The following is a 57,671-nucleotide window of genomic DNA, read 5'->3' as shown; positions in this document are numbered from 1 at the left end:
TATCGCCGTATTGGCTACAACGTATTAGAAGTTTCCAGCCAAACCCGTGAAGGGATGGAAGCCTTTGAACAGGCGCTAGCTGGGCGGATAAGTATCTTTGCCGGTCAGTCAGGGGTGGGTAAATCCAGCCTATTGAATGCCTTGTTGCCGCCAACAGATAATGAAATTTTGGTCAATACCGTGTCCGGCAACTCAGGGCTGGGCCAGCACACCACCACCGCCGCTCGTTTATATCACTTCCAGCATGGTGGTGATGTGATTGATTCACCGGGGGTACGTGAATTCGGTCTGTGGCATCTAGCTCCGGAACAAATTACGCAAGGTTTTGTCGAATTCCGTGATTATCTTGGTCATTGCAAGTTCCGCGATTGTAGCCACACCACCGATCCCGGCTGTGCGCTGCGCGAAGCGGTAGAGCAAGGTAAAATTGCCGAGGAGCGCTTTGATAATTATCATCGCATTCTGGAAAGTATGGAGCAGGCGAAGCCGCGCAAGACATCAGATAGTGATGAGAAATAGTGGCGAAAAATGATGTTTTAGTCGCAGCTTTCTATTCGATACAATTTATCACAAACAGCTTACCCAAGAGGTCTACGTGCTGGATAGTCTCAAAATCAGATTACAATATTTACTTCCTAAGCTTGGTCTGACCCGTTTGGCGGGCTGGGGCGCAGATAAACAAGGTGGCTGGTTGACGCAACTGGTTATCAAGGCGTTTGCTCGCTATTACAAAGTTGATATGAAAGAAGCACAAGCACCTGAATTCTCTGCTTATCGCACATTTAACGAATTCTTTGTGCGCCCGCTCCGTGCCGGTGCGCGCCCCGTTGTGGTTGAAGAAAATCTATTAGTTCAACCCGCTGATGGCGCTATCAGTCAGTTAGGCACCATTCATGATGGGCAAATCTTGCAGGCAAAAGGCCACGACTACAGTGTGGAAGCTTTGTTGGCAGGTAACTATATGCTGGCTGCTGAGTTCCAGAATGGGCAGTTCGTCACCACTTATCTGGCTCCGCGCGATTATCACCGCGTGCATATGCCATGTGATGGTGTGTTGCGTGAAATGATTTATGTTCCGGGTGATTTATTCTCGGTCAATCCATTGACCGCAGCGAATGTTCCTAACCTGTTCGCCCGTAACGAGCGCGTCATTTGTATCTTTGACACCGCCTTTGGCCCGATGGCACAAATTCTGGTGGGTGCCACTATCGTGGGCAGCATAGAAACCGTCTGGGCGGGCACTATTACCCCACCACGGGAAGGTGTGATTCGCCGCTGGACTTACCCACAGGCTGGGGCTGAAGGTGCTGTCACGCTGGAGAAAGGGCAAGAAATGGGCCGCTTTAAGTTGGGCTCGACGGTGATTAACTTGTTTGCTGAGGGCAAAGTACATTTAGCGCCACAGTTAAACAGCGGTTCGGTTACCCGCATGGGTGAAGTATTAGCCGAAGCTATCCCCGCGACCCCGCCGTGCTAGCTCTCGGCTGACAAGACATTGATGTTAAGGAACCCTTACGTGCGCCTAATAATTTCATGGTTTTCAGCCATTTTACTGTCATTAGTCATGTTGTTGTCCCTGCCGCTTCATGCGGCAACTCAGCCGAATGAAGATCAGCTCAGACAAGAGCTGAAACAGGCTGAAGCCAATAAAGGGATGGTAAATCAGGCAGAAATTGTTCAGGCGCTGCAAGGGGCTCTTAGTTGGTTAGCGGATGCCAAAGAATCTGATATCCGCGCCCAGCAGTATCAAAAAGCCATTGATGACTTTCCTAAGCTCACCCGTGAGTTACGCCAACAATTGGCGCAGGAAGGGGATAAACCCCTGCCAGTCCCTAATAATCTGTCCACGTCCGAACTGGAACAGCAAGTGCTGCAAGTCAGCAGCCAATTATTAGAGTTAAGCCGCCTGTCACAGCAGGAGCAAGATCGCGCACGGGAAATCAGTGAGTCACTGAATCAGCTGCCGCAACAGCAATCAGAAGCCCGGCGCATTCTGGCAGAAATCAGCACGCGACTTCAGGCGCAAAGTAGCCCCACCACCCCAGTAGCACAAGCGCAGTTGGCATTATTACAAGCTGAAGCCGTGGCCCGCAAAGCGAAAGCCAATGAGCTGGAGCTTTCCCAACTCTCCGCCAATAATCGCCAAGAGCTTTCCCGGCTACGGGCCGAGCTATACAAAAAGCGTCAGGAGCGGGTCGATGCTCAACTCCAGAGCTTGCGTAACAACCTGAATAGTCAGCGCCAACAAGCCGCAGAACAAGCGCTCGAGCGCACAGAATTACTGGCCGAACAAGGCGGTGATTTACCTGAATCTATTACCCAACAGTTGCAAATAAACCGCGATTTGTCTCAAGCGCTAAATCAGCAAGTGCAGCGCATTGACCTGATTTCCTCGCAGCAACGCCAGGCTGTCACACAAACTCAGCAGGTTCGTCAGGCACTTAGCACTATCCGTGAGCAAGCTCAATGGTTGGGGGTTTCAACCGCATTGGGTGAAGCATTGCGAGCACAAGTGGCGAGGTTGCCCGATGTGCCCAAAAATCAGCAATTGGATCGCGATATGGCCCAATTGCGAGTTCAACGTCTGCAATATGAAGACATGCTGGAGAAGTTACAGCAGCAAAATGTCAAATTAACACAAGACGATGGCACGCCACTGACCACTGAGCAACAGCGAATTCTCGATGCTCAGTGGCGCACGCAGCGCGAATTACTGAATTCTCTGTTATCCGGTTATGACACTCAGATTCTTGAGCTGACCAAGCTGAAAGTGGCCAACAGTCAGTTAGTGGATGCCTTAAGTGAAGTTCGCGAAGCGACCCACCGCTACCTGTTTTGGGTGGCGGATGTTAGCCCGATATCACTCTCTTATCCGCTTAACGTCGCCCATGACCTCACCCGCTTGCTGTCACTCGACACCCTTTCGCAGCTCAGCCAAGCCTTTGTCATGATGATGACTAGCCAAGAAACATTGCTGCCAATTATTGGCGCGCTACTGTTTGTCGGTTTCAGTATCAGTTCTCGCCGCCATTATCATGCTTTCCTGGAGCGCGCCAGCAGCCGTGTTGGCAAGGTTACACAAGACCATTTCTCCCTGACGTTGCGCACCGTATTCTGGTCCATTCTAATGGCGCTGCCGTTGCCTGTCTTATGGGCGGCGGTCGGATATGGTTTGCAAAATGCCTGGTCATATCCGATGGCTATCGCCATTGGTAATGCTGTCACCGCGACCGTGCCGGTGCTGTGGGTATTTATGATAAGCGCCTCATTTGCCCATCCACATGGCCTGTTTATTACCCACTTCCGCTGGTCACCAACCCAAGTGGGCCGGGCAATGCGCTTCTATCGCATGTCAGTGTGGTTGATTATCCCACTGATGATGGCGCTGATTACATTCGAGAATTATAACGACCGCGAATTCGCTGGCACACTGGGCCGGCTGTGCTTTATTTTGCTGTGTATTGCCTTAAGTTTGGTCACCAACAGCTTGAAGCGGGCGGGTATTCCACTCTATCTGGATAAAAAAGGTTCTGGCGATAATATTGTTAACACCGCGCTGTGGGGGCTTTTGCTGTCTGCACCATTGATGGCAGCATTGGCATCTGCTCTGGGTTATCTCACCACGTCACAAGCATTGTTAGCCCGTCTGGAAACCTCGGTCGCTATCTGGTTCTTCTTGTTGGTGGTTTATCATATTATCCGCCGCTGGATGCTGATTCAGCGCCGCCGCATTGCCTTTGATCGCGCCAAACAGCGCCGTGCTGATATTCTGGCGCAACGTGCCCGTGGCGAAGACGATACAATACCGCACAATAACAGCACGGAAGGTTCCATTGATGTTGAAGAACCGGTGATTGATCTGGATGTGATCAGCGCGCAGTCTCTGCGACTGGTGCGATCCATTCTGACCATGATCGCGTTAGTTTCTGTGATAGTGCTGTGGTCTGAGATTCATTCAGCTTTTGGTTTCCTGGAAAATATTCGCTTGTGGGACTCGTCATCGACGATAAACGGTATTGAGTCAGTACAGGCGATCACCATGGGATCACTGCTGATCGCTATTCTGGTGATGATCGTGACAACCCAACTGGTGCGTAATTTCCCAGCCCTGCTGGAGCTGGCACTGTTACAGCATTTGGATCTGACCCCCGGAACCGGCTATGCCATCTCCACGATTACCAAATATCTGTTGATCCTGATTGGGGGGTTGGTCGGTTTTTCTATGCTAGGGATCGAATGGGCGAAATTCCAATGGCTGGTTGCTGCTCTGGGTTTGGGGCTAGGCTTTGGTTTGCAGGAGATTTTCGCCAACTTCGTCTCCGGCTTGATCATCTTGTTTGAAAAACCGATCCGCATCGGCGATACCGTGACCATCCGTGATCTCACCGGTAGCGTCACCAAAATTAATACTCGCGCCACGACCATCTCAGATTGGGATCGTAAAGAAATTATCGTGCCGAATAAGGCCTTTATTACTGAGCAATTTATTAACTGGTCGCTGTCGGATTCCATTACCCGTGTGGTCTTGACGGTACCGGCCCCAGCAGAAACCAGTAGCGAAGAAGTGACGGAAGTATTACTGACCGCGGCGCGCCGCTGTACCTTGGTCTTGGATAACCCGCCACCCGAGGTCTATTTGGTCGATCTCCAGCAAGGGATCCAAATTTTCGAGCTGCGTATTTACGCCGCCGAAATGGGCCACCGTATGCCGCTGCGTCATGAGATTCATCAGTTGATTCTGGCCGGTTACCGCGAGCACGGTATTACTCTGCCATTCCCACCTTTCCAGGCCCGTCTGGAAACTTTGGGCCGTGGGCGCGTGGTTTCGTCGAATCGCAGCCGCACACCGGGCAGCTTGTAAGATCAGTGAGTAAGAAACAAAAATGCCCTGAACCTTCACAGGTCAGGGCATTTCTTTTAGCACCGCTGCGGCGCCAGGAACACTCGCATTCCTCAAAGTCATTGGTGTTGCAGCAAGGCAGCAAGTAAGCGCATCCCGATGAGCTTACTGTAGTAAGTGATTCGGGTGAGCGAGTGCAGCGAACACCGCTGCGGCGCCAAGAACACTCGCATTCCTCAAAGTCATTGGTGTTGCAGCAAGGCAGCAAGTAAGCGCATCCCGATGAGCTTACTGTAGTAAGTGATTCGGGTGAGCGAGTGCAGCGAACACCGCTGCGGCGCCAAGGACGAAGAGGAATTAAGCGATATTGACTGGGAAGGCAATAACATCACTCAATCTTTCTGCGCCCAACGCCAACATCACCAGACGATCGACTCCTAGCGCTACACCAGAACAATCCGGCAAGCCGTGCTTCAGGGCAGCAATCAAATTCATATCAATGGGATGCTGTGGCAAACCACGTTTTTCACGGCTGCGATTATCTTGCTCAAACCGTTTTAGTTGTTCATCACCGTCAGTCAGCTCATGGAAGCCATTCGCCAGTTCCATACCTTTAAAGTAAACCTCAAAACGTTCTGCTACACGATGATCTTCAGTGCTGATCACGGCGAGGGATGCTTGAGAGGCGGGAAAATGATAAACAAAAGCCGGTTTTTCGCGGCCAATATGAGGTTCAACCCCGACGGTGAATAACAATTGCAGCAGCGTGTCGCGATCTTCTTCGCTATCGGCAATATTGCTTAAATCCAGTTTTGCCGCCGCTTCGCGTAATTGCGCTTTGTCCGCCGACAAGGGATCAATATCCAAATGGCGCAAGAATGCTTGTTGATAAGACAAGGTTTCTGCACTGTTGCAATCCAAAATTTGCTGCAACAGGTCATCGACCTCATTCATTAAGCGGTACATATCATAATGCGGGCGATACCATTCCAGCATAGTGAATTCAGGATTGTGATGACGGCCAGCTTCTTCATTGCGAAAGCTGCGCCCCATTTGATAGATAGAACCGCTGCCCGCCGCTAGCAGGCGCTTCATGTGATATTCCGGGCTGGTCATCATGTACAGCGTCAAACCCTCGGCAGCGCCCGGGCCAACAAACCGGGTTTCGAATGGGACCAAATGAATGTCCGTCACTGTCGCTTGGCTCATGGTGGGCGTTTCAACTTCTAATACGCCGCGATCGGTAAAGAAACGCCGGATCTCTGCCATTATTGCTGCGCGCTTCAACAAATTGGCGATGGGTGCACTCGGCTGCCAGCTTGCCGTTTCGCTCATGGTGGTTAACTCCGAAATCAAACAGGGGATGCAGTCTACTCGCATCTACTCACTCAGACAAATCTGTCACTCACGACGCCGATTTCCGGCTCGGATTCAGCATTTCACTCTGCAAAAAAGACTTTTGCCCAGCATATCCTGTTTGGGATCACGTTTTTGTTAGTAATGCCCTTGAGGCGGTTCAAATAAAACAAAACAATCGATCACATCAAATTTCTACCACTTAGCATTGGGTATAATTATTCCCATGCAAAAAGTAAGAAATAGCTATTCTTAATAGCATCATGCTGGTTAACAGTTAATAAGTTAGCCAGGTAATAATATTAAAAACCATTAAGAGTAGTGATTCACTTTATATATTTTTCACTTGAACATTTGAACAATGGAGAAGCGCAGTGCAAACCTTTAACGCCGATCTTGCCATTATCGGGGCCGGGGGCGCTGGTTTACGTGCAGCAATAGCCGCAGCGGAAGCCAACCCTCAGCTGAAGATTGCTCTGATCTCGAAAGTATACCCAATGCGTAGCCACACTGTGGCTGCCGAAGGGGGATCAGCTGCTGTCACACAGGACCACGATACCTTTGACTATCATTTCCACGATACCGTTGCCGGTGGTGACTGGTTATGCGAACAGGATGTTGTGGATCACTTTGTCCATAGCTGCCCGGAAGAAATGGCACAGTTGGAAATTTGGGGCTGCCCATGGAGCCGTAAACCCGACGGCTCTGTTAACGTTCGCCGCTTTGGCGGGATGAAAATTGAACGTACGTGGTTTGCTGCGGATAAAACCGGCTTCCACATGCTGCATACCCTGTTCCAAACCTCATTAAAATATCCGCAAATTCAACGTTTTGATGAGCATTTCGTGCTAGATATTCTGGTCGATGATGGCCAAGCTCGCGGTGTTGTTGCCATGAATATGATGGAAGGCACGCGAGTGCAAATCCGTGCCAATGCTGTAATCATGGCTACCGGCGGCGCAGGTCGTGTTTATCGTTATAACACCAACGGCGGTATTGTTACCGGTGATGGTATGGGAATGGCATTCCACCACGGCGTTCCACTGCGTGACATGGAGTTTGTGCAATATCACCCAACCGGCCTACCGGGTTCTGGCATCTTGATGACGGAAGGTTGCCGTGGTGAAGGCGGTATTCTGGTCAATAAAGACGGCTACCGTTATTTGCAGGATTACGGCATGGGGCCAGAAACCCCGCTCGGCGAGCCAAAGAACAAATACATGGAATTAGGCCCGCGCGATAAAGTTTCGCAAGCTTTCTGGCATGAATGGCGTGCTGGCCGCACTATCGCGACTCCGCGTGGTGATGTTGTCTATCTGGACTTGCGCCACCTTGGCGAGAAAAAACTACTTGAGCGCTTGCCATTCATTTGTGAACTGGCAAAAGCTTATGTCGGTGTCGATCCGGTTAAAGAGCCAATCCCAGTGCGCCCAACCGCGCATTACACCATGGGCGGCATTGAAACCAACCAGCAGTGTGAAACCCGAATCAAAGGGCTGTTCGCCGTCGGTGAATGTTCTTCTGTTGGTCTGCACGGTGCAAACCGTCTGGGTTCTAACTCATTGGCAGAACTGGTGGTCTTTGGCCGTCTTGCTGGTGAACAAGCCGCTTTGCGCGCCATGGAAACCGGCCCGGCTAACGGCAGTGCGCTGGATGCCCAGGCCCGTGATGTGGAAACCCGCCTGAGCAACTTGATGAAGCAGGAAGGGACTGAAAACTGGTCTAAAATTCGCGATGAGATGGGTCTGTCAATGGAAGAAGGCTGCGGCATTTACCGCACACCGGAACTGATGCAGAAAACCGTGGATAAACTGGCAGAGCTGAAAGAGCGCTTCAAACGTGTGAAAATCACCGACAACTCCAGTGTTTTCAATACTGACCTGCTCTACACCATTGAGCTGGGTTATGGTTTGGATGTGGCCGAATGTATGGCTCACTCAGCACTGAACCGTAGAGAGTCCCGCGGCGCGCACCAGCGCTTGGATGAAGGTTGCACCGAGCGTGATGATGTTAATTTCCTCAAGCACACACTCGCTTTCCATAATCCAAACGGCGCACCACGCCTTGAACTCAGCGACGTAAAAATCACCAAACTGGCACCAGCAAAACGCGTTTATGGTGGTGAAGCCACCGCGCAAGATGCTAAAGACGCCAAAGATGCGAAAGATTTAAAGGATAAGGAGCAGGCGAATGACTGATATGAAACTCCTGAAAATGGAAGTCATGCGCTATAACCCAGAACGTGATAGCGAACCTCACTTCGAAACCTTTGAAGTGCCTTACGATGAGCAGACTTCTCTGCTGGATGCACTGGGTTATATCAAAGATAATTTGGCACCTGACCTGTCTTATCGCTGGTCTTGCCGGATGGCGATTTGCGGTTCGTGCGGCATGATGGTCAACAAAGTGCCAAAACTCGCCTGTAAGACTTTCCTGCGCGAATATACCGGCGGGATGAAAGTCGAGGCACTGGGTAACTTCCCTATCGAGCGCGATTTAGTGGTTGATATGACTCACTTTATTGAGAGTTTGGAAGCTATCAAACCTTATATTATTGGTAATGAGCGCAAACCAAAAGACGGCCCGAATAAGCAGACTCCGGCTCAGATGGCGAAATACCACCAGTTCTCTGGCTGCATTAACTGTGGCCTGTGCTATGCCGCTTGCCCACAGTTTGGTTTAAATCCTGAGTTTATTGGCCCAGCAGCCATCACTCTGGCCCATCGTTACAATCTGGATAACCGTGACCACGGTAAGAAAGAGCGTATGCCGCAGCTTAACGGCAAAAATGGTGTCTGGAGTTGTACTTTCGTCGGCTACTGTTCTGAAGTTTGTCCAAAACACGTAGACCCTGCCGCAGCTATCCAGCAAGGCAAGGTTGAGAGTGCGAAAGACTTCATGATCGCCATGCTGAAACCACAATAAGGGAGGGGAAACAGTAATGACTACTAAACGTAAAGCTTACGTCCGTACCATGGCCCCGAACTGGTGGCAACAGCTCGGTTTCTATCGTTTTTATATGTTGCGTGAAGGCACCTCCGTGCCCACAGTGTGGTTCAGTATCCTACTGATTTACGGAGTGTTCGCACTGAAAAGCGGCCCGGCTGGGTGGGAAGGTTTCGTCGGATTCTTGCAAAATCCGCTAGTGTTATTAATCAATATCATTACGTTATTGGCCGCCGTGTTACATACCAAAACCTGGTTTGAACTGGCACCGAAAGCCGCCAATATTATTATTAAAGACGAAAAAATGGGTCCAGAGCCAGTTATCAAGGCGCTGTGGGTTGTGACTATCGTGGCTACCGCGATTATTCTGGCCGTTGCCTTACTCTAACCCGGAGGAGAACAAGATGAATCAAGTCCCTAAGCGCTCCGATGAACCTATCTTCTGGGGTCTGTTCGGTGCGGGCGGCATGTGGAGTGCCATCATTGCACCGGCTGTTATTCTGTTGGTCGCTATTTTGCTGCCTCTGGGTGCTTTCCCCGGTGAAGCATTGAGCTATGAGCGGGTGCTGGCATTTTGTCAGAGCTTCATTGGCCGGGTATTCCTTCTGCTGATGATTATTCTGCCACTGTGGTGTGGTTTACACCGTATCCACCACGCCATGCATGATTTGAAAATCCACATCCCTGCTGGGAAATGGGTTTTCTATGGTCTGGCTGCCATTTTGACTGTGGTTGCTATCATCGGTGTTTTGACACTGTAATTGCCCAAGCTATTTCAGCGGCCCGTGCTTATGCCGGGCCGTTTTTTTGCTATACCGCCAACAGCCCATCCCGCCAATACCCATTTTGCCAATAACTCGGATTCATCCATTTGCCTCTTTCATAGATGATAGCTATTCTCAGTCACAGACTAATAATTGAAATACTAAGGAATACAGATGCGTCTGTGGTCAAAATTATCCGTAATAGCAGCAACATTACTTTCGGTCGCTTGTAGCGTAACGCCGCCAAAAGACGTGAAAGTCGTCGATAATTTCCAATTACCCCGCTATCTCGGCACTTGGTATGAAATTGCCCGGCTGGACCATTCCTTTGAACGCGGGTTAGACCGAGTCACGGCCAATTACTCACTCCGCGATGATGGTGGCGTAAAAGTCATTAATCGGGGTTATAACGAGAAGAAACAGCAATGGCAGGAAAGTGTCGGTAAAGCCTATTTCATTGGCTCGCCGCAGCAAGCTTCATTGAAAGTCTCTTTCTTTGGCCCATTCTATGGCGGCTATAACATCATTGATTTGGATGATGAATACCAACATGCTTTGATTGCTGGCCCTAGCCGCGAATATCTGTGGATTTTATCGCGCACACCGACGATTGATAACCAAACTCGCGATCGCCTGATTGCCATCGCGAAGAATTATGGTTTCCCGGTGGAACAATTGATCTGGGTGAAACAGGGGAAAGTTATCGCCGGGCAATGATATTGAACTCTATAATCGACTAAGGGGGGAAGCCCCCCTTGTCATTTATGACGCTAATTTCAACCCAATTATTCCCGCTAAAATCAGCCCCAAACTGAATACTCGCGCCAAACTGGCCGATTCGCCAAGCAGCATAATACCTAAAATGGCCGTCCCCACCGCACCAATACCAGTCCAAACCGCGTAAGCCGTGCCCGCCGGTAAGGTTTTCATAGCATAAGCCAATAAGAAAACACTGGCGGCCATCGCGATCAAAGTGATAATACTGGGTGTCAGCCGCGTAAAACCATGGGAGTATTTCAGGCCGATAGCCCAAATCACTTCCAATAAACCTGCAATAGCCAAAATAATCCAAGCCATGGTAAACCCCTTCACTCAGGCGGGGTCGTCCCCAGAAAAATAGATGCGTGCTAGGTCGTCCCAGACAGCAGATAGATAAGAATGATAGGTTAGCATGCTAAATAATAAGCAGCAATCTCTTACCCTGCCAAAGAAATCCGGCGGCAATGGCCGCCGATAACAATGCCTATATACCCTAAATAATTCGAATTGCAGGAAGGCGGCAAGTGAGAGAGTCCCGATGAGCTTACTGTATTGTAAGTGATTCGGGTGATTGAACGCAGCCAACGCACATGCAGCTTGAAGTATGACGGGTATAGCTATTTATTCAGCACTGCGTTCAATAGCACTACCCGCGCTTTGAACATCTTTACCGACACCTTTGGTGGTATTGCAGGCGCTCAATGAAGAGATAACTAATAATGAGAAAATAATAGCGATGCTTTTCTTCAACATGATAAAAATTCCTTATGGCGCGTGAGTATATTCACCCTATAAGGATAGTCAAAAAAACAATATTGCACTTTTTCTGACTTAAATAACTTTTATCAATGGGTCAAACCCAGATAGCAGAAAACCGCCGATTAAGCGGTTTTCTTTTGTTCTCAACGCAGTTTTATCACAGCTTAACGGCTGTAGCTTACTTAACGCGAGAAACGTATTCGCCAGAGCGGGTATCAACTTTGATGACTTCGCCAACCTGTACGAATAGTGGCACTTTGACCACTGCACCGGTGCTCAGAGTTGCAGGCTTACCACCGGTACCGGCAGTATCACCTTTCAGACCTGGGTCAGTGTCAACAATTTCGAGTTCAACAAAGTTTGGTGGGGTGACAGCGATAGGCTGGCCATTCCACAGAGTTACAATACATTCAGCTTGGTCAATCAACCACTTAGCATTTTCGCCAATGGCTTTAGCATCGGCTTGCAGCTGTTCGTAAGTCTCGTTATTCATGAAGTGCCAGAACTCACCGTCGTTGTACAGGTAAGTCAGGTTCAGGTCGTTAACGTCTGCGCCTTCCAGAGAATCTGTTGATTTGAAGGTCTTTTCAACGCGTCCGCCGGTCAGCAGGCGGCGCATTTTAACACGCGCGAAAGCCTGGCCTTTGCCGGGTTTTACGAACTCGCTGGACTCAACTGAATAAGGCTCGCCCTCGAACATGATTTTAAGACCGGGACGAAAATCGTTGCTATAATAACTGGCCATGATGGTCCTCAAGAAACTGGTAATAAGCCTAAAAAATGGCAAGTATTGTAACCCGAAACATGCCAATTAGAGAAGATTGGTTGCAACAACTCGCCGATGTAATTACTGATCCGGACGAATTGCTAAGAATTTTGCTGTTAAATGAACATCCTAGCCTACAACAAGGTACTGCTGCGCGCCGTTTATTTCCCTTAAGAGTGCCCCGCGCATTCGTTTCGCGCATGCAACCGGGGAACCCATCAGACCCATTATTGCTTCAAGTACTCACCGCACGGGAAGAATTTATTGCAGCTCCCGGTTTTACCAACGATCCGCTTGATGAACAGCGCAGTGTTGTTCCCGGCCTATTGCACAAGTATCGTAACCGCGCGCTATTGCTGGTCAAGGGCGGCTGCGCTGTCAATTGCCGCTATTGCTTCCGCCGTCATTTCCCTTATCAGGATAACCAAGGCAACAAGGCCAATTGGCGCCAGGCGCTGGATTATGTGCGCCAACACCCTGAACTGGATGAGATCATTTTTTCCGGCGGCGATCCGTTAATGGCAAAAGATAGCGAACTCAACTGGTTATTGGACGAGATCGAAAATATCTCTCACATCAAACGGCTGCGTATCCATACTCGCTTGCCGGTCGTCATCCCGGCGCGTATTACCACTGAGTTATGTCAGCGGCTGAGTGACTCGCGATTACAGGTGGTGATGGTGACACATATCAACCACGCCAATGAGATTGACGCATCTTTCCGTGACAGCATGGCGCTGCTGAAACAGGCCGGTGTGACCCTGCTAAATCAGAGCGTGTTGTTACGTGGGGTCAATAATGATTCAGAGGTGTTGGCAACATTAAGTAATGCATTGTTTGATGCCGGAATTCTACCTTATTACATCCATGTGCTGGATAAGGTACAAGGTGCAGCTCATTTTATGGTCGATGACGATGAAGCTCGGCAGTTAATGAAAGGATTACTGCGGCGCGTGTCTGGATATCTGGTGCCGCGCTTAACGCGAGAAGTTGGGGGGCAACCCAGCAAAACACCACTAGACCTCCGGTTAATGCAGGATGAATGATTTGGGTGACAAATCTGCCGGTTACAGCCAACACACCTGCAACTTGAAAGATGACGGCAAATATACCCTATAGATTTCGAGGTTCAGGAAGGCGGCAAGCGAAAGAACCCGATGAGCTTACTCAGGTAAGTGATTCGGTGATTGAGTACAGCCAACACACCTGCAACTTGAAAGATGACGGGTATAACAGGGGACGCCATTGCATCCCCTGTGCACCCTTAAAATATATCAAGGGCACTTGTAAACTTCGCCGACCATTTTGCTGTCTAGCGGTGCAAAGCTTGATAAGAAAGTTTCACTCGGGCTGGTTGCGCCATAGATAACATTACCGCCCATTGCCGCTGCTTTATTGCGTAGGTCATTTGCCGCACCGCGCATAGAGCTGCTTTCACCGCTTGAGATCCAATTGCTCTGAGTACCCGTCACCTGCCCAACCAACTGGCATTCACTACCCGGTTTGGTATCAGAGAACTTCACTTGCTCGCCCGCTGAACTCAATTGATTAGTGGAGCTACAGCCTGCCAGCAACAATGCCGCTGAAAGACCAAGTAACACTTTAATCCGCATTTTTTTCCCCATTCTAAGTTGAGAATCACGCTAAAGATTACCAGAAAGCACCGCTGCCGTTGGGGCATTCGCTGCCGAAATTATCCAAGTACCCGATGTCGAGACTGATGGCTAATGATTAACAGTTTACACATTAAATCTGTCCCGCAGATAAAAAAAGTCCTGCAATCATCACACCGAGCAAAATAAAACTGCTTTTGAGGCGCGAGTTTGCAAAATGTGAATCAGAAAAGGCTGAGTGTAAAACGTGGACGAGGCAAGGTTATGACAGGTATTGGCTGTATAGCCGTTTTTTTCCTATAAAAAAAGCGAGCAGGTTTCCCCACTCGCTTTAGGTTTATAGCTTAATCGAAGCTATAGGGTGGGGCATTACATCATGCCGCCCATGCCACCCATACCACCCATGCCGCCAGCGCCCATATCACCGCCTTTGTCATCACGTGGCAGGTCAGTGATCATGCACTCGGTGGTGATCATCAGGCCAGCAATAGAGGCTGCGTACTGCAGAGCAGAACGAGTCACTTTAGTTGGATCCAGGATACCCATCGCGATCATGTCGCCGTATTCTTCAGTGTAAGCGTTGTAACCGTAGCTACCTGAACCCGCTTTAACGTTGTTCGCGATAACTGAAGCTTCTTCACCGGCGTTAACTACGATCTGGCGCAGTGGAGATTCCATCGCACGCAGCGCAACTTTGATACCTACGTTCTGGTCTTCGTTGTCGCCTTTCAGGCCAGACTTAGTGATAGCAGATGCAGCACGAATCAGTGCAACACCACCACCCGCAACCACGCCTTCTTCTACCGCAGCACGAGTTGCGTGCAGAGCATCTTCAACGCGCGCTTTTTTCTCTTTCATTTCAACTTCAGTTGCAGCGCCAACTTTGATAACGGCAACGCCGCCAGCCAGTTTAGCCACGCGCTCTTGCAGTTTTTCTTTGTCGTAGTCAGAAGTTGCATCTTCAATTTGCTGACGGATCTGAGCAACACGGCCCTGAATCGCAGCTTCGTCGCCTACGCCATCGATGATGATGGTGGTGTCTTTGTTGATAACAACACGTTTCGCCTGACCCAGATCTTCCAGAGTGGTTTTTTCCAGTTCCAGACCGATTTCTTCAGAAATCACGGTACCAGAAGTCAGGGTAGCGATGTCTTGCAGCATGGCTTTACGGCGATCGCCGAAACCAGGTGCTTTAACCGCTGCAACTTTAACAATGCCGCGCATGGTGTTAACCACCAGAGTCGCCAAGGCTTCGCCTTCAACGTCTTCTGCAATGATCAGCAGTGGTTTACCGGCTTTCGCTACGGCTTCCAGAACTGGCAGCATTTCGCGGATGTTAGAGATTTTCTTGTCAGCCAACAGGATGAATGGGCTTTCAAGTTCAATAGAACCCGTTTCTGGTTTATTGATGAAGTAAGGAGACAGGTAGCCGCGGTCGAACTGCATACCTTCTACTACGTCCAGCTCGTCTTGCAGACCTGAACCTTCTTCAACAGTGATAACGCCTTCTTTACCGACTTTTTCCATCGCTTGTGCAATCAGCTCACCCACAGTTGAGTCTGAGTTTGCAGAGATGGTGCCTACCTGAGCAATCGCTTTAGAATCAGAGCACGGCACAGACAGTTTTTTCAGCTCTTCAACAGCTGCGATCACTGCTTTGTCGATACCACGTTTCAGATCCATTGGATTCATGCCGGCCGCAACTGCTTTCAGGCCTTCAGTGATAATGGATTGAGCCAATACAGTTGCAGTAGTGGTACCGTCGCCCGCTGCGTCATTCGCTTTAGAGGCAACTTCTTTAACCATCTGTGCACCCATGTTCTCAAACTTGTCTTCCAGTTCGATCTCGCGCGCAACCGAAACACCATCTTTGGTGATAGTTGGGGAGCCAAAAGACTTGTCCAGAACTACGTTACGGCCTTTCGGGCCCAGGGTCACTTTTACTGCATCAGCAAGAATGTTTACGCCGCGTAGCATTTTGATGCGTGCGTCGTTACCGAATTTTACGTCTTTAGCTGCCATTGGTATGATTTCCCTTAACTTGTTCAGTTCAGAAGATTAGAGAGCGTGCATTACGCTTCAACAATTGCCAGAATGTCGCTTTCGGACATGATCAACACTTCTTCATGGTCGATCTTCTCTGACTTCACGCCGTAACCATCGTTGAAAATAACGATGTCGCCAACTTTCACATCCAGTGGTTTGATCTCACCGTTATCCAGGATGCGGCCATTGCCGACAGCTAGAACTTCACCACGGGTAGATTTACCCGCTGCTGTGCCAGTCAGAACGATGCCGCCAGCAGATTTGGATTCAACTTCTTTGCGCTTGACGATAACGCGGTCATGCAATGGACGAATTTTCATTGATAGCTCTCCTATTGAGAAGGTCCGTATCAGGTTTAGGATGAGTACCGGCTTGCCTTCATAACCGATACCGTGGCTATCTTAATGGGGGCGACTTCACATCCCTTCAAGGGAGAGGACAAAAAAAAATTCAGTTTTTTCTTGTCCTGAGAGGGCTAATTTTAGCCATCTCTCCACCGACCAACCATAGAAAGCACTGTCATTTACTTTATGAATTTATGATTAATAAACAATAAATTAGAAAGTATCGCGAGTTACTTATCATCTTTAAAGCGGTTATCTGTCGATTTATCATCCTCTTCCGGATGATGCTCTACGATGAAGTGGTCATCGGCTTTGCGCTGAAACTCACCATCAAAGGTATTTCCGCCGCCCATAGGGCCAGAATTATTGTGATTAAAACCACCAGCACTAAAACCGCCACGATAAATATTCAAATGTGGCATCAACTTTAGTGTCAAGGATTTTTGAATTGGTGGTAATAACAGCAACAAGCCGATGAAATCGGTAAAGAAACCGGGGATCAATAATAAGAAACCGGCCAATACCAGTGAAACACTTTTCACCATTTCAGCCGCAGGGCTTTCACCCGCCGCCAGTTTTTGCTGCATCTGCATGAAAGTTTTTATCCCCTGATTACGCACCAGAGATATCCCCACACAGGAACTGAAGATCACCAGCAATAGGGTAACCATCACACCCAATACGGCTGCGACCTTGATAAATATCGATATTTCTATATATGCCAATAAAAATATCAGCGCTAACGGTAACCAACGCACCGCATTCTCCTTATTCCAATCATTCAGTACCTCTCATCAGGGTAAACCTGCCTGACAGATACCATGAAAACCTTGACCCGACTGGCGCTGACACTGTTTTTTTCCTTTTTTAGCGGATTTCAGCATCAGCAACCCCTTCAACGAGGGTCGACCTTAATAAAATGGTGATGGCTGAATCGCTTTTCAAGTTAGGGGAATACTTTTATTACTTATTAGTACAACTGTGAGAGAAATCACAGATATCAGATCATCTCAATTAATTCCGACCATATAGTGATCCTAGTTCAAGGCTTTTTATCATTAAGCAGCATATGATCCTGTCAGCAATAAGATGAATGGTTAATCTTTCCGTACTCAAGGTTCATTTCCGCATCATATTGCTCACGGCGGCATAATGTAGTTAACAAATACAAAACAAGACAGCAGATTAGAGAAGGTTCTCATGTCAAATAACATTCGTATTGAAGAAGACCTGTTAGGTACACGAGAAGTCCCCGCAGAGGCTTACTACGGTGTTCATACCCTGCGTGCGATTGAAAACTTCTATATCAGTAACAGCAAGATCAGTGATGTGCCAGAATTTGTACGCGGCATGGTCATGGTAAAAAAAGCAGCGGCGATGGCGAACAAAGAGTTGCATACCATCCCACGCAAAATTGCTGATGTCATTATTCAGGCATGTGACGAAGTTCTGGATAAAGGGAAGTGTATGGATCAGTTCCCGGTTGACGTGTTCCAAGGCGGCGCCGGTACCTCTTTAAACATGAATACCAACGAAGTTCTGGCCAATATCGGTCTGGAACTGATGGGTCACCAAAAGGGGGAATATCAATACCTCAACCCTAACGACCATCTGAACAAATGCCAGTCCACCAACGATGCCTACCCAACGGGCTTCCGCATCGCGGTTTATGCTTCCATCATGAAGCTTATTGATGCCATCAATCAGTTAAAAGAAGGCTTCGAAAGAAAATCCAAAGAATTCGAGAAAATTCTGAAAATGGGTCGCACCCAATTGCAGGATGCAGTACCCATGACGCTGGGGCAGGAATTCAAAGCTTTCTCGGTGTTATTAAAAGAAGAAACCAAAAATCTGCAACGTACCGCAGAATTGTTGCTGGAAGTTAACCTGGGTGCCACCGCCATCGGTACTGCGCTGAACACACCTGAAGGTTACTCACAGTTAGCGATACAAAAACTTTCTGAAATCAGTGGGTTGGCTTGTGTTCCAGCAGAAGACTTGATTGAAGCGACATCAGACTGTGGTGCTTACGTGATGGTGCACAGCGCCCTGAAACGTTTGGCTGTTAAGATGTCAAAAATCTGCAACGACTTACGTTTGCTTTCTTCTGGCCCACGCACGGGTCTGAATGAAATCAATCTGCCAGAATTGCAGGCCGGTTCTTCCATCATGCCCGCTAAAGTGAACCCGGTGATTCCTGAAGTTGTTAACCAGGTTTGTTTTAAGGTGATCGGTAACGACACTTGCATTACTATGGCGGCCGAAGCAGGTCAGCTCCAATTGAACGTCATGGAGCCGGTAATTGGCCAGGCGATGTTTGAGTCTATCCACATCCTGACAAATGCTTGTTATAACCTGTTGGAAAAATGCATTAATGGCATTACGGCCAACAAAGAAGTCTGCGAGCGTTACGTCTTTAACTCTATCGGTATCGTCACCTATCTGAACCCATTCATTGGTCACCATAACGGTGACATCGTGGGCAAAATTTGTGCAGAAACTGGTAAAAATGTGCGGGAAGTGGTTCTGGAACGCGGCCTATTAACTGAGGCCGAGTTGGACGATATTTTCTCTGTCGAGAACCTGATGCATCCGGCCTATAAGGCAAAACGTTATACCGATGAAAATGAACAATAAAATAATCATCCGGTAGCCCTATAAGGCACGCATGCTCCTCTGGACAGCGTGCCTTTTTACTTTCTAGCAAACACAACTTTTTAACTTTAATTTTTCATTTGGATCAAGGAGTAAACACTATGATAGCCGTAGAATTAGTCATCGTTCTGCTGGCCATTTTTTTAGGGGCCAGGTTAGGCGGTATCGGTATAGGTTTTGCAGGGGGTATTGGTGTTCTGGTATTGGCGATTATTGGTGTCAAACCCGGCAGCATTCCATTCGATGTTATTTCAATTATTATGGCTGTTATTGCCGCCATCTCTGCAATGCAGGTTGCGGGCGGTATGGATTATCTGGTGCAACAAACTGAAAAGTTACTGCGCAAGAACCCAAAACACATCACCATCCTTGCTCCGCTGGTCACGTATTTTCTGACCATCTTTGCCGGGACAGGTAATATTTCTCTGTCAGCCCTGCCGGTGATTGCAGAAGTGGCGAAAGAACAAGGCATCAAACCTTGCCGCCCACTGTCTACCGCGGTAGTCTCCGCGCAAATCGCCATTACCGCATCCCCAATTTCTGCGGCAGTAGTCTATATGTCTTCAGTTATGGAAGGTCATGGCGTCAGTTACTTACACTTATTGATGATAGTCATTCCATCCACCCTGTGCGCGGTGTTTGTGATGTCACTGATTGTTTCCTGGTGCTTTAACTCCAAACTGTCTGATGACCCAATCTATCTAAAACGTTTAGAAGAAGGTTTGGTCACTCTGCGTGGCGACACGGTCAAAGTGATTAAACCACGGGCTAAAACCTCCGTGCTGTTGTTCCTGGCCGGTGTGTTGTGTGTTGTGGCCTATGCCATCATCAACAGCCCAAGTGTCGGTTTGGTGGCTACACCGCTGATGAACACCACTAACGCCATCCTGATCATCATGTTGAGCGTAGCAACTATCACTACCTTAGTGTGTTCGGTTGATACTGATTCAATCCTGAATTCCAGCACATTTAAAGCAGGGATGAGTGCGTGTATTTGTATCCTTGGTGTAGCCTGGTTGGGCGATACCTTTGTACAGCACAACCTGGACTGGATTAAAGAAACTGCTGGTAGCTTGATTCAAGCTCACTCATGGTTGCTGGCCGTAATTTTCTTCTTCTGTTCAGCACTGCTTTACTCTCAAGCTGCAACTGCCAAGGCATTGATGCCAATGGCAATGGCACTGAATGTTTCACCACTGGCGGCCATTGCTTCTTTCGCAGCGGTTTCTGGTCTGTTCATTCTGCCAACCTACCCAACACTGGTTGCAGCAGTACAAATGGATGACACCGGCACAACGCGTATTGGTCGTTTCGTGTTCAACCATCCGTTCTTCATCCCAGGCACCATTGGGGTTGCACTGGCCGTTTGTTTCGGCTTCGTGATGGGCGGTCTGGTTCTGTAATCTATCAGCTGTAAATGGGGCGCGCGATGCGCCCCACTCTCATTTGCGAGCGTCATCGCATCTATTCCACTGCGATATAAATCATCTTCTGACCTACCCCTGCTTCAGGGTATAGTGCGTTTTATAAGCCGATGACTTCACACATTGCGCTATCTCGTAACTTCCCACGCCACCATAGAACAGCACTACCAATGAGGTTAAAATGTCTGATTGTGATGCAATTGTGGTATTGTGCACCGCACCTGATGAGGCCAGCGCGCAGGATTTAGCCGCGCAGGTTCTGGGTGAAAAACTGGCCGCCTGCGCCACACTGTTGCCGGGTGCGACCTCGATTTACTACTGGGAAGGTAAACTCCAGCAAGAGTATGAAGTCCAGCTTTTGTTCAAGAGCAATACTGACCATCAGCAAGCGCTTCTCAGTTATATCAAACAACATCACCCCTACCAAACACCGGAGTTACTGGTGCTGCCGGTACGGGACGGAGATAAAGATTACCTGTCATGGCTCAACGCTTCATTACTCTGATTCTACTGCTGTGCAGCATTTTACTCGCACCGCACAGCGCACAAGCGTCACTGCTTGGTGATAATGCCGCTTTTGGCCAAAAAAGCGCCCAGAGCCGATTTATTCCGGTCGATCAAGCGTTTGCCTTTGATTTTCGCCAACAGGGTGACCAGCTCACCTTAAGTTGGCAGGTTCATCCTGATTATTATCTGTATCGCCAGCAAATCAAAATTGTGCCGCAAGACGCCACGCTCGGGGTATTTACTCTGCCGGAGGGTATCGCGCATCACGATGAGTTCTATGGCGAAGTCGCTATTTTCAAACAACAGTTAACACTGACAATACCCATTACGCAGGCCGGTGAGCACGCCAGTGTCAGTGTGACTTATCAGGGCTGCGCCGAAGCGGGTTTCTGCTACCCGCCGGAAACACGGGTGGTTCCACTCTCCGCTATTACTGCCGGTTCATCCGCAGTCACTGCGCCGCCAATCACCGCCCCTGCAACTCCAGCGCCAGCTGAGTTGCCATTCTCCCCTTTGTGGGCGCTACTCATTGGTATTGGTATTGCTTTTACCCCTTGTGTCTTGCCGATGTACCCGCTGATTTCAGCTATTATTCTCGGGCGTGAAAAGCCCCATAGTCAGCGGCGGATATTGCTGTTGGCAGTGGTGTATGTGCAAGGGATGGCGCTGACTTACACCTTGCTCGGCTTAGTGGTGGCAGCGGCGGGTTTACAATTTCAAGCCGCGCTACAACACCCTTATGTGCTGATTGGGCTATCGGCGTTGTTCGTGTTGCTGGCGCTCTCCATGTTTGGCCTCTATTCGCTGCAACTGCCCTCGTCACTGCAAACCCGATTGGTACAGTGGAGTAGCAGCCAACGCGGCGGCTCACTGGCAGGCGTTTTTGCTATGGGCGCACTGGCGGGCCTGATTTGCTCACCCTGCACCACTGCCCCGCTGAGCGCCATCCTGCTCTATATCGCGCAAAGCGGTAATATGCTGGCCGGTGGTGGGACGCTATATTTATATGCTTTAGGAATGGGTATTCCACTGGTGATTGTGACGCTGTTCGGCAACAAGCTGCTGCCGCGCAGTGGCCCGTGGATGCAGTACGTCAAAGAAGCTTTCGGTTTCGTGATTCTGGCGCTGCCGGTGTTCTTGCTGGAAAGAGTGCTAGGCGATGTTTGGGGCTTACGTTTATGGAGCTTGCTGGCGATTGCCTTCTTCGGTTGGGCCTTTGTCTTGAGTCTGAAAGCCCACTCAGGATGGGCGCGAGCCTTCCAATTGCTGCTGCTGGCGGCCTTGCTGGTAGCCGCCCGTCCGCTACAGGATTGGGCTTTCGGTAATCACATACAACAGAGTGAAATTAAGCACTTAGGTTTTAAGTCAGTGGCCGATTTACCTCAGTTACAGGCGGCATTAGCCCAAGCAAAAGGTCAGCCGGTGATGCTGGACTTGTACGCCGACTGGTGTGTCGCCTGCAAAGAGTTTGAAAAATACACTTTCAGTGATGACAAAGTTCAGCGCCAGCTAGCCGATACTGTGCTGCTCCAGGCTGACGTGACAGCCAACAGCACCGAACAGGCCGCGATGTTGAAAAAACTAAATGTATTGGGCTTACCGACCATCCTGTTTTTCGATGCACAGGGGAACGAGATAACCGCCGCCAGAGTGACCGGTTTTATGGATGCCGCGCAGTTCTTGCAGCATCTACAAAACCAGCAGCGGTAGCCCGTTTAGCCCAGTAGTGACAGCTCTGCCGTTACTGGACCATCGCCGCATCGAGTAGCCGTTTTTTCAGCAGGTGATATTGCTGCTCGACATACTGCTCGGCCGCACTTTGATCGCCGATAGCCTCCACCTTGACCGCACAGTGTTTGAATTCCGGTGTTTTTGACACCGGATCAACATGATCCACCGTCAGCTCATTACAGGCACCAATCCACCACTGATAGGTCATGTACACCGCGCCGCGATTAGCCCTCTCCGTCACACTGGCGCGCGCAATCACCTTGCCGCGTCGGGAAGAAATCCAGATAAGTGATTGATCAATAACACCTAACTGACTGGCATCATCAGGGTGAATCTGAACATAACCCGGCTCATCAGCCAAAATTTTCAGGGTGGCGCAGTTACCGGTCATGGAGCGGCAGCTATAGTGCCCCACTTCGCGCACGGTACAGAGTGCCAGCGGATAATCGCGGTCAGTCTGCTCATGGGGCGGCTGCCATGGCGCACAGCTCAGCACACCTTTGCCATCCTCGGTCGCAAACTGGCTATCAGTATAGAGATAAGGCGTGCCGGGGTGATCCTCACTCGGACAGGGCCATTGTACATAGCCCAAACCGGCCATTTTTTCGTAGGTCGCGCCATAAAATGGCGGGCACAGGTTGCGCATCTCATCCCAGATTTGCTGGGTATTCTGGTAAGCCATCGGATAGCCCATCGCCGTGGAGATGAGACTGATTATCTCCCAATCCGGCTTCACATCCCCTTTCGGTTCAATGGCTTTGTTAAAGTGCTGGAAACCACGATCCGCGCTGGTATAGACCCCTTCATGCTCGCCCCACGATGTCGCGGGCAGTACCACATCTGCCAACTCGGCGGTTTTGGTCATAAAAATATCCTGCACCACCACCAGTTCTAATGCCGCAAAAGCGGCGCGCATGGCGGCCAAATCCGGCTCAGTCTGAATCGGATCTTCGCCAAAGACGTAATAGGCTTTCAGCTTGCCATCCGCCACTTTATGGGGGACATCGGTAATCGAGTAGCCCACATGGGCGGGCAACTCAGGCACCCCCCAAGCCGCCGCAAAACGCCCTCTGGCCGCATCGTCAGTGACTTTCTCATAACCGGGGAAGGTATTGGGCAAGACGCCCATATCACAGGCCCCCTGCACATTATTCTGGCCGCGCACCGGCCCGACACCCACATTGGGCCGCCCGAGATTGCCAGTTAATAGCGCCAGCGAAGATAGCCCTTTCACCACATCCACCGCCTGCCCCCATTGTGTCACCCCCATGCCCCATAAAATGGTGGCAGCCGGAGCGGCGGCATAGGTGCGCATCGCCAGACGAACCGCTGATGCAGGTAATCCGGTGATCTGCTCGACCGCCTCTGGGCGGTAATCCTCCACGCCCGCTTTCAGCTCCTCAAAGCCGCGAGTATGGGCGCGAACATAATTATCGTCGTAGAGTTTCTCTTCAATCAGCACATAAATGAAGGCATTTACCAAAGCCATATTCGCGCCATTGTTCAGCGGTAGCCATTGATCGGCAATGCGGGCGGTTTCAATGTGCCGTGGATCACAGACGATCAGTTTCGCCCCCTTGCTTTTGGCCTTTAAGATCCGCCGTGCGACGATCGGGTGAGAGTCGGCGGCGTTATAGCCAAAGACCAATACGCAGTCAGTATTTTCGATTTCGCCGATGGAGTTGCTCATCGCGCCATTACCCAGCGTTTGCTGCAATCCCGCCACCGAGGGGCCGTGACATAAGCGGGCGCAGCAGTCGATATTGTTGGTGCCGATGGCGGCGCGGGCAAACTTTTGCATCACATAATTGGCCTCATTCCCCGGCCCACGGGAGGAGCCAGTCATCATGATGGCGTCTGGCCCACTCTCTTTTTTGATGGTTTTCAGTTTAGCCGTGATGAAAGCAATGGCTTCTTGCCAGCTCACGCGCTGAAACGCCTCGCCCCGCTGACGGCGCAATAAAGGGGCTGTCAGCCGTGGGGTTAGCAGGCGGGTATCATTGAGAAAATCCCAGCCATAGTAGCCCTTCAAGCACAACTCGCCTTGATTAGTAACGCCATTGGCGGGCTGTGCGCCAACAATTTCGCCGCCTTCAACCAATAAATTCAATTTACATCCGGAGCCACAATAGGGGCAGACCGTGAGGATCTTGTCCATTCTCTTATCCTTACTTATGGCCACAGAAACTTATGACCACAGGAGCTTATGACCATAAAATTTAGCGGGTGATACCCGATGTCGCGCCACGAGCCGCTCGCCATTGCCGCTCCCGCTGTAGTGTTTCCAAGGCCATCGGCGTCACCAGTTTCAGTGCTTTGGTAGGGCAAACCTCAATACAGGCCGGGCCAGCCTCCCGCGTATGACACAAATCACACTTGTGCGCCCGCGCCCGCTCGGGGCTGTGATTATTCGCCTGCTCAATGATATTCATCGCCCCAAATGGGCAGACCAACATGCAGGTTTTGCAGCCGATACAGCGCGAAGCCAACACCTGCACCCCATGCTCGCCAGTAACAATCGCCCCATTTGGGCAAGAGTTCTCACAGGGGGCATCCTCGCATTGATGGCAGAGAATCGGGGTGCTGACCGCAAAACTTTTCATCACGCTCAGACGCGGGTGGAACTGTTCCGGCGTAAGGGTGCTGGCCCTATTATCCGCGCTGTGGGCCACCACACAGGCGATTTCACAGGTGCGGCAGCCAATGCACTGGGTCATATCGGCAATAACAAATCGGTTCATCTTCTCTCCTGGCCACCAGCTAAAAAACATTAATCACTTACAAAACATGAAGATAATAAGCAATGCTTTCGGCCGCTTTGCGCCCCTCGGCAATGGCAGTCACAATCAGGTCCGCACCGCGCACGATGTCCCCCCCGGCGAAGATTTTGGGATTACTGGTTTGATACGGATAGCCTGAGATGGTCGGCGCAACCACCCGCCCCTGTTTATCCAGCACCACATTGTGCTCGGCCAGCCACGACATGCGGTGTGGGCTGAAACCAAATGCCATGATCACCGCATCGGCAGGAATAATATGTTCGGAACCGGCGATAGCCTGCGCCTGCCTCCGCCCTTTGGCATCCGCCTGACCCATTTCGGTACGCACCATTTTGATACCCGTCACCTGCCCCTGTTCATCGACCTCAATCCGTTGCGGTTGGAGATTAAACATAAAATCAGCTCCCTCTTCGCGCGCATTTTTGACCTCGCGCTTGGAGCCTGGCATGTTCTTTTCATCGCGACGATAGGCGCAAATGACATTCGCGGCCCCATGACGCAATGAGGTGCGCACACAATCCATCGCCGTATCACCGCCACCTAACACCACCACCCGCTGGTTTTCCATGCTGACATAGGGGTGAGCGCTGCTGGCGGTATAGCCCATCAGATGTTGGGTATTACCAATCAGGAATGGCAGGGCATCGTAAACCCCTGAGGCATCTTCATTTTCCAGCCCGGAGCGCATCGAGCGGTAGGTGCCGACCCCCAGAAAGAGCGCGTCATAATCACTGAGCAAACTCTCCATCGTGATATCGCGACCAATCTCGGTATTCAGGCAAAACTCGACCCCCATCTCGCTGAAGATCTCACGCCGGCGGCTCATCACCCCTTTTTCTAATTTGAATGCGGGGATACCAAAGGTCAGTAAACCGCCGATTTCGGGATAGCGGTCAAACACCACGGGCGTGATGCCATTGCGCACCAAAATATCTGCACAACCTAGGCCCGCAGGCCCTGCGCCGATAATCGCCACCCGCTTGCCTGTCGGTTTGACCTGCGACATATCGGGCCGCCAGCCCGTGGCTAATGCGGTTTCCGTGATATGCCGCTCAATCTGACCAATGGTGACGGCACCGTCATGGTCATTGAGTGTGCAAGCCTGCTCACACAGGCGATCTTGTGGACATACGCGGCCACAGATCTCTGGCAAGCTGCTGGTTTGATGGGATAATTCTGCCGCTTCATGGATGCGTCCCTGATGGGCCAAAGCAATCCATTTTGGAATCGCGTTATGTAGCGGGCAAGTCCACTGGCAGATAGTTTTATCGCCACAATTCAAGCAGCGCTCCGCTTGCTCATTGATCTGACCGTCGGTGAACGGCAGATAGATTTCAGCAAAGCCGCTTTTCCGTTCCGCCAGTGGAATCTTTTTCGGCTCCCGCCTTGGGGTGCGTGGGCGCTGCAACAAATTGACGGGGGCAGCATCGCGGATATTTTTGCTTAGCGGGCTGAAAGAGTGCGTCACACCGGCAGAAGTGGCGCTGCTAAACAGGCGGCCATTGTGCTCATTCAGTGCCGTGCGCTGACGTTTTAGCCGCTGCTGGTTCAGCAGATAGTGCTGATCGACCAGTGTCAGCGCCTGAGTTGGGCAGGTTTTGATGCAGGCGGGGCCATCAGGCTGGTCAATACAAAGGTCGCATTTCTGTGCCTCAGTGCGCTGATAAGCATCGGCCAGACGATGGCTGGCGGGCTGGACGGTCTCAGTCACCACCGTCATCATGCCAAATGGGCAGGCAATCATGCAGGTTTTACAGCCGATACATTTTTCCTGAATAACCTGAATACTATTATTCATCTCAACAATGGCCCCATTGGGACAAGTGCTGGCACAGGGGGCGTCTTCGCAGTGATGGCAAAAAACTGCCGTCGCACTCAATGTGCCATTAACACTCCGCGGGTCATTAAAATCTTGCCGGCCCTTAAACACCTTAAGCCGGGGCGTGAAGTATTCCGGTTTATCAGGGAATTTGCCCTCATGATGTGCCACCACACAAGCAACTTCACAACTCCGACACCCAATACAGCTTTCGGCGTCAGCAACAATAAATGGATTCATCTTATTTTCCCAGAAGTCATACTATTGCCGGATAAATAGTTATTATTTGCAACAACGTTTCACAACTCTATCAATTCATTAACCTTACAAACATAGTGGCTATAATGCGATATTATTACAATTAATTTTTGATGCAAAAGAATTGGGCTAATGCTGATATTTTTGGTTAATTAAATTGGCAAACGCCCTAATGAAAAAGAATTAAATCCAGGAGGAAGAGATTCAAAATAGGCGATTACCCCGTTTATTCTTTTTTATAAAGGGGATTAATTGGTTCAGGATGAACTGACCCTTTAATTAATCTCGTAGTTTCACTGATTAAAGAGTGATCTAGATCACTTTAATTCCAGATATCAACCGGATTTTATTAAAATCAAGATGAATTGTGATGTTAAGCCCATTGTGCTGTACAGCCACACAACAATTAAATGATTTACCCACATTTTTTTGGGCCGATGCACAATGCGATTTATTGCCCATCTCCATATAATGTCCACAGCGCTAATGAAGACATTTTGATAATTAAATTTTGCACTTATATGACACCAAATAAAAAATAGGTTATTGCATCTGATTCATAACGAACATAAATGCGGCAACCTAAAAAATGATTTATAGAGGGTATAAAAATGAGTCTGGAAGCCGCTGTACCTGAAAAACGGACCCACGTCCGATATATAATATTATTGATTATCTTTATTGTGACGGCAATTAACTACGCTGACCGGGCAACATTATCTATTGCGGGCACCGAAGTAGCAAAAGAGTTGCAATTAGATGCCGTGGCAATGGGCTATATCTTCTCTGCATTCGGTTGGGCTTATCTGCTGATGCAAATACCAGGCGGCTGGTTGCTAGACCGCTACGGCTCCAAACGTGTCTATACCTACAGTTTATTCTTCTGGTCACTTTTCACCTTTACGCAAGGCTTTGTTGACATGTTCCCGATAGCTTATGCTGCTATCTCCATGTTTATCATGCGCTTTATGTTAGGTTTTTCTGAGGCACCCTCTTTCCCGGCTAACGCCAGAATTGTCGCGGCTTGGTTCCCGACGAAAGAGAGGGGCACCGCATCAGCCATATTTAACTCTGCACAATACTTCTCACTGGCTATATTCTCTCCACTGTTAGGGTATTTAACCTTTGCTTGGGGCTGGCAGCATGTATTTACCGTCATGGGCGGGTTGGGTTTTGTATTAACCATCGCTTGGGTTAAATTTATTCATAACCCAACGGATCACCCTGATATGTCTGCTTCAGAGCTTGAATACATCAAACAAGGCGGTGCCGTTGTTGATATGGATCACAAGAAACCTGATGGTCATAAAAGTGGTCCTAAATTAGATTACATGAAACAATTGTTATCCAGTCGAATGATGTTGGGCGTCTTCTTCGGGCAATACTTTATTAATACCATTACCTGGTTCTTCCTCACCTGGTTCCCTATTTATCTGGTGCAAGATAAAGGAATGTCTATTTTAAAAGTGGGTATGGTGGCCTCTATTCCCGCCTTATGTGGATTTGCCGGGGGTGTATTAGGCGGCGTATTCTCAGACTCACTCATTAAGCGCGGCCATTCACTGACCTTCGCCCGTAAACTCCCTATCGTGTTAGGGATGCTATTGGCATCCAGTATTATTCTGTGTAACTACGTCGACAGTGACGTTGTGGTCGTGGCATTGATGGCATTAGCCTTCTTTGGCAAAGGTTTCGGTGCCTTGGGTTGGCCGGTCATTGCCGATACCGCCCCTAAAGAGATTGTTGGCCTGTGCGGGGGAATGTTTAACGTCTTTGGTAATGTCGCTTCTATCGTCACCCCTTTGGTTATCGGCTACTTGGTGAGAGAGTTACACTCCTTTAATGCCGCATTAATCTTTGTGGGTTGTTCTGCCCTACTGGCGATGTTCTGCTACTTATTTATTGTCGGTGATATTAAGCGACTGGAATTAAAAACTTCCTAATGGCATAAAAATAGAATTTAAGACGAATAGTATTCAAGATAAATAATGGCTGTATTGAGAAGAATAACAGTTATATTATCGATATAAATATTATAAGGATAATATTATGAGCACTTGTAATCGTCCTGTAGATAACCCGCTTTATATTAAAGTACAGGACGCGGATAACGTTGCCATTGTGGTGAATAACAATGGGCTTTGTGCTGGCACCCGGTTTAAATGTGGCCTCGAACTGATTGAGCATGTCCCACAAGGCCATAAAGTCGCCTTGGTTGATATCCCTCAAGGCGGGCCGATTATCCGCTATGCCGAGGTGATTGGCTTGGCAGTCCGCGATATTGCCCGTGGTGGCTGGATAGATGAATCACTGGTCGAGTTACCTGCCGCCCCCGCGCTGGAAACTTTGCCCCTTGCCACCGCCGTCCCCGCCCCATTGCCGCCACTGGAGGGTTACACCTTTGAGGGCTACCGCAACGCGGACGGCAGTGTCGGCACCAAAAACCTGCTCGCCATTACCACCAGCGTCCATTGTGTGGCGGGCGTCGTCGATTATGTAGTCAATATCATTGAGCGCACGCTGCTGGCGAAATACCCAAATGTCGACGGCGTGGTCGCGCTCAATCACCTTTATGGCTGCGGGGTTGCCATCAATGCCCCCGCAGCGGTTGTGCCCATTCGCACCATTCACAACCTGGCACTCAATCCCAATTTTGGCGGGGAAGTCATGGTGGTGGGCCTCGGTTGTGAAAAGCTGCAACCTGAACGCCTACTGGAAGGGACGCCGGATGTGCAGGTTATCTCACTGGATGAGAGCAATATTGTGCGCCTACAGGATGAGAAACACGTGGGCTTCCGCTCAATGGTCGATGAGATCCTGCAAGTGGCTGAAAAGCACCTGCAACGCCTGAACCTGCGCCAGCGCGAGACCTGTCCGGCCGCTGATCTGGTGGTGGGCATGCAATGTGGTGGCAGTGATGCTTTCTCTGGTGTGACCGCTAATCCTGCGGTGGGCTACGCCTCTGACTTGCTGGTGCGCTGCGGGGCGACAGTCATGTTCTCGGAAGTGACCGAAGTCCGCGATGCCATCCATTTGTTAACACCGCGCGCCGTCAACGAAGAGGTAGGCAGACGGCTGCTCGAAGAGATGAAATGGTACGATGACTATCTCGAAACCGGTAAAACTGACCGCAGCGCTAACCCTTCTCCGGGGAATAAAAAGGGCGGGCTGGCAAATGTGGTTGAGAAAGCACTGGGTTCAATTGCCAAATCGGGCCGCAGCGCCATTGCGGAAGTGCTCTCTCCCGGTCAGCGCCCAACTCAGCGAGGGCTGATATTTGCCGCCACACCCGCCAGTGATTTTGTCTGCGGCACCCAACAATTGGCCTCTGGCATTACCGTGCAGGTATTTACCACCGGGCGCGGCACCCCCTATGGGCTAGCGGCAGTGCCGGTGATCAAAATGGCGACGCGCACTGATCTGGCTAACCGCTGGCATGATTTGATGGATATCGACGCCGGAACCATTGCCACTGGTGATGCAACCATTGAAGAGGTCGGCCAGCAATTATTTGAATTGATTCTGGATATTGCCAGTGACCGCAAGCGCACGTGGTCAGATCAGTGGGGGCTGCGCAATGCCTTGGCAGTGTTTAACCCCGCGCCTGTGACCTAAAACTTTCTGCACCGCGACTTTCTGCACTGCTCTTGGCCGGGTCACTGACTCGGCCTTGTTTGTTCACCCCACGACTTTTGCTCACCCCGCTACTCCTGTTCCCCCAACTGCAAGGCCACATACAGCAACAGACGGTCATCAAAGTTCGCCAAATCCAGCCCTGTCAGCTCCGAAATACGATTCAGCCGATATTCCAAGGTGTTACGGTGAATGAAAAGCGCTTTTGCCGTCGCCGTCGGCTGTACATTGTGGCGAAACCAACAGGCTAACGTCCGGCGCAGCAGGCCATTGCTGTCCATTGCCCGCAATTTGGCTAACGGCAACGCCAGCTCATTGGCTTGCCAGCCGCCGCGCAGACTGTCCAGCAGAACCGGCAGCACCAAATCCTGATAGTAATAGCTACGTTGCTCCGGCAACCGCTGTTTGCCCACCGCCATCGTGGTGCGGGCTGTTCGGTATGAGCGGGCAATGCTGCCGGGGCCAGTAAAAAAGTTCCCCAATGAGAGCCGCACCCGCAAGCGGCCTCGCTCCGTCATGCGGGAGAGTAACAACTCCATCCGCCGCCGATGGTCAATAGCATCCCAGCGGCCATGACTGTTCAGTGCCGGTTTCAGCACCACCATTTCAGTCAGGGAGACAATCGCGATCAGGTTGTTGCGCTCCGGCGTCGTCAGCAGGGTTTGCAGCTCCTGCAACTCCGACATGGCGCTGTCGACACTCAACTGGCCGCTGTCCACATCCACCACCGCCACCACGCGTGGCTCATTGATATCTACCCCAAGCCGCTGCGCCCATTCAATCAGCGCGGGTGATATCTCTTCAGTACGAATTAGGTTGAGTACCAGCTCTTCACGTAAACGGCTGTCTTGCGCCAGCAGATGCACTAGCCGCGCCTGCTCCATCATCATCTCTGCGGCCATGCAGACCAGTTCGCCATATTGGCGCAGTTGGCCCGGATTGCCAGTCAAACCAATCACCCCGACGATCTCCCCCTCAAGGCGCAACGGCAGGTTGATCCCCGGCCTCACGCCGTGCAACTGGCGAGCCACCGCGTCATCAATATCGACGATCCGGCCATGAGAGAGCGACAATAGCGCCCCTTCATGCAGCTCGCCGAGGCGCTCTTCATCGCCGCTGCCAATGATCCGCCCTTTGCCATCCATTACATTGATATTGGTATCAATGATCTTCATGGTACGGGTGACGATCTCTTGGGCTAGTCGGGGGTCAAGATTATATACACTCATGGAAGGGCCTCAATCTGGGCTGATGCACCAGCATATGAGGTCTGACGAGGGATTACATTGGACAAATGCCCAACTTACATCATGAAGAGAAAGAGTTGCGGTGAGGGTCACAAAAATGGCGAATACCAGCGGGGTGTTGTGGGAAATAGGGGCGGTCAGACAGGAGATCGGGGCCAATCCATCGTCAGCCCTGATCACCTGCAAATTAGGCTTTGCCCGCCGCCATACCTATCGCCAGTGTCGCGGCGATATTCCGTGCGGTTCGGAACACATTATCGGCGGCATTATCCAGCGCCTGCTCTAAAGTGCAAATACTGTAAATCACACTGAATACCGCATCCAGACCCTGCTCATACACCACATCCACATCGTCTGTCAGGCTACCGGCAATCCCAATCACCGGTTTGTTATAACGTTTAGCCACTCTGGCGACCCCAATAGGAACCTTGCCGTGAATGGTTTGGCTGTCGATGCGCCCTTCGCCAGTAATCACAAAAGTGGCGTCCCGCACCAGTGCGTCCAGACCGAGCGCATCCGTCACAATATTGATGCCAGGGCTTAAGGTCGCCCCACAAAATGCGAGCAGTGCCGCACCTAATCCCCCTGCCGCACCCGCCCCTTCAACCTGATCAACGTCAATATCCAGATAACGTTTTATCACGCCAGCATAGTGCAATAACCCCTCATCCAGTTGGGCGATCATGTCTGGTGTCGCGCCTTTTTGCGGCCCGAAAACTGCCGAGGCCCCTTCGCTGCCGGTTAGCGGGTTAGTGACATCACAGGCGACATCAATTTGGCACTGCTGAATACGGGGGTCGAGGGCGGTGATATCAATCACATCCAGATCAGCCAGTTTATCGCCCCCCAACCCCAGCGGCTGGCCCTGCTTATTCAGCAGCTTAACCCCCAGCGCCTGCGCCATACCTGCGCCACCATCATTGGTTGCGCTGCCACCGATACCGATAATGATATGTTTCACCCCCTGATTCAGCGCGTGCAAAATCAGTTCACCCGTGCCATAGGAGGTGGTTTTCAGTGGATTGCGCTGCGCGATGGGGACAAGCTCCAGCCCGCTGGCGGCGGCCATTTCAATAAATGCGCACTTTTCATCACCGGAGATACCGTAAAAAGCATCGACGTTATCCCCTAACGGGCCGGTCACATCGACCTTGATAATTCTGCCAGCAGTCGCCGCGACCATGGCTTCTACTGTGCCTTCGCCACCATCAGCAACCGGCAACTTGATATAGTGCGCGTCAGGAAACTGGGTGCGAAAACCCGCTTCAATCTGCACCGCAACCTCTAGCGCGGATAAACTTTCTTTATAAGAGTCCGGGGCGATGACTATTTTCATAAATGATTCAATCTCATGAGCTATCCGACATCACGCAGGCTCAGACTTTATCAATCAGCCGTTCAGGATATCGGGATGCTTATCAGTATAGCTTTGCTACTCAATGGTCGGCACCTGAGAGTGCCGACATCACTGATTAACGTGTCACTTCAACAACTAACGTGTCACTTCAACCTTGGCCAATTTCTCGTAATAACAGGCCAACGCGCTGTGGTCGGCATCACCCAACCCATCCGCTTTCAGTGCCTGCATCATCTCCATGACGGCCGCAGTCAGTGGCAATTGCGCCCCTACGCCGTGGGACGTGTCGAGAGCATTAGCCAAGTCTTTGATATGTAAATCAATGCGGAAGCCCGGTTTGAAGTTACGATCCATCACCATTGGCGCTTTAGCTTCCAGTACGGTACTGCCCGCCAGCCCACCACGAATGGCCTGAAACACCAGATCAGGATTCACGCCCGCTTTGGTCGCCAAGACCAGCGCTTCAGACATCGCTGCAATATTCAGCGCCACCACCACCTGATTAGCCAGCTTGGTCACATTACCAGCACCGATATCTCCGGTATGCACCACAGAGCCACCCATAGCTTTCATGATGTCGAAGCACTTATCGAACACCGCTTTATCGCCGCCGACCATTACGGACAAGGTGCCATCAATGGCTTTTGGCTCGCCACCACTGACCGGCGCATCTAACATGGCGACCTGTTTTACCCCCAGTGCTTCGCTGATTTCACGGCTGACCAAAGGGGCAATCGAACTCATATCAATCAGCACAGCCCCCGGTTTTGCCCCTTCAATCACGCCATTCTCACCTAACACCACCTCTTTCACATGGGGGGAGTTAGGCAACATGGTGATAATAATGTCACACTCTGCTGCTAGCGCTTTTGGGGTGGCCGCCGCAGTCGCACCGGCACTGAGCAGCTCATCCAGTGCCGCAGAATTCCGATCAAGGACCATTAATGAGTAGCCTGCTTTCAACAGATTTTTACTCATTGGCTTTCCCATAATCCCTAAACCAATAAAGCCGATTTTCATTTGTCACTCCTCAATTTAAGTCGCAAGGCCGTCAATACGGCAGCGCTGAATGCTTGATACAGACTCACTACTATTTCTTAAATTTGTCGCACAGCGCCTGAGTTGCACTGCGGAATACCCCCAAATCACTGCCGACCGCCACAAAAGTGGCGCCCCACTCCAGATAGCGGCGGGCATCAGCATCAACAGGGGCCAGAATACCGCTCGGCTTACCCTGCGCTTTGGCGCGGTCAAAAATATGACGAATCACTTTTTGTACTTCGGGATGGTTTGGCTGCCCCAAATAACCCAGCGCAGCGGAGAGATCCCCCGGCCCGACAAATATGCCATCCACCCCCTCGACTGCGGCGATAGCATCCAGATTGTCGACCCCTAGCTGACTTTCGATTTGCACCAGCACGGTAATGTTGTCATTGATGGTAGCGAAGTAGTCCGGCACAGTGCCGTAATGGTTGCCACGATGGGAGACGGAAACCCCGCGTATCCCTGCGGGCGGATAGCGGGTTGAAGCCACCGCACGTACCGCCTCCTCCTCACTCTCAACAAAAGGAATCAGGAAGTTGTAGAAACCGATATCCAATAAGCGCTTGATAATAATTGGCTCATTGCAAGGTGCGCGTACCACGGGGGCGCTGCCGCTACCTGTCAGAGCCATAAGCTGCGGAATAAATGTCGTGACATCATTCGGGGCGTGTTCACCGTCCAATACCAACCAATCAAACCCCGCCAGACCCAGAACTTCCGCTGAGATATGATTTGCCAGCGCACTCCAGCAGCCAATCAGGGTTTGCCCTTGCTGTAGGTTGCGGCGGAACTGATTAGGATAATTTGGGAGACTCATTTTCGATCCTTATGATAGAACGCCCGGCCTGAAACGAAGGCTCGATACAGGGCGTTATGCAATTCAGGTTGCCAGCGCACACAGCACGCATTTTGTGGCTTAATCTTGTGCCTGTTTCTGTACGATTCGGTATCGCTACAATTCACGGTAATCATTATAAAAACTACGTTCCAATAAACCATCGGGCAAAAGAACAAGAATAATAAGTTATTCGTGAATGCTTATAGGCAGATGCACAATACAATGCAGACTGCTTCACAGACTCTGGGCGCGGAAAATCACCTAATACTTAGGATGCTATCGATGAGCCACTAAAGAGTTCACCAGATCTCGCCACAGTAGTGATAAGGTACAGAGTCGGCAGGTGGAGAGTGTCAATCCGTTTTGAACTCTCTGCCGCTGGCACTATTTGCGCAATAGGCCAAGGTAAACCACACTTGCCAGAGACGAAGTTGGAGGAGAGCAACGTGCAACGTGAACAAGTATTAAGCAGTGCGCTCAATCTGTTAGAGCAACAAGGATTGGCAAATACGACTCTGGAGATGCTGGCAAAAGAGGTCTCGGTTGAAATCAGTGACCTAACCCGTTTTTGGCCCGACCGCGAGGCACTACTGTATGACTGCCTGCGCTACCACGGTCAGCAGATAGATACCTGGCGGCGTCAATTGCAGTTGGATGAGACATTATCGCCGAAACAAAAGCTACTGGCGCGCTATCAGGCGCTCAGTGAACAAGTACAAAATAAACGCTATCCCGGCTGCTTGTTTATTGCAGCCTGTAGCTTCTATCCCGATGATATCCACCCTATCCACCAATTGGCAGAGCAACAAAAAGAAGCCTCGCTGCACTATACTCTGGAATTACTGAGAGAGATGGAGGCTGATGATGCCGAGATGGTCGCCCAGCAAATGGAGTTGATTTTGGAAGGTTGTTTGAGCAAGTTGCTGGTAAAACGCCAACTGGCCGATGTTGACGTCGCTAAATGTCTGGCAGAAGATGTATTGGCCGTCGCCCAGTGCCGAAAAAATGGTGCATTAAGCTAAGCTGAGCCAGGGTAGGATTTCAGGCCAATTTGCGCAGAACTTTGCACTTTTGCCTGAAAAGAGAGCGATCAACACGCTTTTAGAGATTTTAAGCTATAAATTCGTTGACGATCAGCGCCCAATACGGTTTAATGCGCCCCGTTGCCCGGATAGCTCAGTCGGTAGAGCAGGGGATTGAAAATCCCCGTGTCCTTGGTTCGATTCCGAGTCCGGGCACCACCTTATTATCAATGGACGTCAACTGACGTCCATTTTTGCATTTAAAATCCTGCTGTTACTGCTATCATCCCACTACTCCATATCAACTGAATTCAACCTGATTCTACCTACATCAAGTTACACCTGTGGGCACAAATGCGGGTACAGTCGAGTTCGATAATTATTATACCCACAAAATCTATTCCGGAGGCCATCCATGGCACTCACCGATGTGAAAGTGCGGTCAGCAAAAACCGAAGATAAACCTTACAAACTGACTGACAGCGATGGCATGCATTTGCTGGTTCATCCCAATGGGTCAAAATATTGGCGGCTACGTTATCGCTATCTCGGTAAAGAAAATACCTTGGCATTGGGCGTCTACCCCGCCCTTTCACTTTCAGAAGCGCGGGCTAAACGCGACGCCGCACGCAAATTGATTGCCGAGGGCTCCGACCCCAGTGAGGTCAAGCGGGCAAAAAAGGCTTTACCCGATGCCACTCAAACATTCGAAGTTATTGCCCGGCGCTGGCATGCTGCTAATAAGCAATGGTCTGAGCAACACAGCGCAAAAGTGCTCAAAAACTTGGAAATGTATCTGTTTCCTGTGAACGGTACTCGCGATATCGCTTCACTCAGGACACCCGACCTGCTCATCCCTATTCGGGTAGCCGAAAATGCAGGTTTTCTTGAAGTGTCTGCCCGTCTACTGCAACGCACCACCGCCATCATGCGTTATGCCGTCCAGTGTGGGATCATCGATTACAACCCAGCTCAGGACATGGTTGGCGCTCTTACCACGGTTAAACGCGTTCACCGGCCTGCCCTCGAACTTAATCGCATCCCAGAGCTGCTGTCGCGTATTGAGGGTTATAAGGGCCAACCTCTGACTCGTCTGGCAGTGATGCTCAATCTGTTCGTTTTTATTCGTTCCAGTGAACTTCGTTATGCACGCTGGAGTGAAATCGATACAGAAAGAGCACTTTGGACCATCCCGGCAGAAAGAGAGCCTATCCCCGGTGTTAAATTCTCACACCGAGGTTCAAAGATGCGCACCACGCATCTGGTCCCACTCAGCCAGCAATCGTTAGCTATGCTGGAAGAGCTTCGCCTTTCTGGTGGTGAGAGTGGTCTGATATTTCCCGGTGATCATGATCCTCGTAAGCCCATCAGTGAAAACACCATCAACAAGGCATTACGTTTGATGGGGTATGAGACCAAGACGGAAGTGTGTGGCCATGGTTTCCGAGCGATGGCGTGCAGTGCATTGATTGAGTCGGGCTTATGGTCACGGGATGCGGTGGAGCGGCAAATGAGCCATCAGGAACGTAATAGTGTTCGGGCAGCGTACATTCACAAAGCCGAGTTTCTGGATGAGCGTAGACTGATGCTTCAATGGTGGGCTGATTTTTTGGATACTAATAGGGAGAAGGTAGTTAGTCCGTTTGATTTTGCAAAACAGTATGTTCCTAAGTAATAAAACTCCGGCTTGTGTATGCAGATAAAAACAGTATCCGGTGAACGGCTTTGTTGAATAAATCGGATTGAGGCAAAAGCTTTCGCGAATTGACGAGCTATCAGGCAATTCGCACACTTTCTGGCATCCCTGCACGCGTCATTTTGTTTAAGGCACGGATCCTCTCCGACCTGTGCATCATAGTCACGCAGCGTCAGGTGCCCGCCGAACAGTTGTTTTACACGATACATCTCCGTTTCCGCCACCGACCGCTGGTTGTAAGCTGTATTCCATTTCCACCAGGCGTTACTCCCCGTAAGCCGTTGCCGGGCAACCGCCTTATTTCTATCGGCATATTCAGCCGGCCAGTAACCCGCCCGGGTTCGCGGCGGGATAAGTGCTTTGATGTTCTTACGCCGCAGTTCGTCGTGGCACCGCCGGGTGTCATAAGCTCCGTCGGCTGAAGCGACCCTGATTTTCCGATGTGTCTGGCGGATAAGTCCCGGGAATGCCTCTGCATCAGTCACGTTGTTCAAGGACATGTCAGCCCAGATAACCTCATGCGTATCAGCGTCCACCGCCAGATGCAGTTTCCGCCAGATGCGGCGCTTTTCCTGACCGTATTTTTTCACCTTCCACTCCCCTTCACCGAAGACTTTTAATCCGGTGGAGTCGATAACCTGATGGGCAATTTCGCCGCGCGTGGGGGTTTTAAACGGAATGTTGACGGACCTGGCCCGTCTGCTGACACAGGAGCAATCCGGGCAACGTAGCGGAAGTTTCATCAGGGTAAAAATGGAATCAATAAATCCCTGCGCGGCACGCAGCGTGAGGCGAAAAACACGTTTGAGCATCAGTACGGTAGAAATAGCGAGTTCAGAATAATGTTGAGGACGGCCACGTGAAGATGTATTGGGCTTGTCATACCAGGCCTGAATAGCCGACTCATCAAGCCAGAAAATCAGTGAGCCCCGATTGACGAGGGCTTTGTTGTAGACGTTCCAGTTGGTGATTTTAAACTTTTGTTTTGCCACGAGATACCGCTACAGGATCGGGAATGTGGTGATCTGATCCTGATTACGGCTAAAAGTTCGATTTATTCAACAAAGCCCTACGGATACTGAGTTCCCCAATTCTAAAAGAGTTGCCAGTTGTATAAGTTTTCCTGAGTTTGAGCCTATTTCATCACATATTTCATCAATTATATTTTGCAAATTTGCGCTGCCAATTGAAGATGATATTTTTGTAATGAAAAAATAAATTAAGCTAACGATCCTCTCAATTGAGCGTTACAACCGGACGGTACGCTATGACTGGCTGGGGCAACACCTGTTTACATCACAGGATGAATTGTAGAACTATGCCACGCAGTGGCAATGGTTTTATAATCATGAACGACCCAATATGGCGCTGAATGGCTTTACGTCGATGCAACATATTCAATGCATGGCCTGATCCTACTTATCACCTCCGTTAAAAATGGGGGGATTACCGTGCAGAATATAAAATGGTGAAGGGGGCATACCGTAAGTGTGCTATGGCTCGCAAAAATATTATTTTTATCTCCAATTATACTTTTGCAGCTCATTCCATTTGTAAACCGTGATAATTTGATTTTAATCAAAAAATGGAGGTAGTTCTATGCCAACTCTAGCTATTAAACGTTGGGTCAAATGGGTTTTGCTGTCCTTGATAGTAATGTTAGTTACCATATTAGCGATAAGAATTTATGACACGCAACGTGGCCCGAAACTTGAGCTTTGGCACACGTTTGTCCCTCATGACATGCGGGCCGCTGAAATTGATAAAGCCAATTGGGCCGATTATATTAAAGCGGAAAACAAGGTTTTCGATGAAGTTCGAACGAATGTTACCGAGAAACTGGAACCAGGGACTCAGACTCCTTTAAACCGTTATTATTCAGGTAACGCAATTTATCCACCTCATTTTAAAAATGATTGGAATCGCTCTTATATTCTGCACCCTGATGGCAAACCCAAAGGTGCTGTTGTTTTGTTGCATGGTCTTACCGATACCCCCTATAGCCAGCGCCATATTGCTGAAAATTATCGTCAACATGGATATGTTGCTATTGTTATTCGTTTACCTGCTCATGGTACCGTCCCCGGTGCATTGACCGATGTTGAATGGCCGGACTGGTTAGCCGCTACACGGCTAGCTGTCCGTGAAGCTAAGGCGCTGAGCGGACCGGACTTGCCACTGCATATTGTTGGTTTCTCTAACGGCGGTGCATTGGCAATGAAATATACACTGGATTCTTTGGATGACTCTAAACTGGCAAAACCGCAACGGGTTATTTTGATATCTCCTATGATTGGTGTAACAAGTTTTGCGCGTTTTGCCGGAATAGCAGGTTGGCCCGCAATTTTCCCAGCGTTTGCTAAAGCGGCTTGGTTGGGGATAGTGCCCGAATTTAATCCGTTTAAATACAATTCATTCCCGGTTAATGCTGGTCGCCAGTCCTACTTACTGACGTCCGTACTACAACAGCAAATTGCGCGTGATACCCGAAACAATGAAATGGACAAGTTGCCTCCAATTTTGACCTTCCAGTCATTAATGGATTCAACGGTAAGTACCCGTGCTGTTGTGACAGCCTTATATAATCATTTACCGAAAAATGGTAGCGAAGTGGTATTGTTCGATTTGAATCATTCTGCTAATTTTGGGCCTTTATTGAGGACGTCTTCTTATACCGCTTTGGCTCGTTTATTGCCGCCACCACCACGTAACTATAGCGTCACTATTATTACTAACGCTTCACCACAAAGTGATGAAACGGTGGCGTTAACGACACTGGCAGACCAAACCAACGAGACGTCTACACCTACAGGATTGATTTATCCGCCGGACCTTTTCTCATTATCTCATGTGGCATTACCATTCCCAATGACTGATTCACTCTATGGTCGCTATCCTGAGTCTCCTGACCAATATGGTATCAGTCTGGGGACGATTACTGCTCGTGGTGAACGGTCCGTACTGGCTGTTGGACTGGATTCACTGATGCGTATCTCGTCGAATCCATTTTATTCATATATGCTGCAGCGTATTGACGACAAGATAGATAACTCAGCCAAATAAACTATAATTGTTGCAAACATTCGGCGAGGTAATGTATTCATTTCACGAGTTTTTGTAGCCATACAATATTTGTGGATGTAGCTAAGCTTTAGCTACATTATAAATCCTAACTATATAGTTGGTAACAGCGCATTATTTATAATACCAGGAGAATGTATGAGCGAGACAAAAAATTGTTGCAGAGAAGAAGGGCATTCTGAAAGTCGACGCAGTGTATTGAAATCAGCTCTGGGTATTACTGCTGCCAGTGTTATTGGCGGTGTAGGTTTAGGTTTACCCACAATATCTTATGCCGCATCTTTAAGTCAGGAAGAACGAGATAAGCTAACGCCAGATCAAATAGTTAATGGATTAAAAGAAGGCAATAAGCGATTTACCTCCGGTAAGATGCAACAGCATGATTATCTTGCACAAAAGCAATCTAGTGCAGATGGTCAATATCCAGCAGCGGTCATATTAAGTTGTATAGATTCCAGAGCTCCAGCAGAGATTATTTTTGATACAGGGATTGGTGAAGCATTCAACGCAAGAATAGCAGGTAATGTCTCTAACGATGATTTACTGGGTAGTTTGGAATTTGCCTGTGCTGCTGCGGGCGCTAAAGTGATTTTAGTTATGGGGCATACCGCCTGTGGTGCTGTCAGGGGGGCTATAGACGGTGTTGAAATGGGTAATCTAACAGGGCTCCTCGATAAAATTAAACCCGCTATTGAATTGACTCAATTTGATGGGGAAAAGAGTGGGAAAAACGAAAAATATGTCGATGCTGTAGCTATAAGTAATGTTAAAAACACAATGAATGAGATACGAAAAAATAGTCAAATAATCAAAAAGTTAGAGAAAGAAGGTAAGGTTAAAATAGTTGGAAGTATGTACCATTTAAATGGTGGTAAGGTTGAGTTTTTCGAATAATGTTAACTGCTTTTTGTACCCCCTTGATAAGTAAGCATTATCATGTCAATGCAGTAAGTTAGAAAATGGTAACTGCCTGAAAAATAGGCAGTTACCAGATAAAGCTCCCAACAAGGTGATAAATAGGGTTCTGTAGTATTCAGGTAACATATTATTTTTTATACTGTATCACCATGATTTTATTTAATTTCCTGTAATTAACCCTTCTCTGAGCCAGATATATACCAATAGAAAGCACATTCATCATAGTACATATAAACATCACGGTTTTTTTGAAGGCTAAATATGCTTCTCTGGTGAACCGAACTCTGCCAATCAGAGCTCCCAAGCTAAACATCGGCATTAAAATATTTTGATTCACAAACATGCAATAAAGGAACCTCTATCGTGGATTTGAAAACCTTATTTTTACATGCGGGAAGAACTCTGCTGTTTTCACTCATCACTCTGGTAGCAGTGCCGGTTATGGCCGAACAAGCACAATATAATATTGTGGCAAACGTGACAGAAAAAATTATTTTACCACCCAGAAATGGCCTGTCGGAAGCGGGTGGGCAATACCTGATACGCTACCGCTCCATCAGTGGAGTCGATGGTAAAACTCCGCGAGAAGACACCGCGGCAGTATTTCTGCCCAAAGGCGTAACGCCACAAGGTGGCTGGCCTGTTGTCATATGGGCACATGGTACTGTCGGTATAGCCACACATTGTGCACCGTCCCTCAACCCCAGAACTCCCCGCGATAGTCAATACCTGAATACTTGGCTATCTCTGGGTTTTGCTGTCGTCGCACCAGACTATGCCGGTCTTGGATCGGAAGGGCTGCACCATTATATGAACGCCAGAGCCGAAGCCTGGAGTGTATTGGACAGTGCTCGCGCTGCGCTGAGCGCTTTCCCACTACAAAATAGGCTGGTACTTGTGGGACAATCACAGGGAGCGCATGCGGCATTTGCCAGCGCAGGCTATCAGAAAACATATGCGCCAAAACTGAATATCCTGGCGACTGTTGTGACTGGGACACCTTATTTTAATGCGACAACGTCCGTCCAACAAGTATTTGGAACATCCAAGACCACCGGCCCAGACCCTAAAATTCCGTATGCGTTTTACATCTATCTGTCTGCCGAGGATACGAACCCCTACCTGAAGGCAGAAAATTATTTTCAGCCCATGGCCCTGCCTTTCCTTCAACAGGCACGAGAAATGTGTATTGCGCCTCTCACTGAACAAGTGAACAGATATTCGCTGAATGCGGCTAACACCCTCAAACCAGCCATTCAGACATTACTCGACACGCAAATTGAAACAATGTTATATCCGACGTTACATATTGAACACCCTGTGTTCATTGGCATCGGTGGAGACGATATTAATGTTCCTACGGCAATGCAGCAACGTTTTGCAGCTGCAGCCAAAGCAGCAGGAACAGCCACAGTGGTACGCGAATATCCGGGACTTGACCACAGTGGCACGGTAAATCCGTCGTTGCGAGATTCTGTACCCTTTGTACTAGAACAGATCCATGATAGATAATGAAAACCTTATTACTGGTAGCTAAACGGCCCCGGCGTCATCGCTGTCCACGCGGCGGAAAAACCGCTGTCGTGGCCGCTAATCTGTTGAACCGGCAGTTTAATCCAGAAACGGTAATGACTCCAATTAGTTGAGTTTGATGTACAATGCGAGCTTTTGAGGTTTGCTCATAGCTTGTGTTAACGTTCATTGTCCCCGTGGTGATCCTGCTTTGGTTTATCGCCATGGCCAGAACCCTAAAGGCCAAAGCCGTTTCTGCTGTCGTGAGTGCCGCTCTGTATTCCAACTGAGCTACACTTATCAGGCCAGAAAACCCGGAGTTAAAGGGCAAATCGTTGATATGGCCTTTAACGGCACGGGTGTTCGGGATACGGCAAGAACGCTAAAAATCGGTATTAACACCGTTATCCGCACTTTAAAAAACGCTCGCCGAAGCGAATAACGTCCTCGCCAGTCGCTCATGCAGATGAGCGCGACGTCTCACTGAGCGTTTATGTCGGCGAAACGCCTTATCCAGCAAGGGCACCAGGCGGATAACACCAACGGTGTAACGTGGAATGGTCAACGGCAATACCGTGCTCTGCCATCATCTCCTCGAGATTGCGTAAACTCAGTGAATAAGCCAAATACCAACGTACACACTGAGCAATAATATCGAGGGGATAATGCAGACGGCGGAAGACTTTTCGGATTAGAGACATGGGCCGGTAACATCATAAAAAAAACAGCATGTTACCGGACTGCGCCTTAATGCGATACAACCCTAATGACTGCCCACAGTTTATCATGATTTCCTTCACTAGAAATTGTATTTAGCCCCTAACATCACAGCAGTATCACTGTAGCCTTTGTTGCCAATTTGTTGGCCTACATTACCCCACAGATTCACTTGCTTATTAATCTGGCTTTCCACACCCACTTTCAGTTCACCAATATTGGCAGCGCCGTCTTGCTTCACTGAGATACCGTTCATATTAGCCTCAAATTTCTTGGTATTGTGGATTCAATTTGCCTCAACAAATGGCTGGAACACTCGGTCCTGACCTTTATCCTGATTGCTATAACCATTCATAAAGGCTTTCACGCCCAGTCGGGTTTGAATATTACCATCGCCTTCACCAGACACATTCGTCCCGTTGGCTTCTTTATGGCTATCAGCTTTGACGCCCATCCAAGTGACTTGCGCTTTGGGTTGGATAAAATAAGTCGCGTTTTTAGCCGTATTCTCACCGATTTTGAAGGTATAGCCACTCTCTATTGAGGCGGTCACCCCGTTGGAGTTGTAAGCTTCAGCCGTCAAGTTTTGACCGTCAACGGTGTTGTTGAAGCAGCTACATTGTGCCCAACTGTCTACATGCCAACCTGACTTATCAGCTTCGTTTGCGTACCAAGTACCATAGATAGCAGCGCTATAGCCATCGACAGAGGCACGAGCACGATAACCAGAGTAGCGAGATTCAGTGCGACTTTTACTGTTTGCATAACCGCCCATGATGCCTAGATGCAACCGGTTTTGGTCATCATTACTCCATTGAGCAATATCGCCCCCCAACTGCAACTGTAGTGGCACACTGAATTTGGCCACCTGAACAGAGGTGATATGCTCACCTCAGAACAACACAGGTGCCTCAATGAAAAAAAGAAATTTTAGTTCAGAGTTTAAACGCGAATCAGCTCAACTCGTTGTTGATCAAAACTACACCGTTGCTGACGCGGCCAGCGCTATGGATGTGGGTCTTTCCACAATGACGCGATGGGTAAAACAGCTGCGTGATGAACGCCGGGGAAAACGCCAAAAGCTTCTCCTATTACTCCAGAACAAATTGAAATACGTGAGCTAAAGAAGAAACTACAACGTATTGAAATGGAAAATTAAATATTAAAAAAGGCTACCGCGCTCTTGATGTCAGACTCCCTGAACAGTTCTCGTTAATCGGGAAACTCAGGGCGCGTTATCCTGTGGCCACACTCTGCCACGCGTTCGGGGTTCATCGCAGCAGCTACAAATACTGGAAAAACCGTCCTGAAAGACCGGATGGCAGGCGGACCGTATTACGAAGCCAGGTTCTGGAACTGCACAGCATCAGCCATGGCTCTGCTGGCGCAAGAAGTATCGCCACAATGGCAACGCTGAGAGGCTTCCGGATGGGGCGATGGCTCGCTGGCAGGCTCATGAAAGAACTGGGTCTGGTCAGCTGCCAGCAACCTGTTCATCGATATAAACGTGGAGGTCATGAACATGTCGCTATCCCGAATCATCTTGAGCGACAGTTCGCAGTCACAGAGCCAAATCAGGTGTGGTGCGGCGACGTGACATATATCTGGACAGGCAAACGCTGGGCATACCTCGCAGTTGTTCTCGACCTGTTCGCGAGGAAACCGGTAGGCTGGGCAATGTCGTTCTCACCGGACAGTAGACTCACCATAAAAGCGCTGGAAATGGCGTGGGAAACTCGCGGCAAACCAGCCGGAGTGATGTTCCACAGTGATCAGGGCAGCCACTATACAAGCAGGCAGTTCCGACAGTCACTGTGGCGGTACCGGATCAGGCCGAGTATGAGCCGACGTGGAAACTGCTGGGATAACAGCCCGATGGAGCGCTTCTTCAGAAGCCTGAAGAACGAGTGGATACCGGTGACAGGTTACTTAAGCTTCAGCGACGCAGCTCATGCAATAACAGACTATATCGTTGGGTATTACAGTACGCTCAGGCCGCACGAATATAACGGTGGGTTACCGCCAAACGAATCGGAAAGTCGATACTGGAAAAACTCTAAAGCGGTGGCCAGTTTTAGTTGACCATATATGGACGCCCCGGGTGTTACAAGTACTGGTTCGATACGGTTTGCGACCATATATCCGGCGTCAATAGTGGGTTAATTTACCCGCGCCATGATGTTATCCGAGCCCTGTTTCCTTATCACTACACCGGTATATGATTACCCAGGTCAACTTCAGGCTGTTACAGGGACGGTAGCCGTTTTCTTATCAGTGCCTGCAAACTCAGTTAAAATGCTTTCTGTAAATTGCTGTTTTTAGTTAATTCATCGAAACGGCCTTCTGCATATTAAAATCAACACCATCGGTCAAAATACGCCAGATAATTCTCGTCAGTTTATTCGCCAGCGCAACAGTGGTTTTCAGGAACCCTCGACGGCCCTCAAGCCTTTGCAGCCAAAGGCCCAGACTGTCATCGCGCTTTTTGACACAGCGCATTACAGACCGCGCACCATGAATGATTAATGTTCTGAGACTACGATTGCCATTTTTTGTCACGGAGGATAATCGTTGCTTGCCTCCCGAACTGTGCTGTCGGGGAACTAGGCCGCACCAGGCGGATAATTCTCTGCCGCTGGAAAATTGTCCTGCATCCACTTCACTGATAAATGCCGCCGCGATGAGCGGGCCAACTCCCGGGATCGTTAATAAATGGCGATATGTTGTCTGTTGTGAAGACAATGCAGCAATTTCTTTGTCCAGACCGGTGACGCGTTCATTTAGTGCCTGCATATCTTCCCGTAATGAATAAAGTAAACGGCGGAGAGTGAAAGTTAACTCATTCGACGCATCTTCAATAAGTTCAGGCAGATGCTGCTGGAGACACTGGATCCCAACAGGGATAATGAGGCCATATTCAGCGAGTAGAGAACGAAGCTGGTTAGCCAGCGCCGTTCTCTGCTCAACCATCAGTTGGCGTGTATTTCGAAGCGCCTTGATATCCTGTTGTTCCGTGGTTTTAACCGAAACAAAGTGAATACCAGGGCGGAATGCAGTTTCACAAATTGCCAGCGCATCATTGGCATCATTCTTCTGGCTGCGGACAAAAGCTTTCACGTATTGTGCCGGGATAAGTCTGACGGAATAACCCATAGCGGCGAAGGTTCGCCCCCAGAAATGAGAAGTAGCGCAGGCCTCCATCGCAATAAGTGTACCGGGTTCGAACTGTCGGATGGTATCCAGCAATTTGGAACGTGGGATTTTTTTATTCCATGCGACGGATCCATCAACATTCCAGACGCATACCTGAAATACAGATTTGGCGATATCGACACCAACAACTCTGATCGTGTTCATGTGATGTTACTCCCGGATTAATGCAGTCAGTAAAAGTATGGCACTGACTACCTTAGGAAGGGGCGTCCATCACATCACTACAACGGCTATTCTTTCCGGGCCAAATATGATTTCGCCAAAGCGCTGGTTGTCAGTCATCTGGGGTGGAGAAGAATATGCCCCCGAGTGGAAATCCAAGTATGAATTTACGCGCTTTATGAACCTCACCTTTCAGCACATGAATGACATTGCCGAGCGGCTTTGTTACAGCCCCGAGCAGTTTGCGCCGCTTTTAGAATTTCGCACTATAGAGAATAAAGAATATATCATCGCGGAAGAGTGGTGTTTCGGCTATATGAGAGGAGTCGCGCTGGATGACTGGTCGGCGTTGCCTGAAGCACATACCGCTGAGTTAGAAGCCATTGCCCTCCACGGCAAAGAAGAAAATTTTCCACTCCTTGAAAAAATGTCATTAGACGACATTCAACACCGCATCGAGAAGATACCACTAGCAGCACTCAGCCTACACGCACACTGGCTGCGCCAGAGACAACCAGTAACAAAGACGCCGTTGCCATCATCTGTTCCTTATGCCGCCCCGCCGAAAACGGGACGTAATGATCCCTGCTCCTGTGGCAGTGGTAAAAAATTCAAACAGTGCTGTTTACACTGATCGCGGTCAGCCCTGCACTGAATGCCAGAGCAGCCTTTGCCAAGTCTTCACCTCGGTAATTTGAATTGTGTAATCCCCTGTTTTGATATCGTTATACCCGAACTAAAACAGATTAACTTATGGCTGGAATAGTTGTTGCATCTGAACAAAAGCATGGCCGTTGATATACTCGCCAGAGATCTACATAAGACGTAATCCAATCCACCGAAACCGCAGAGAAATAGCCAAAGGGAACAGGCCTCAATGTATCACTAAGCTCAAATCCATCATGATTTTATATTTTTATTAAATTACAGTTAAATTATTGAGGAGATCCTGTTCAAATTAAGAAACCTAATAACGGTGGGAAATATGTCCTAAAAAAGTAGTCGGAATTGGGCTTTCCCGGTAAGCGACTAGGGTGTGTCCCGTAACTATTTTTTGTACAATATAGTTATGTTTAACCGACAGGAAGGGTAATCCCCCCATTTTTAACGGAGGTAATAAGTAGAATCAGGACATTCGCTGAATATGTTGCATCGGCGTGAAGCCATTTAGTGCCATATTCGGACGTTCGTGATTATAAAACCATTGCCACCGAGTGGCATAGCCCTGCAATTCCTCCAACGAGGAAAACAGGTGCTGCCCCAGCCAGCCATAACGCACTGTTCGGTTATATCGCTCAATATAAGCGTTCTGCTGAGGTTTACCCGGCTGAATAAAACGCAGGGTTATATTCTGCTGAGCCGCCCATAACATCAGTATCTTGCCGGTATATTCTGGCCCATTATCGCATCGTATTACTTCCGGCTTACCCTTCCATTCAATGAGTTGCTCGAGAGTTCTCACCACACGGTTTGCGGGCAGAGAAAAATCCACCTCGATGGCCAGGGCCTCACGATTAAAGTCATCGATAATATTCAGTAAACGGACGGAACGGCCATCCGATAGCTGATCATGCATGAAGTCCATCGACCAGCATTCGTTACTGTTTTCAGGCACCGCCAGCGGTTCAGGTTGATTCCGTTTCAGTCGTTTTTTCGGCTTTATTCGCATGTTCAGCGACAACTCGCAGTAAATCCGGTACACCCTTTTGTGGTTGAACCTGAAGCCCTTTACGTTGCGAAGGTATAAAAAGCACAGACCAAATCCCCAGTTGCGCTGACTGTCAGTGATGCGGAGCAGCCAGTCGGCAATAACGGCATTTTCTTCATTCAACTCAGGCTGATAGCGATAACAACTTTCGCTGACAACAAACAACTGACAGGCAAAACGTATGCTGACGTTTCGGCTTCTGACCGCATCCTGTGCCATCCGCTTTCGATGCGATGGCTTCACCACTTTTTTGCCATGGCCTCCTGAATAATCTCGGCTTTGAGCCGTTCTTCGGCATACATCTTTTTGAGGCGGCGGTTTTCGTCTTCCAGCTCTTTGAGACGGGCCATCATGGAGGCATCCATCCCGCCAAACCATGAGCGCCACTTATAGAAACTGGCATTGCTCATGCCATGCTCGCGGCACAATTCAGCCACCGGCGTTCCGGCCTCGACTTGCTTCAGGATGGTCATGATTTGACTGTCGGTAAAACGTGATTTTTTCATAGAGATCTCCCCGGTTCAGATTACGAGAAAATTCCACTTATAAACACACCGATTTTTCGGGGGGATTACCTTCCCGCTTACACCCCCTACATTAATGTATTCTTTGTAGGATAATTCTTACTTTAAATGGGTATTCAATCCTATATAACTATCCTACTATCTTGTTGTATATTAGTTACATAAATATATCTAGTATCACTGCTTTTTGTAACGATAGATGTGTTAAATTAAAAATAAGTAACTGGTGTTGCATTTCTAATTTCTTGTTACTAATCTTAAATAAAAAATACCGCTAAGATTATCAACGAAAGCACATTTTTTATTTTAATCAGATTCTTTTGATAAATATATCTAATATTAATTTCATACTTTGGCTTGCCGCATTCGGGAAAATCGAGTTGGCAATATTTCCAAAATAACTAATATATAATGAATTTTTGCTCTTTGCTTTTTAATTCAGAGCGAAATTCGCTATTGATGAGCGAAAATATATGATTAAGTATTTTATTTTTTTAAAGAAGCTACAGCCTACTGTTTCTACTTCATCAAAAAGATCCGTTGCTTATCTCCCGCGTCCCCATATCAGACGAGTTGCATGGGGCACGTTACTATTACAATTATTTATCCCGCTGAGTGCCTCTTTTTCTCCGGCTATTGCAGCGATGAAAGCTTCAAAGGCTGCAACAACATTATCTTATTCATCCTCTGAACCCTATGTGCTGGGTTTGGGAGAGACTGTCGATACAGTGGCGAAGAAATACGGTATTAGCGTTGATGAACTCAAAAAAATAAATATCTACCGTACTTTTTCTCGCCCCTTTACAACTTTGACTACTGGCGACGAGATTGATGTCCCCCGTAAAGCCTCTCCCTTCTCGATAGATAACAATAAAGGCAATATACTTTCAGTCGAAAACCAATTAGCCGGTCATGCGGTGGCGGGCGCCACAGCCTTATCCAACGGTGATCCAGCTAAATCCGGTGAGCGGGTGCTTCGTTCAGCCGCCAGCAATGAATTCAATAGCTCAGCACAGCAGTGGTTGAGCCAGTTTGGCACTGCACGCGTACAGTTAAATGTTAATGATGATTTCCATCTGGATGGCAGCGCGGCCGATGTTTTGATGCCATTGTATGACAATGAAAAGTCAATTCTCTTTACCCAACTCGGTGCTCGCAATAAAGACAGCCGTAATACAGTCAATATAGGCGCCGGAGTGCGTACATTCCAAGGAAGCTGGATGTATGGTGCCAATACCTTCTTTGATAACGACCTGACTGGTAAAAATCGGCGTATCGGCGTGGGGGCAGAAGCTTGGACTGATTACCTAAAATTATCCGCCAACAACTATTTTGGTATCACGGACTGGCATCAGTCTCGGGACTTTACCGATTATAACGAACGCCCTGCTAACGGTTATGACCTGCGTGCTGAAGCCTATCTACCGTCGTATCCCCAATTGGGCGGTAAGGTAATGTATGAAAAATATGTTGGTGATGAAGTTGCTCTGTTTGGTAAAGATAACCGCCAGAAAAACCCTCATGCTATTACTGCTGGGATAAATTATACCCCAATTCCATTAGTCACTATTGGCGCTGAACATCGCGCAGGTAAAAGTGGGCAAAACGATAGCAGCATTAATGTCCAGTTGAACTATCGCTTAGGTGAAACGTGGCAATCCCATATTGCCCCCTCAGCCGTTGCAACAAGCCGTACTCTGGCTGGGAGTCGGTATGATTTGGTTGAACGTAATAATAATATTGTATTGGACTACCAGAAACAGAATCTGGTGCGCTTGTCATTGCCAGAAAGTTTGGTAGGCGATCCTCTCTCGCTGCACTCCATCACTGCGCAAGTGACAGCGACGCACGGTCTTAAACGCATTGATTGGCAAAGCGCAGAACTGATCGCAGCGGGTGGCGTGTTAAAACAAACCAGCAAAGATGGTTTGGAGATAACGCTACCGGGATATCAGGTTAACCGAGCCAGTGGTAACAGCTACATTCTGAATGCTATCGCCTATGACAATCAAGGCAACGCTTCCCCTCAGGCAAGCATGCTCATTACGGTGAATGCACCAACGATAAACTATGCCAATTCGACTCTGGTAGCAGCCCCGGTCAATATTGAAGCCAATGGCAGCGACACCTCGCTGGTGACGCTGACGCTGCGTGACAACAACAATAACCCGGTCACCGGGCAGGCGGTGGCCTTGGCCACCACGCTGGGTACCCTGGGTACAGTGACCGAGCAGGCCAGCGGGGTGTATACCGCGACCCTGACCGCCGGTACGCTAGCCGGTACGGCCAGCCTGACGGCCAGTGTTGGTGGTACTGCACTGGGCGTGGCCCCGGCCACGGTGACGCTGAACGGCAACAGCAGTGATCTGAGCACCACCAACTCAACGTTAGTGGCGACCCCGGTCAATATTGAAGCCAATGGCAGCGACACCTCGCTGGTGACGCTGACGCTGCGTGACAACAACAATAACCCGGTCACCGGGCAGGCGGTGGCCTTGGCCACCACGCTGGGTACCCTGGGTACAGTGACCGAGCAGGCCAGCGGGGTGTATACCGCGACCCTGACCGCCGGTACGCTAGCCGGTACGGCCAGCCTGACGGCCAGTGTTGGTGGTACTGCACTGGGCGTGGCCCCGGCCACGGTGACGCTGAACGGCAACAGCAGTGATCTGAGCACCACCAACTCAACGTTAGTGGCGACCCCGGTCAATATTGAAGCCAATGGCAGCGACACCTCGCTGGTGACGCTGACGCTGCGTGACAACAACAATAACCCGGTCACCGGGCAGGCGGTGGCCTTGGCCACCACGCTGGGTACCCTGGGTACAGTGACCGAGCAGGCCAGCGGGGTGTATACCGCGACCCTGACCGCCGGTACGCTAGCCGGTACGGCCAGCCTGACGGCCAGTGTTGGTGGTACTGCACTGGGCGTGGCCCCGGCCACGGTGACGCTGAACGGCAACAGCAGTGATCTGAGCACCACCAACTCAACGTTAGTGGCGACCCCGGTCAATATTGAAGCCAATGGCAGCGACACCTCGCTGGTGACGCTGACGCTGCGTGACAACAACAATAACCCGGTCACCGGGCAGGCGGTGGCCTTGGCCACCACGCTGGGTACCCTGGGTACAGTGACCGAGCAGGCCAGCGGGGTGTATACCGCGACCCTGACCGCCGGTACGCTAGCCGGTACGGCCAGCCTGACGGCCAGTGTTGGTGGTACTGCACTGGGCGTGGCCCCGGCCACGGTGACGCTGAACGGCAACAGCAGTGATCTGAGCACCACCAACTCAACGTTAGTGGCGACCCCGGTCAATATTGAAGCCAATGGCAGCGACACCTCGCTGGTGACGCTGACGCTGCGTGACAACAACAATAACCCGGTCACCGGGCAGGCGGTGGCCTTGGCCACCACGCTGGGTACCCTGGGTACAGTGACCGAGCAGGCCAGCGGGGTGTATACCGCGACCCTGACCGCCGGTACGCTAGCCGGTACGGCCAGCCTGACGGCCAGTGTTGGTGGTACTGCACTGGGCGTGGCCCCGGCCACGGTGACGCTGAACGGCAACAGCAGTGATCTGAGCACCACCAACTCAACGTTAGTGGCGACCCCGGTCAATATTGAAGCCAATGGCAGCGACACCTCGCTGGTGACGCTGACGCTGCGTGACAACAACAATAACCCGGTCACCGGGCAGGCGGTGGCCTTGGCCACCACGCTGGGTACCCTGGGTACAGTGACCGAGCAGGCCAGCGGGGTGTATACCGCGACCCTGACCGCCGGTACGCTAGCCGGTACGGCCAGCCTGACGGCCAGTGTTGGTGGTACTGCACTGGGCGTGGCCCCGGCCACGGTGACGCTGAACGGCAACAGCAGTGATCTGAGCACCACCAACTCAACGTTAGTGGCGACCCCGGTCAATATTGAAGCCAATGGCAGCGACACCTCGCTGGTGACGCTGACGCTGCGTGACAACAACAATAACCCGGTCACCGGGCAGGCGGTGGCCTTGGCCACCACGCTGGGTACCCTGGGTACAGTGACCGAGCAGGCCAGCGGGGTGTATACCGCGACCCTGACCGCCGGTACGCTAGCCGGTACGGCCAGCCTGACGGCCAGTGTTGGTGGTACTGCACTGGGCGTGGCCCCGGCCACGGTGACGCTGAACGGCAACAGCAGTGATCTGAGCACCACCAACTCAACGTTAGTGGCGACCCCGGTCAATATTGAAGCCAATGGCAGCGACACCTCGCTGGTGACGCTGACGCTGCGTGACAACAACAATAACCCGGTCACCGGGCAGGCGGTGGCCTTGGCCACCACGCTGGGTACCCTGGGTACAGTGACCGAGCAGGCCAGCGGGGTGTATACCGCGACCCTGACCGCCGGTACGCTAGCCGGTACGGCCAGCCTGACGGCCAGTGTTGGTGGTACTGCACTGGGCGTGGCCCCGGCCACGGTGACGCTGAACGGCAACAGCAGTGATCTGAGCACCACCAACTCAACGTTAGTGGCGACCCCGGTCAATATTGAAGCCAATGGCAGCGACACCTCGCTGGTGACGCTGACGCTGCGTGACAACAACAATAACCCGGTCACCGGGCAGGCGGTGGCCTTGGCCACCACGCTGGGTACCCTGGGTACAGTGACCGAGCAGGCCAGCGGGGTGTATACCGCGACCCTGACCGCCGGTACGCTAGCCGGTACGGCCAGCCTGACGGCCAGTGTTGGTGGTACTGCACTGGGCGTGGCCCCGGCCACGGTGACGCTGAACGGCAACAGCAGTGATCTGAGCACCACCAACTCAACGTTAGTGGCGGCCCCGGTCAATATTGAAGCCAATGGCAGCGACACCTCGCTGGTGACGCTGACGCTGCGGGACAACAACGATAACCCGGTCACCGGGCAGGCGGTGGCCTTGGCCACCACGCTGGGTACCCTGGGTACAGTGACCGAGCAGGCCAGCGGGGTCTATACCGCGACCCTGACCGCCGGTACGCTAGCCGGTACGGCCAGCCTGACGGCCAGTGTTGGTGGTACTGCACTGGGCGTGGCCCCGGCCACGGTGACGCTGAACGGCAACAGCAGTGATCTGAGCACCACCAACTCAACGTTAGTGGCGGCCCCGGTCAATATTGAAGCCAATGGCAGCGACACCTCGCTGGTGACGCTGACGCTGCGGGACAACAACGATAACCCGGTCACCGGGCAGGCGGTGGCCTTGGCCACCACGCTGGGTACCCTGGGTACAGTGACCGAGCAGGCCAGCGGGGTGTATACCGCGACCCTGACCGCCGGTACGCTAGCCGGTACGGCCAGCCTGACGGCCAGTGTTGGTGGTACTGCACTGGGCGTGGCCCCGGCCACGGTGACGCTGAACGGCAACAGCAGTGATCTGAGCACCACCAACTCAACGTTAGTGGCGGCCCCGGTCAATATTGAAGCCAATGGCAGCGACACCTCGCTGGTGACGCTGACGCTGCGGGACAACAACGATAACCCGGTCACCGGGCAGGCGGTGGCCTTGGCCACCACGCTGGGTACCCTGGGTACAGTGACCGAGCAGGCCAGCGGGGTGTATACCGCGACCCTGACCGCCGGTACGCTAGCCGGTACGGCCAGCCTGACGGCCAGTGTTGGTGGTACTGCACTGGGCGTGGCCCCGGCCACGGTGACGCTGAACGGCAACAGCAGTGATCTGAGCACCACCAACTCAACGTTAGTGGCGGCCCCGGTCAATATTGAAGCCAATGGCAGCGACACCTCGCTGGTGACGCTGACGCTGCGGGACAACAACGATAACCCGGTCACCGGGCAGGCGGTGGCCTTGGCCACCACGCTGGGTACCCTGGGTACAGTGACCGAGCAGGCCAGCGGGGTCTATACCGCGACCCTGACCGCCGGTACGCTAGCCGGTACGGCCAGCCTGACGGCCAGTGTTGGTGGTACTGCACTGGGCGTGGCCCCGGCCACGGTGACGCTGAACGGCAACAGCAGTGATCTGAGCACCACCAACTCAACGTTAGTGGCGACCCCGGTCAATATTGAAGCCAATGGCAGCGACACCTCGCTGGTGACGCTGACGCTGCGTGACAACAACAATAACCCGGTCACCGGGCAGGCGGTGGCCTTGGCCACCACGCTGGGTACCCTGGGTACAGTGACCGAGCAGGCCAGCGGGGTGTATACCGCGACCCTGACCGCCGGTACGCTAGCCGGTACGGCCAGCCTGACGGCCAGTGTTGGTGGTACTGCACTGGGCGTGGCCCCGGCCACGGTGACGCTGAACGGCAACAGCAGTGATCTGAGCACCACCAACTCAACGTTAGTGGCGACCCCGGTCAATATTGAAGCCAATGGCAGCGACACCTCGCTGGTGACGCTGACGCTGCGTGACAACAACAATAACCCGGTCACCGGGCAGGCGGTGGCCTTGGCCACCACGCTGGGTACCCTGGGTACAGTGACCGAGCAGGCCAGCGGGGTGTATACCGCGACCCTGACCGCCGGTACGCTAGCCGGTACGGCCAGCCTGACGGCCAGTGTTGGTGGTACTGCACTGGGCGTGGCCCCGGCCACGGTGACGCTGAACGGCAACAGCAGTGATCTGAGCACCACCAACTCAACGTTAGTGGCGACCCCGGTCAATATTGAAGCCAATGGCAGCGACACCTCGCTGGTGACGCTGACGCTGCGTGACAACAACAATAACCCGGTCACCGGGCAGGCGGTGGCCTTGGCCACCACGCTGGGTACCCTGGGTACAGTGACCGAGCAGGCCAGCGGGGTGTATACCGCGACCCTGACCGCCGGTACGCTAGCCGGTACGGCCAGCCTGACGGCCAGTGTTGGTGGTACTGCACTGGGCGTGGCCCCGGCCACGGTGACGCTGAACGGCAACAGCAGTGATCTGAGCACCACCAACTCAACGTTAGTGGCGACCCCGGTCAATATTGAAGCCAATGGCAGCGACACCTCGCTGGTGACGCTGACGCTGCGTGACAACAACAATAACCCGGTCACCGGGCAGGCGGTGGCCTTGGCCACCACGCTGGGTACCCTGGGTACAGTGACCGAGCAGGCCAGCGGGGTGTATACCGCGACCCTGACCGCCGGTACGCTAGCCGGTACGGCCAGCCTGACGGCCAGTGTTGGTGGTACTGCACTGGGCGTGGCCCCGGCCACGGTGACGCTGAACGGCAACAGCAGTGATCTGAGCACCACCAACTCAACGTTAGTGGCGACCCCGGTCAATATTGAAGCCAATGGCAGCGACACCTCGCTGGTGACGCTGACGCTGCGTGACAACAACAATAACCCGGTCACCGGGCAGGCGGTGGCCTTGGCCACCACGCTGGGTACCCTGGGTACAGTGACCGAGCAGGCCAGCGGGGTGTATACCGCGACCCTGACCGCCGGTACGCTAGCCGGTACGGCCAGCCTGACGGCCAGTGTTGGTGGTACTGCACTGGGCGTGGCCCCGGCCACGGTGACGCTGAACGGCAACAGCAGTGATCTGAGCACCACCAACTCAACGTTAGTGGCGACCCCGGTCAATATTGAAGCCAATGGCAGCGACACCTCGCTGGTGACGCTGACGCTGCGTGACAACAACAATAACCCGGTCACCG

39 protein-coding genes, 1 tRNA gene and 6 pseudogenes (2 of these 46 only partly in view) are annotated in these 57,671 nt (G+C 50.6%); 26 read left to right on the top strand and 20 right to left on the bottom strand.

The genetic code is table 11. The annotated features are described in order from the left end of the window. The 3 genes from rsgA to mscM form a co-directional block, all read left to right on the top strand. Window positions 1–519 carry the end of a small ribosomal subunit biogenesis GTPase RsgA gene (gene rsgA, locus OP863_RS02055; protein ID WP_038636955.1) on the top strand. It extends 534 nt beyond the left edge of the window, so 519 of the gene's 1,053 nt are visible here — the last part of the coding sequence; the start codon falls outside the window, past its left edge; the stop codon is at window positions 517–519. Window positions 520–595: 76 nt separating this feature from the next. Next, window positions 596–1,477, top strand: a complete 882-nt coding sequence (asd, locus tag OP863_RS02050; protein WP_038636959.1) for an archaetidylserine decarboxylase — start codon at window positions 596–598, stop codon at window positions 1,475–1,477. 39 nt (window positions 1,478–1,516) lie between these two features. Next, entirely contained in the window at window positions 1,517–4,861 is a 3,345-nt protein-coding gene (mscM, locus tag OP863_RS02045; protein ID WP_038636962.1) for a miniconductance mechanosensitive channel MscM, read from the top strand. Window positions 4,862–5,197: 336 nt separating this feature from the next. Here the strand turns inward: mscM and epmA are convergent, their stop codons facing one another. Beyond that, window positions 5,198–6,175: an elongation factor P--(R)-beta-lysine ligase gene (epmA, locus tag OP863_RS02040; protein WP_038636964.1), complete on the bottom strand. Its 978-nt coding sequence runs from the start codon at window positions 6,173–6,175 to the stop codon at window positions 5,198–5,200. A gap of 395 nt (window positions 6,176–6,570) precedes the next feature. Between epmA and frdA the strand changes: the two genes are divergently transcribed. From frdA to blc, 5 genes are all read left to right on the top strand, one after another. Continuing rightward, complete coding sequence (gene frdA, locus OP863_RS02035) at window positions 6,571–8,394, top strand: fumarate reductase (quinol) flavoprotein subunit (RefSeq protein ID WP_038636966.1); 1,824 nt, start codon at window positions 6,571–6,573, stop codon at window positions 8,392–8,394. Further along, complete coding sequence (locus OP863_RS02030; protein WP_005156463.1) at window positions 8,387–9,121, top strand: succinate dehydrogenase/fumarate reductase iron-sulfur subunit; 735 nt, start codon at window positions 8,387–8,389, stop codon at window positions 9,119–9,121. Before frdA ends, OP863_RS02030 begins: the two co-directional genes overlap by 8 nt. Window positions 9,122–9,137: 16 nt before the next feature. Further along, a complete protein-coding gene (gene frdC, locus OP863_RS02025; protein ID WP_032820814.1) occupies window positions 9,138–9,530 on the top strand; it encodes a fumarate reductase subunit FrdC in 393 nt (130 codons plus the stop codon). Window positions 9,531–9,546: 16 nt separating this feature from the next. After that, window positions 9,547–9,903, top strand: coding sequence for a fumarate reductase subunit FrdD (gene frdD, locus OP863_RS02020; protein WP_004392449.1), 357 nt, complete (start codon window positions 9,547–9,549; stop codon window positions 9,901–9,903). 177 nt (window positions 9,904–10,080) lie between these two features. Continuing rightward, the gene (gene blc / locus OP863_RS02015; RefSeq protein ID WP_145588140.1) at window positions 10,081–10,623 is read left to right on the top strand and encodes an outer membrane lipoprotein Blc; all 543 of its coding nucleotides are present in this window, start codon (window positions 10,081–10,083) and stop codon (window positions 10,621–10,623) included. A gap of 45 nt (window positions 10,624–10,668) precedes the next feature. Here the strand turns inward: blc and sugE are convergent, their stop codons facing one another. The 3 genes from sugE to efp all read right to left on the bottom strand — a co-directional run bounded on the left by sugE (window position 10,669) and on the right by efp (window position 12,169). Further along, a complete protein-coding gene (sugE, locus tag OP863_RS02010; protein ID WP_265525836.1) occupies window positions 10,669–10,983 on the bottom strand; it encodes a quaternary ammonium compound efflux SMR transporter SugE in 315 nt (104 codons plus the stop codon). Between the two features lie 303 nt (window positions 10,984–11,286). Then, complete coding sequence (locus OP863_RS02005) at window positions 11,287–11,418, bottom strand: entericidin A/B family lipoprotein (protein WP_004392446.1); 132 nt, start codon at window positions 11,416–11,418, stop codon at window positions 11,287–11,289. Between the two features lie 184 nt (window positions 11,419–11,602). Further along, window positions 11,603–12,169: an elongation factor P gene (gene efp, locus OP863_RS02000; protein WP_145588138.1), complete on the bottom strand. Its 567-nt coding sequence runs from the start codon at window positions 12,167–12,169 to the stop codon at window positions 11,603–11,605. Between the two features lie 35 nt (window positions 12,170–12,204). Between efp and epmB the strand changes: the two genes are divergently transcribed. Then, entirely contained in the window at window positions 12,205–13,236 is a 1,032-nt protein-coding gene (epmB, locus tag OP863_RS01995; RefSeq protein ID WP_038636976.1) for an EF-P beta-lysylation protein EpmB, read from the top strand. Between the two features lie 228 nt (window positions 13,237–13,464). Here epmB and OP863_RS01990 read toward each other — a convergent pair whose 3' ends face one another. The 4 genes from OP863_RS01990 to OP863_RS01975 all read right to left on the bottom strand — a co-directional run bounded on the left by OP863_RS01990 (window position 13,465) and on the right by OP863_RS01975 (window position 16,951). Beyond that, the gene (locus OP863_RS01990; protein ID WP_005175566.1) at window positions 13,465–13,803 is read right to left on the bottom strand and encodes a DUF4156 domain-containing protein; all 339 of its coding nucleotides are present in this window, start codon (window positions 13,801–13,803) and stop codon (window positions 13,465–13,467) included. Between the two features lie 369 nt (window positions 13,804–14,172). Beyond that, on the bottom strand, window positions 14,173–15,825 hold the full coding sequence (gene groL, locus OP863_RS01985; protein ID WP_145588136.1) for a chaperonin GroEL: 1,653 nt from the start codon (window positions 15,823–15,825) through the stop codon (window positions 14,173–14,175). Between the two features lie 50 nt (window positions 15,826–15,875). Further along, entirely contained in the window at window positions 15,876–16,169 is a 294-nt protein-coding gene (locus OP863_RS01980) for a co-chaperone GroES (protein ID WP_004391824.1), read from the bottom strand. A 254-nt stretch (window positions 16,170–16,423) separates the two neighbouring features. Beyond that, a complete protein-coding gene (locus OP863_RS01975; protein ID WP_038636980.1) occupies window positions 16,424–16,951 on the bottom strand; it encodes an FxsA family protein in 528 nt (175 codons plus the stop codon). 442 nt (window positions 16,952–17,393) lie between these two features. On the opposite strand from OP863_RS01975, the gene aspA reads away from it, so the two are divergent. The 4 genes from aspA (at window position 17,394) to OP863_RS01955 (ending at window position 22,489) form a co-directional block, all read left to right on the top strand. Beyond that, window positions 17,394–18,830, top strand: a complete 1,437-nt coding sequence (gene aspA, locus OP863_RS01970) for an aspartate ammonia-lyase (RefSeq protein WP_038636982.1) — start codon at window positions 17,394–17,396, stop codon at window positions 18,828–18,830. Between the two features lie 119 nt (window positions 18,831–18,949). Further along, window positions 18,950–20,251 carry an anaerobic C4-dicarboxylate transporter gene (locus OP863_RS01965; protein ID WP_050291540.1) on the top strand — a complete coding sequence of 434 codons (1,302 nt, stop codon included), beginning with the start codon at window positions 18,950–18,952 and terminating at the stop codon, window positions 20,249–20,251. A gap of 202 nt (window positions 20,252–20,453) precedes the next feature. Beyond that, the gene (gene cutA / locus OP863_RS01960) at window positions 20,454–20,777 is read left to right on the top strand and encodes a divalent cation tolerance protein CutA (protein ID WP_049561610.1); all 324 of its coding nucleotides are present in this window, start codon (window positions 20,454–20,456) and stop codon (window positions 20,775–20,777) included. After that, a complete protein-coding gene (locus tag OP863_RS01955; RefSeq protein WP_265525835.1) occupies window positions 20,753–22,489 on the top strand; it encodes a protein-disulfide reductase DsbD in 1,737 nt (578 codons plus the stop codon). The genes cutA and OP863_RS01955 overlap by 25 nt, the downstream gene beginning before the upstream one ends. A 31-nt stretch (window positions 22,490–22,520) precedes the next feature. On the opposite strand, the gene fdhF is transcribed toward OP863_RS01955, so the two are convergent. From fdhF to aegA, 3 genes are all read right to left on the bottom strand, one after another. After that, window positions 22,521–24,668, bottom strand: a complete 2,148-nt coding sequence (gene fdhF, locus OP863_RS01950) for a formate dehydrogenase subunit alpha (RefSeq protein ID WP_265525834.1) — start codon at window positions 24,666–24,668, stop codon at window positions 22,521–22,523. A gap of 61 nt (window positions 24,669–24,729) precedes the next feature. Continuing rightward, on the bottom strand, window positions 24,730–25,251 hold the full coding sequence (locus OP863_RS01945; RefSeq protein ID WP_145588130.1) for a 4Fe-4S dicluster domain-containing protein: 522 nt from the start codon (window positions 25,249–25,251) through the stop codon (window positions 24,730–24,732). 37 nt (window positions 25,252–25,288) lie between these two features. Continuing rightward, complete coding sequence (aegA, locus tag OP863_RS01940; protein WP_265525833.1) at window positions 25,289–27,349, bottom strand: formate-dependent uric acid utilization protein AegA; 2,061 nt, start codon at window positions 27,347–27,349, stop codon at window positions 25,289–25,291. Window positions 27,350–27,978: 629 nt separating this feature from the next. On the opposite strand from aegA, the gene OP863_RS01935 reads away from it, so the two are divergent. Next, entirely contained in the window at window positions 27,979–29,310 is a 1,332-nt protein-coding gene (locus OP863_RS01935; RefSeq protein WP_145591756.1) for an MFS transporter, read from the top strand. A gap of 106 nt (window positions 29,311–29,416) precedes the next feature. Then, a complete protein-coding gene (gene garD, locus OP863_RS01930; RefSeq protein WP_265525832.1) occupies window positions 29,417–30,982 on the top strand; it encodes a galactarate dehydratase in 1,566 nt (521 codons plus the stop codon). 89 nt (window positions 30,983–31,071) lie between these two features. Here garD and OP863_RS01925 read toward each other — a convergent pair whose 3' ends face one another. From OP863_RS01925 to garL, 4 genes are all read right to left on the bottom strand, one after another. Then, window positions 31,072–32,229 (bottom strand): CdaR family transcriptional regulator, encoded by a 1,158-nt coding sequence (locus tag OP863_RS01925; RefSeq protein ID WP_038637004.1) that lies wholly within the window; start codon window positions 32,227–32,229, stop codon window positions 31,072–31,074. Between the two features lie 205 nt (window positions 32,230–32,434). After that, entirely contained in the window at window positions 32,435–33,583 is a 1,149-nt protein-coding gene (locus OP863_RS01920) for a glycerate kinase (protein WP_038637006.1), read from the bottom strand. 156 nt (window positions 33,584–33,739) lie between these two features. After that, on the bottom strand, window positions 33,740–34,624 hold the full coding sequence (garR, locus tag OP863_RS01915; RefSeq protein WP_145591755.1) for a 2-hydroxy-3-oxopropionate reductase: 885 nt from the start codon (window positions 34,622–34,624) through the stop codon (window positions 33,740–33,742). Between the two features lie 70 nt (window positions 34,625–34,694). Further along, window positions 34,695–35,465, bottom strand: coding sequence for a 2-dehydro-3-deoxyglucarate aldolase (gene garL, locus OP863_RS01910; RefSeq protein ID WP_038637013.1), 771 nt, complete (start codon window positions 35,463–35,465; stop codon window positions 34,695–34,697). Between the two features lie 467 nt (window positions 35,466–35,932). Here garL and OP863_RS01905 point away from each other — a divergent pair, with 467 nt between their 5' ends. The 3 genes from OP863_RS01905 to OP863_RS01895 all read left to right on the top strand — a co-directional run bounded on the left by OP863_RS01905 (window position 35,933) and on the right by OP863_RS01895 (window position 38,183). Next, window positions 35,933–36,508: a transcriptional regulator gene (locus OP863_RS01905; RefSeq protein WP_265526221.1), complete on the top strand. Its 576-nt coding sequence runs from the start codon at window positions 35,933–35,935 to the stop codon at window positions 36,506–36,508. 143 nt (window positions 36,509–36,651) lie between these two features. Continuing rightward, window positions 36,652–36,727: transfer RNA gene (locus tag OP863_RS01900), tRNA-Phe, on the top strand. A gap of 196 nt (window positions 36,728–36,923) precedes the next feature. Next, window positions 36,924–38,183 (top strand): tyrosine-type recombinase/integrase, encoded by a 1,260-nt coding sequence (locus tag OP863_RS01895; protein WP_265525831.1) that lies wholly within the window; start codon window positions 36,924–36,926, stop codon window positions 38,181–38,183. A gap of 100 nt (window positions 38,184–38,283) precedes the next feature. Here OP863_RS01895 and OP863_RS01890 read toward each other — a convergent pair. After that, window positions 38,284–39,196 (bottom strand): annotated as a pseudogene (locus OP863_RS01890) (IS5 family transposase). Window positions 39,197–39,443: 247 nt separating this feature from the next. On the opposite strand from OP863_RS01890, the pseudogene OP863_RS01885 reads away from it, so the two are divergent. The 5 genes and pseudogenes from OP863_RS01885 to OP863_RS01865 form a co-directional block, all read left to right on the top strand. Next, a pseudogene (locus tag OP863_RS01885) lies at window positions 39,444–39,617 on the top strand (integrase core domain-containing protein); the annotation flags it as partial. A gap of 186 nt (window positions 39,618–39,803) precedes the next feature. Continuing rightward, window positions 39,804–41,267: an alpha/beta hydrolase gene (locus OP863_RS01880; RefSeq protein WP_265525830.1), complete on the top strand. Its 1,464-nt coding sequence runs from the start codon at window positions 39,804–39,806 to the stop codon at window positions 41,265–41,267. A 156-nt stretch (window positions 41,268–41,423) separates the two neighbouring features. Continuing rightward, window positions 41,424–42,179 (top strand): carbonic anhydrase, encoded by a 756-nt coding sequence (locus OP863_RS01875; RefSeq protein ID WP_265525829.1) that lies wholly within the window; start codon window positions 41,424–41,426, stop codon window positions 42,177–42,179. Window positions 42,180–42,644: 465 nt separating this feature from the next. Then, on the top strand, window positions 42,645–43,715 hold the full coding sequence (locus tag OP863_RS01870; protein WP_265526219.1) for an alpha/beta fold hydrolase: 1,071 nt from the start codon (window positions 42,645–42,647) through the stop codon (window positions 43,713–43,715). 169 nt (window positions 43,716–43,884) lie between these two features. Continuing rightward, window positions 43,885–44,183: pseudogene (locus OP863_RS01865) on the top strand (IS1-like element transposase); the annotation flags it as partial. Here OP863_RS01865 and OP863_RS01860 read toward each other — a convergent pair. After that, window positions 44,173–44,416: pseudogene (locus OP863_RS01860) on the bottom strand (IS66 family transposase); the annotation flags it as partial. The pseudogenes OP863_RS01865 and OP863_RS01860 sit on opposite strands and share 11 nt — an antisense overlap. 98 nt (window positions 44,417–44,514) lie before the next feature. After that, a pseudogene (locus tag OP863_RS01855) lies at window positions 44,515–45,273 on the bottom strand (autotransporter outer membrane beta-barrel domain-containing protein); the annotation flags it as partial. 73 nt (window positions 45,274–45,346) lie between these two features. Between OP863_RS01855 and OP863_RS01850 the strand changes: the two are divergent. After that, window positions 45,347–46,514 (top strand): annotated as a pseudogene (locus OP863_RS01850) (IS3 family transposase). Between the two features lie 240 nt (window positions 46,515–46,754). Here the strand turns inward: OP863_RS01850 and OP863_RS01845 are convergent. After that, window positions 46,755–47,789 (bottom strand): IS110 family transposase, encoded by a 1,035-nt coding sequence (locus OP863_RS01845; RefSeq protein ID WP_265525828.1) that lies wholly within the window; start codon window positions 47,787–47,789, stop codon window positions 46,755–46,757. Window positions 47,790–47,826: 37 nt separating this feature from the next. Between OP863_RS01845 and OP863_RS01840 the strand changes: the two genes are divergently transcribed. Then, entirely contained in the window at window positions 47,827–48,441 is a 615-nt protein-coding gene (locus OP863_RS01840) for a UPF0149 family protein (RefSeq protein WP_265525827.1), read from the top strand. A 492-nt stretch (window positions 48,442–48,933) separates the two neighbouring features. On the opposite strand, the gene OP863_RS01835 is transcribed toward OP863_RS01840, so the two are convergent. Next, a protein-coding gene (locus tag OP863_RS01835) for an IS3 family transposase (protein WP_416222820.1) occupies window positions 48,934–50,021 on the bottom strand; the annotation gives its coding sequence in 2 pieces (ribosomal slippage) (window positions 48,934–49,760 and window positions 49,760–50,021; 1,089 coding nt in all). A 491-nt stretch (window positions 50,022–50,512) separates the two neighbouring features. Between OP863_RS01835 and yrIlm the strand changes: the two genes are divergently transcribed. Then, on the top strand, window positions 50,513–57,671 hold the 5' portion of the coding sequence (yrIlm, locus tag OP863_RS01830) for a YrIlm family inverse autotransporter adhesin (RefSeq protein WP_265525825.1). The gene runs 1,529 nt beyond the window's last position; the window shows 7,159 of its 8,688 coding nt (coding positions 1–7,159); it begins with the start codon at window positions 50,513–50,515; its stop codon lies beyond the right edge, outside the window.

It is taken from the genome of Yersinia sp. SCPM-O-B-9106 (C-191) (assembly GCF_026183365.1).
In the GTDB taxonomy this organism is placed as follows: Bacteria; Pseudomonadota; Gammaproteobacteria; order Enterobacterales; family Enterobacteriaceae; genus Yersinia; species Yersinia rochesterensis.
This window is presented reverse-complemented; position numbering and strand designations above follow the sequence as displayed.

Excerpts from the sequence above, each read along its gene's own strand:
- epmA (WP_038636964.1), bottom strand. The coding sequence starts at position 6,175 with ATGAGCGAAACGGCAAGCTGGCAGCCGAGTGCACCCATCGCCAATTTG.
- OP863_RS02030 (WP_005156463.1), top strand. The coding sequence starts at position 8,387 with ATGACTGATATGAAACTCCTGAAAATGGAAGTCATGCGCTATAACCCA.
- frdC (WP_032820814.1), top strand. The coding sequence starts at position 9,138 with ATGACTACTAAACGTAAAGCTTACGTCCGTACCATGGCCCCGAACTGG.
- frdD (WP_004392449.1), top strand. The coding sequence starts at position 9,547 with ATGAATCAAGTCCCTAAGCGCTCCGATGAACCTATCTTCTGGGGTCTG.
- blc (WP_145588140.1), top strand. The coding sequence starts at position 10,081 with ATGCGTCTGTGGTCAAAATTATCCGTAATAGCAGCAACATTACTTTCG.
- sugE (WP_265525836.1), bottom strand. The coding sequence starts at position 10,983 with ATGGCTTGGATTATTTTGGCTATTGCAGGTTTATTGGAAGTGATTTGG.
- OP863_RS02005 (WP_004392446.1), bottom strand. The coding sequence starts at position 11,418 with ATGTTGAAGAAAAGCATCGCTATTATTTTCTCATTATTAGTTATCTCT.
- efp (WP_145588138.1), bottom strand. The coding sequence starts at position 12,169 with ATGGCCAGTTATTATAGCAACGATTTTCGTCCCGGTCTTAAAATCATG.
- epmB (WP_038636976.1), top strand. The coding sequence starts at position 12,205 with ATGGCAAGTATTGTAACCCGAAACATGCCAATTAGAGAAGATTGGTTG.
- OP863_RS01990 (WP_005175566.1), bottom strand. The coding sequence starts at position 13,803 with ATGCGGATTAAAGTGTTACTTGGTCTTTCAGCGGCATTGTTGCTGGCA.
- groL (WP_145588136.1), bottom strand. The coding sequence starts at position 15,825 with ATGGCAGCTAAAGACGTAAAATTCGGTAACGACGCACGCATCAAAATG.
- OP863_RS01980 (WP_004391824.1), bottom strand. The coding sequence starts at position 16,169 with ATGAAAATTCGTCCATTGCATGACCGCGTTATCGTCAAGCGCAAAGAA.
- aspA (WP_038636982.1), top strand. The coding sequence starts at position 17,394 with ATGTCAAATAACATTCGTATTGAAGAAGACCTGTTAGGTACACGAGAA.
- OP863_RS01965 (WP_050291540.1), top strand. The coding sequence starts at position 18,950 with ATGATAGCCGTAGAATTAGTCATCGTTCTGCTGGCCATTTTTTTAGGG.
- cutA (WP_049561610.1), top strand. The coding sequence starts at position 20,454 with ATGTCTGATTGTGATGCAATTGTGGTATTGTGCACCGCACCTGATGAG.
- OP863_RS01955 (WP_265525835.1), top strand. The coding sequence starts at position 20,753 with ATGGCTCAACGCTTCATTACTCTGATTCTACTGCTGTGCAGCATTTTA.
- fdhF (WP_265525834.1), bottom strand. The coding sequence starts at position 24,668 with ATGGACAAGATCCTCACGGTCTGCCCCTATTGTGGCTCCGGATGTAAA.
- OP863_RS01945 (WP_145588130.1), bottom strand. The coding sequence starts at position 25,251 with ATGAACCGATTTGTTATTGCCGATATGACCCAGTGCATTGGCTGCCGC.
- aegA (WP_265525833.1), bottom strand. The coding sequence starts at position 27,349 with ATGAATCCATTTATTGTTGCTGACGCCGAAAGCTGTATTGGGTGTCGG.
- OP863_RS01935 (WP_145591756.1), top strand. The coding sequence starts at position 27,979 with ATGAGTCTGGAAGCCGCTGTACCTGAAAAACGGACCCACGTCCGATAT.
- garD (WP_265525832.1), top strand. The coding sequence starts at position 29,417 with ATGAGCACTTGTAATCGTCCTGTAGATAACCCGCTTTATATTAAAGTA.
- OP863_RS01925 (WP_038637004.1), bottom strand. The coding sequence starts at position 32,229 with ATGAGTGTATATAATCTTGACCCCCGACTAGCCCAAGAGATCGTCACC.
- OP863_RS01920 (WP_038637006.1), bottom strand. The coding sequence starts at position 33,583 with ATGAAAATAGTCATCGCCCCGGACTCTTATAAAGAAAGTTTATCCGCG.
- garR (WP_145591755.1), bottom strand. The coding sequence starts at position 34,624 with ATGAAAATCGGCTTTATTGGTTTAGGGATTATGGGAAAGCCAATGAGT.
- garL (WP_038637013.1), bottom strand. The coding sequence starts at position 35,465 with ATGAGTCTCCCAAATTATCCTAATCAGTTCCGCCGCAACCTACAGCAA.
- OP863_RS01895 (WP_265525831.1), top strand. The coding sequence starts at position 36,924 with ATGGCACTCACCGATGTGAAAGTGCGGTCAGCAAAAACCGAAGATAAA.
- OP863_RS01880 (WP_265525830.1), top strand. The coding sequence starts at position 39,804 with ATGCCAACTCTAGCTATTAAACGTTGGGTCAAATGGGTTTTGCTGTCC.
- OP863_RS01875 (WP_265525829.1), top strand. The coding sequence starts at position 41,424 with ATGAGCGAGACAAAAAATTGTTGCAGAGAAGAAGGGCATTCTGAAAGT.
- OP863_RS01870 (WP_265526219.1), top strand. The coding sequence starts at position 42,645 with ATGGCCGAACAAGCACAATATAATATTGTGGCAAACGTGACAGAAAAA.
- OP863_RS01845 (WP_265525828.1), bottom strand. The coding sequence starts at position 47,789 with ATGAACACGATCAGAGTTGTTGGTGTCGATATCGCCAAATCTGTATTT.
- OP863_RS01840 (WP_265525827.1), top strand. The coding sequence starts at position 47,827 with ATGGCACTGACTACCTTAGGAAGGGGCGTCCATCACATCACTACAACG.